The 45,391-nt window shown below is 69.9% G+C and carries 36 protein-coding genes and 1 pseudogene; 22 read left to right on the top strand and 15 right to left on the bottom strand.

All coding sequences use genetic code 11. The annotated features are described in order from the left end of the window. Positions 1-324: 324 nt before the first annotated feature. On the bottom strand, positions 325-873 hold the full coding sequence (locus ACFP1Z_RS31970; protein ID WP_390321261.1) for a MarR family winged helix-turn-helix transcriptional regulator: 549 nt from the start codon (positions 871-873) through the stop codon (positions 325-327). A 146-nt stretch (positions 874-1,019) separates the two neighbouring features. Between ACFP1Z_RS31970 and ACFP1Z_RS31965 the strand changes: the two genes are divergently transcribed. After that, the gene (locus tag ACFP1Z_RS31965; RefSeq protein ID WP_390321260.1) at positions 1,020-2,327 is read left to right on the top strand and encodes an MFS transporter; all 1,308 of its coding nucleotides are present in this window, start codon (positions 1,020-1,022) and stop codon (positions 2,325-2,327) included. Positions 2,328-2,440: 113 nt separating this feature from the next. On the opposite strand, the gene ACFP1Z_RS31960 is transcribed toward ACFP1Z_RS31965, so the two are convergent. Continuing rightward, a complete protein-coding gene (locus ACFP1Z_RS31960) occupies positions 2,441-4,252 on the bottom strand; it encodes an ATP-binding SpoIIE family protein phosphatase (protein WP_390321259.1) in 1,812 nt (603 codons plus the stop codon). A gap of 267 nt (positions 4,253-4,519) precedes the next feature. Continuing rightward, the gene (locus ACFP1Z_RS31955; protein ID WP_390321266.1) at positions 4,520-5,863 is read right to left on the bottom strand and encodes an NAD(P)/FAD-dependent oxidoreductase; all 1,344 of its coding nucleotides are present in this window, start codon (positions 5,861-5,863) and stop codon (positions 4,520-4,522) included. A gap of 424 nt (positions 5,864-6,287) precedes the next feature. Between ACFP1Z_RS31955 and ACFP1Z_RS31950 the strand changes: the two genes are divergently transcribed. Next, positions 6,288-7,031 carry a TetR/AcrR family transcriptional regulator gene (locus ACFP1Z_RS31950; RefSeq protein ID WP_390321258.1) on the top strand — a complete coding sequence of 248 codons (744 nt, stop codon included), beginning with the start codon at positions 6,288-6,290 and terminating at the stop codon, positions 7,029-7,031. A gap of 274 nt (positions 7,032-7,305) precedes the next feature. Beyond that, positions 7,306-8,784, top strand: a pseudogene (locus ACFP1Z_RS31945) (sigma-70 family RNA polymerase sigma factor); the annotation flags it as partial. A 728-nt stretch (positions 8,785-9,512) separates the two neighbouring features. On the opposite strand, the gene ACFP1Z_RS31940 reads toward ACFP1Z_RS31945, so the two are convergent. Then, positions 9,513-9,929 (bottom strand): hypothetical protein, encoded by a 417-nt coding sequence (locus tag ACFP1Z_RS31940; RefSeq protein ID WP_390321268.1) that lies wholly within the window; start codon positions 9,927-9,929, stop codon positions 9,513-9,515. On the opposite strand from ACFP1Z_RS31940, the gene ACFP1Z_RS31935 reads away from it, so the two are divergent. Then, complete coding sequence (locus tag ACFP1Z_RS31935; protein WP_390321267.1) at positions 9,928-10,668, top strand: hypothetical protein; 741 nt, start codon at positions 9,928-9,930, stop codon at positions 10,666-10,668. The genes ACFP1Z_RS31940 and ACFP1Z_RS31935 overlap by 2 nt on opposite strands. A gap of 21 nt (positions 10,669-10,689) precedes the next feature. Here ACFP1Z_RS31935 and ACFP1Z_RS31930 read toward each other — a convergent pair whose 3' ends face one another. Then, a complete protein-coding gene (locus ACFP1Z_RS31930; protein WP_390321257.1) occupies positions 10,690-12,918 on the bottom strand; it encodes an asparagine synthase-related protein in 2,229 nt (742 codons plus the stop codon). Positions 12,919-13,607: 689 nt separating this feature from the next. On the opposite strand from ACFP1Z_RS31930, the gene ACFP1Z_RS31925 reads away from it, so the two are divergent. From ACFP1Z_RS31925 to ACFP1Z_RS31900, 6 genes are all read left to right on the top strand, one after another. Further along, positions 13,608-15,080, top strand: a complete 1,473-nt coding sequence (locus ACFP1Z_RS31925) for an MFS transporter (protein WP_390321256.1) — start codon at positions 13,608-13,610, stop codon at positions 15,078-15,080. Between the two features lie 342 nt (positions 15,081-15,422). Beyond that, positions 15,423-16,631, top strand: a complete 1,209-nt coding sequence (gene lhgO / locus ACFP1Z_RS31920) for an L-2-hydroxyglutarate oxidase (RefSeq protein ID WP_390321265.1) — start codon at positions 15,423-15,425, stop codon at positions 16,629-16,631. Positions 16,632-16,715: 84 nt separating this feature from the next. After that, a complete protein-coding gene (trmB, locus tag ACFP1Z_RS31915) occupies positions 16,716-17,546 on the top strand; it encodes a tRNA (guanosine(46)-N7)-methyltransferase TrmB (protein ID WP_390321255.1) in 831 nt (276 codons plus the stop codon). Between the two features lie 283 nt (positions 17,547-17,829). Next, positions 17,830-19,398 carry a PrsW family intramembrane metalloprotease gene (locus ACFP1Z_RS31910; RefSeq protein WP_390321263.1) on the top strand — a complete coding sequence of 523 codons (1,569 nt, stop codon included), beginning with the start codon at positions 17,830-17,832 and terminating at the stop codon, positions 19,396-19,398. A 106-nt stretch (positions 19,399-19,504) separates the two neighbouring features. After that, positions 19,505-19,888 carry a very short patch repair endonuclease gene (locus tag ACFP1Z_RS31905; RefSeq protein WP_390321253.1) on the top strand — a complete coding sequence of 128 codons (384 nt, stop codon included), beginning with the start codon at positions 19,505-19,507 and terminating at the stop codon, positions 19,886-19,888. 453 nt (positions 19,889-20,341) lie between these two features. Continuing rightward, positions 20,342-21,331 carry a DNA cytosine methyltransferase gene (locus ACFP1Z_RS31900; protein WP_390321252.1) on the top strand — a complete coding sequence of 330 codons (990 nt, stop codon included), beginning with the start codon at positions 20,342-20,344 and terminating at the stop codon, positions 21,329-21,331. Between the two features lie 92 nt (positions 21,332-21,423). Here ACFP1Z_RS31900 and ACFP1Z_RS31895 read toward each other — a convergent pair whose 3' ends face one another. From ACFP1Z_RS31895 to ACFP1Z_RS31880, 4 genes are all read right to left on the bottom strand, one after another. After that, positions 21,424-22,533, bottom strand: coding sequence for a DNA cytosine methyltransferase (locus tag ACFP1Z_RS31895; protein ID WP_390321250.1), 1,110 nt, complete (start codon positions 22,531-22,533; stop codon positions 21,424-21,426). 364 nt (positions 22,534-22,897) lie between these two features. Beyond that, positions 22,898-23,812, bottom strand: a complete 915-nt coding sequence (locus ACFP1Z_RS31890; RefSeq protein ID WP_390321249.1) for a DUF6339 family protein — start codon at positions 23,810-23,812, stop codon at positions 22,898-22,900. Then, the gene (locus ACFP1Z_RS31885; protein ID WP_390321248.1) at positions 23,809-24,780 is read right to left on the bottom strand and encodes a hypothetical protein; all 972 of its coding nucleotides are present in this window, start codon (positions 24,778-24,780) and stop codon (positions 23,809-23,811) included. Before ACFP1Z_RS31885 ends, ACFP1Z_RS31890 begins: the two co-directional genes overlap by 4 nt. Continuing rightward, the gene (locus tag ACFP1Z_RS31880) at positions 24,777-26,855 is read right to left on the bottom strand and encodes a helix-turn-helix domain-containing protein (RefSeq protein WP_390321247.1); all 2,079 of its coding nucleotides are present in this window, start codon (positions 26,853-26,855) and stop codon (positions 24,777-24,779) included. Before ACFP1Z_RS31880 ends, ACFP1Z_RS31885 begins: the two co-directional genes overlap by 4 nt. A 197-nt stretch (positions 26,856-27,052) precedes the next feature. Here ACFP1Z_RS31880 and ACFP1Z_RS31875 point away from each other — a divergent pair, with 197 nt between their 5' ends. After that, on the top strand, positions 27,053-27,499 hold the full coding sequence (locus tag ACFP1Z_RS31875) for a hypothetical protein (protein ID WP_390321246.1): 447 nt from the start codon (positions 27,053-27,055) through the stop codon (positions 27,497-27,499). 1,489 nt (positions 27,500-28,988) lie between these two features. Here ACFP1Z_RS31875 and ACFP1Z_RS31870 read toward each other — a convergent pair. Both ACFP1Z_RS31870 and ACFP1Z_RS31865 read right to left on the bottom strand, forming a co-directional pair. Then, complete coding sequence (locus ACFP1Z_RS31870; protein ID WP_390321262.1) at positions 28,989-29,192, bottom strand: DUF397 domain-containing protein; 204 nt, start codon at positions 29,190-29,192, stop codon at positions 28,989-28,991. A gap of 11 nt (positions 29,193-29,203) precedes the next feature. Continuing rightward, the gene (locus ACFP1Z_RS31865; RefSeq protein ID WP_390321244.1) at positions 29,204-30,055 is read right to left on the bottom strand and encodes a helix-turn-helix domain-containing protein; all 852 of its coding nucleotides are present in this window, start codon (positions 30,053-30,055) and stop codon (positions 29,204-29,206) included. A gap of 274 nt (positions 30,056-30,329) precedes the next feature. Here ACFP1Z_RS31865 and ACFP1Z_RS31860 point away from each other — a divergent pair, with 274 nt between their 5' ends. Continuing rightward, positions 30,330-30,815: an ATP-binding protein gene (locus ACFP1Z_RS31860; protein WP_390321243.1), complete on the top strand. Its 486-nt coding sequence runs from the start codon at positions 30,330-30,332 to the stop codon at positions 30,813-30,815. Between the two features lie 138 nt (positions 30,816-30,953). On the opposite strand, the gene ACFP1Z_RS31855 is transcribed toward ACFP1Z_RS31860, so the two are convergent. Continuing rightward, positions 30,954-31,187, bottom strand: a complete 234-nt coding sequence (locus ACFP1Z_RS31855) for a hypothetical protein (RefSeq protein WP_390321242.1) — start codon at positions 31,185-31,187, stop codon at positions 30,954-30,956. A gap of 1,119 nt (positions 31,188-32,306) precedes the next feature. Between ACFP1Z_RS31855 and ACFP1Z_RS31850 the strand changes: the two genes are divergently transcribed. The 10 genes from ACFP1Z_RS31850 to ACFP1Z_RS31805 all read left to right on the top strand — a co-directional run bounded on the left by ACFP1Z_RS31850 (position 32,307) and on the right by ACFP1Z_RS31805 (position 40,594). Continuing rightward, a complete protein-coding gene (locus ACFP1Z_RS31850; protein WP_390321241.1) occupies positions 32,307-32,708 on the top strand; it encodes a DUF6507 family protein in 402 nt (133 codons plus the stop codon). Continuing rightward, positions 32,705-34,978 carry a hypothetical protein gene (locus ACFP1Z_RS31845; RefSeq protein ID WP_390321240.1) on the top strand — a complete coding sequence of 758 codons (2,274 nt, stop codon included), beginning with the start codon at positions 32,705-32,707 and terminating at the stop codon, positions 34,976-34,978. Before ACFP1Z_RS31850 ends, ACFP1Z_RS31845 begins: the two co-directional genes overlap by 4 nt. Before the next feature lie 16 nt (positions 34,979-34,994). Continuing rightward, the gene (locus tag ACFP1Z_RS31840) at positions 34,995-35,288 is read left to right on the top strand and encodes a hypothetical protein (protein ID WP_390321239.1); all 294 of its coding nucleotides are present in this window, start codon (positions 34,995-34,997) and stop codon (positions 35,286-35,288) included. Between the two features lie 195 nt (positions 35,289-35,483). Further along, entirely contained in the window at positions 35,484-35,942 is a 459-nt protein-coding gene (locus tag ACFP1Z_RS31835) for a hypothetical protein (RefSeq protein WP_390321238.1), read from the top strand. Between the two features lie 79 nt (positions 35,943-36,021). Beyond that, positions 36,022-36,315 carry a hypothetical protein gene (locus ACFP1Z_RS31830; RefSeq protein WP_390321237.1) on the top strand — a complete coding sequence of 98 codons (294 nt, stop codon included), beginning with the start codon at positions 36,022-36,024 and terminating at the stop codon, positions 36,313-36,315. A gap of 151 nt (positions 36,316-36,466) precedes the next feature. Further along, a complete protein-coding gene (locus ACFP1Z_RS31825) occupies positions 36,467-36,931 on the top strand; it encodes an SUKH-3 domain-containing protein (RefSeq protein ID WP_390321236.1) in 465 nt (154 codons plus the stop codon). Positions 36,932-37,148: 217 nt separating this feature from the next. Further along, entirely contained in the window at positions 37,149-37,484 is a 336-nt protein-coding gene (locus ACFP1Z_RS31820; protein ID WP_390321235.1) for an SMI1/KNR4 family protein, read from the top strand. Between the two features lie 88 nt (positions 37,485-37,572). Then, complete coding sequence (locus tag ACFP1Z_RS31815; RefSeq protein ID WP_390321234.1) at positions 37,573-38,814, top strand: HEAT repeat domain-containing protein; 1,242 nt, start codon at positions 37,573-37,575, stop codon at positions 38,812-38,814. A 118-nt stretch (positions 38,815-38,932) separates the two neighbouring features. Then, entirely contained in the window at positions 38,933-40,078 is a 1,146-nt protein-coding gene (locus ACFP1Z_RS31810) for an ADP-ribosylglycohydrolase family protein (RefSeq protein ID WP_390321232.1), read from the top strand. Positions 40,079-40,174: 96 nt separating this feature from the next. Next, positions 40,175-40,594: a hypothetical protein gene (locus tag ACFP1Z_RS31805; protein WP_390321231.1), complete on the top strand. Its 420-nt coding sequence runs from the start codon at positions 40,175-40,177 to the stop codon at positions 40,592-40,594. Positions 40,595-40,808: 214 nt separating this feature from the next. Here the strand turns inward: ACFP1Z_RS31805 and ACFP1Z_RS31800 are convergent, their stop codons facing one another. The 3 genes from ACFP1Z_RS31800 to ACFP1Z_RS31790 all read right to left on the bottom strand — a co-directional run bounded on the left by ACFP1Z_RS31800 (position 40,809) and on the right by ACFP1Z_RS31790 (position 45,105). Further along, the gene (locus ACFP1Z_RS31800) at positions 40,809-41,753 is read right to left on the bottom strand and encodes an aldo/keto reductase (RefSeq protein WP_390321230.1); all 945 of its coding nucleotides are present in this window, start codon (positions 41,751-41,753) and stop codon (positions 40,809-40,811) included. Positions 41,754-41,887: 134 nt separating this feature from the next. After that, positions 41,888-43,285: a M23 family metallopeptidase gene (locus tag ACFP1Z_RS31795; protein ID WP_390321229.1), complete on the bottom strand. Its 1,398-nt coding sequence runs from the start codon at positions 43,283-43,285 to the stop codon at positions 41,888-41,890. Positions 43,286-43,818: 533 nt separating this feature from the next. Continuing rightward, on the bottom strand, positions 43,819-45,105 hold the full coding sequence (locus ACFP1Z_RS31790) for a PP2C family protein-serine/threonine phosphatase (RefSeq protein ID WP_390321228.1): 1,287 nt from the start codon (positions 45,103-45,105) through the stop codon (positions 43,819-43,821). Between the last annotated feature and the right edge of the window lie 286 nt (positions 45,106-45,391).

Genomic DNA, 45,391 nt, shown 5'->3' with positions numbered 1-45,391 from the left:
GCTTCCCTTCGGTGTTTCCAACCTTACCAGATCCGATTTCCGGCCCTGGCCCCCTGCTGGAGCGGGGTCTTTCTCGCCTTTCCGCTTTCGCGGCCCGGCGTGATCACTACTTTAGCGGATTTCCCCGGCGATTCCCAATCGGGACTCCGAAACGAATTCCGGGCACGCCGGAAACCGCCCCGTTCGAGGACCGTGCAGTAATGATTGCCGCCAGTGCGACGAGAATGGCCGCCACAGGACCGCTGGGGCTCCGTGGCAACCCGGAGAACACTACGGGGCGGTGGGGGCCGTGTCAACCCGCCGTCACGCGGGGCACTTCGGCCCTCAGTCGAGGTCCTTGAGGCGGCCCCCGGCGTCCGGCTGGGCCTCCTCGACGCGGCGCAGCAGGCGGGTCAGCATCTCGCCGAGCCGGCCGCGCTCCTCGCCGTTGAGGTCCTGGAGCAGCTCCTCCTCGAAGACCGTGGCCATGCGCATCGACTCCAGCCACTTGCGGCGGCCTTCTTCGGTGATGCCGACGATGACGCGGACGCGGTTGCTCTCGTCCCGCTCCCGCGTGACGAGGCCCTCGGCGACCATGCGGTCGATGCGGTGGGTCATCGCGGCCGGTGTGAGGCCGAGGCGCTTGGCGAGCTCGCCGGGGCCCATGCGGTAGGGGTCGCCGGCGAGGACGAGGGCCTTGAGGACCTCCCACTCGGCGTTGCTGATGCCGAGCTCGGCGGTCTGGCGCCCGTAGGCGACGCTCATGCGCCGGTTGAGGCGGCTGAGCGCCGAGACGACCTTCTCCACCTGCGGGTCCAGCTCCTGGAACTCGCGTTGGTAGGCGGCGATCTGTTCTTCGAGGCTCGGCTCGGGCGCGCCGGCGGTGTCAGGCATGAGCCGCAGTATGGCATGACTCATTGGCGCTAAAGCCCTTTGATGTGTACTCTTTAGCTTCGAACTTTACTGTTGAAGTCTTCAGGCTTGGACTCTCTACGTCTCTGACCTGCACTCCTGTAGCTACTCGACCGAGGAAGGTGAGTGTGACCACCGCGATGGGCGCCGCGCTGCGCCGGATCCAGCTGGGCAACGCGCTGAGCGCGTTCGGCAACGGCTTCACGATTCCGTACCTGTTCGTCTATGTGTCCCAGGTACGGAATCTCGGCGCGAGCACGGCGGGTGTCGTGCTCGCGACGCTCGCCGTTGCCGCGCTGCTCGTGCTGCCCCTCACCGGTCGGGTCATCGACCGGCGTGGTCCGCTGCCCGTCGCCATCGCCGGTACGGTCTCCGCCGCCGTGGGTTCGCTGGGGCTCGGGTTCGCGGACTCGAAGGTGCTCGTCGTCGCGGCGGCCGCGGCGCTCGGTGCCGGTTTCGCGGTGATCCAGCCCGCGCTGGCCACGATGATCGTGTGGTGCTCGACGCCGACGACGCGGTCGCGGGCCTTCGCCATGCAGTTCTTCCTGAACAACCTCGGTCTGGGCATCGGTGGTCTGCTGGGCGGCCAGCTCGTGGACCCGTCGAACGCGTCCAGCTTCGTCCGGCTGTTCGCGATCGAGTCGGCGATGTTCCTGGTGCTGGGCGTGGCCGTCGCGACCGTACGGCTGCCGAAGGCGCCCAGGCTCGGGGACGTGGTCCCGGCCGGTGAAGGGGCCAAGGGCGGGTGGCGTTCGCTGCTCGGGGACCGGGCCATGGTGCAGCTGTGCGTGCTGGGCTTCGTGATGTTCTTCGCCTGCTACGGGCAGTTCGAGTCCGGCCTCGCGGCCTTCGCCGTGGAGGTCACCCGGATCTCGCCGGCGACGCTCGGCATCGCCCTCGCGGCGAACACGGCGGCCATCGTGCTCACGCAGTTCGCCGTGCTCAGGCTGGTGGACGGGCGGCGGCGCAGCCGGGTCGTCGCGCTGGTCGGGCTGATCTGGACGGTCGCATGGATCGCCGCCGGGGTCTCGGGGCTGGTACCGGGGGCGCACGGAGTGGCGACCGCGCTGCTGATCTCCACGTACGCGCTGTTCGGTATCGGCGAGTCGATGCTGGCGCCGACGGTGGCGCCGCTGGTGGCGGACCTGGCGCCGGCGCGGCTCGTCGGGCAGTACAACTCCGCGTTCGCTCTGGTCAAGCAGCTGGCGATGGCGGTCGGCCCGGCGGTGGGCGGTCTGATGGCCGGTGGCGGGATGTACGGCGCGTACATCGTGCTGCTGATCGTGTGCGCGCTGGGCATCACGGCGCTGGCCCTGCGGCTGGGTCGGCGGCTCACGCCCGAGCAGGACAATCCGCGGCTGCTCGCGCGGCGCAGCGAGCCGGTCGCCGGTTCGGCCGCGGCCCCGGCGCCCGTCGCTTGCTCCGCCTCCCACTGATCCGTAGGACTGCCACCGCGACGAAAACGAGCGCCTGTGGCCCGGAAACGCATCGTTTCCGGGCCACAGGCGCATTTTTCATGCGTCCTCACTTGTTGCCACGAGACTTGTCGCTACGAGCGTGCCGCTCCTGCCGGGAGGGCGAATTCGCACCAGACGGCCTTGCCTCCGCCCGGTGTGCGGCGTGAGCCCCAGGACGAGGCGATGGTGGCGACGATCGAGATGCCCCGGCCGGCCTCGTCGGCGGGTTCGGCACGGCGGCGGCGCGGCAGGTGGTCGTCGCCGTCGGTCACCTCGATGATCAGCCGCCGGTCGGTGCGGCGCAGGCGCAGCCGCATCGGCGGGGTGCCGTGCTGCAGGGAGTTGGCGACGAGCTCGCTCGCGGCCAGGACGCCCAGATCGCGCAGCTCGGTCGGGAAGCGCCAGCTGACCAGGACGCCGGAGGCGAAGGCGCGGGCACGGGGTGCGGCCTCGACGCCTCCGAGGAGTTCCAGCGCGGCGTTGTGGAAGAGCTCGGCGTCATGGCCCGTACGGGCAGGGTGCTGCAGGACGAGCACGGCGACGTCGTCGTCGTGCTCCGCGGTCACCCCGAGGGCGCGGATGAGGCGGTCGCACATCACCTGGGGCGAGCCGGTGGCCCCGGCGAAGGCGCGCTCCAGGGCGGCGACACCATCGTCGATGTCCTCGTTGCGCCGCTCGACCAGACCGTCCGTGTAGAGGACGGCGCTGGAGCCGGGGCCGAGGGGCAGACTGCCGGAGGTGTGCACCCAGCCGCCGGTGCCGAGCGGCGGGCCGGTGGCCTCGGAGGCGCGGCGGACCGTGCCGTCGGGGTCGCGGACCAGGATGGGCAGATGGCCCGCCGACGCGTAGACGAGACGGCCCTCGTTGGGGTCGTGGACGGCGTAGACACAGGTGGCGATCTGGGTGCTGTCGATCTCGGTGGCGAGGCCGTCGAGGAGCTGGAGCACCTCGTGGGGCGGCAGGTCCAGGCGCGCGTACGCCCGTACGGCCGTGCGCAGCTGGCCCATGACGGCGGCGGCCCGCACGCCGCGGCCCATGACGTCGCCGATGACGAGCGCGGTGCGGCCGGCGCCGAGGGTGATGACGTCGTACCAGTCGCCGCCGACCGCGGTGTCCTTGCCGCCGGGCTGGTAGGTGGCGGCGACGCGCAGGTCGTCGGGCTGCTCCAGTTCCTGAGGGAGGAGGCTGCGCTGCAGTGTGACGGCGGCCTCGCGCTGCCTGCGCTCGCTGACGCGCAGCCGCTCGGCGGCCTCGACCTGGTCGGTGACATCGGCGGCGAAGACGAGGACTCCGGGAAGGCCCTCACTCACGGCGCCGGTGTCCCTCCGGCCCGTACCGAGGTCGATCGGGGAACAGGTGAAGGTGTAGTAGCCGTGCCGGGGGCGGCTGTCGGGGTCGGAGGGGCCGCCGCCGGAGAGCGCGTCGTGGGCGGACGAGCGCCGGTGCGTGCTGCCGGTCGCCGCGTGCGCGGCGGGCGCGCCCGCCATGACGCGGCGGGATTTGACCGTACGGGACCGGCCGCTGCGCAGAACCTGGTCCATGAGCGGAAGCAGACCGAGCTCCGCCAGCTCCGGAAGTGCCTCGCGCGCGGGCTCGCCCGGGGCGCGCGGGCCGAAGAGCGCGGCGTAGGCGGCGTTGACGTACGCGACGCGGTGATCGGCGCCGTGGACGACGGCGACGGGGGCCGGGAGCTGGCCGAGGATGTCGGGGACGGAGAGCCCGTCCAGGGTGGGGACGGGGCCGTCGGGCCCGGCGGGGGACGGCGTCGCCCCGTCGCGCGCGGCGGGCACCGAACCACCGCCCTTGGGCTGCGCGGACGCGGCGGGGCGGGCCTTGCGGTCGGCGCGCGCTGCGGCTCGGCGCTGAGTGCCGGGGAGCCGGGCGCTCCAGCGGGTGAAGTTCACAGAGGATTACCTCGCGGAGTCGTTCCGGACCAGCTCGGCGACGTGTCGTGGCGGAGCCGCGCGCCCGGCACGGGGCCGTGGGCGGCGGTGCGGGGGCCTGTCCCCGGGGGAGTGCAGCAAACGTCCGATCCCTCGCCGTCGTTACTCTTCGCAGGTACGAGCCCACCCATGGTCACACGACCAGTGTGGCCGACCGGACTGACATCCGTCAGACGTCGGCCTCCTGTGGGGGAGTTCCCTGCTCCGGTCTTGCGTCCGTGTCCTGCCTCAACTCGCCTCCGGGTAACGGCCGGTGTCCGCGGCGAGCTCGAATTCGGCACGGGGGTGCTCCAGGGAGCCGAGCGAGACGATCTCACGTTTGAACAGCCCTGTGAGGGTCCATTCGGCAAGGACACGCGCTTTGCGGTTGAACGTGGGGATTCTGCCGAGGTGGTAGGCGCGGTGCAGGAACCAGGCCGGGTAGCCCTTGAGCTTCCTGCCGTAGACCTGCGCAACGCCCTTGTGCAGCCCCAGGGATGCGACAGAACCCGCGTACTGGTGCCGGTAGTCCTGCAACGGGCGGCCGCGCAGACAGGCGGCGACGTTGTGGGCGATGACCTTGGCCTGGCGGACGGCGTGCTGGGCGTTGGGGGCGCACTGCGCGCCGGGCTCCTCCGCGGTGAGGTCGGGTACGGCCGCCGCGTCGCCACCGGCCCAGGCGTGCTCGGCGCCGTCCACGGCCAGGGTGGCGGCGCACTTGAGGCGGCCGCGCTCGTCGAGGGGCAGGCCGGTGGCGGCGAGCACCGGATGCGGTTTGACGCCGGCGGTCCACACGAGCGTGCGGGTGGGAAAACGGGAGCCGTCACTGAGCACGGCGACGCGGTCCACGCAGGACTCCAGCCGGGTCTCCAGGCGGACGTCGATGTTGCGGCCGCGGAGCTCGCGCAGGGCGTAGCGGCCCATGTCGGCGCCGACTTCGGGCAGGATCCGGCCTGTTGCCTCGACGAGGACGAACCGCAGGTCGTCGGGGGAGATGTTGTGGTAGTAGCGGGCGGCGTACCGGGCCATGTCCTCCAGCTCGGCGAGCGCTTCGACACCCGCGTAGCCGCCGCCGACGAAGACGAACCTGAGCGCGGCGTCGCGGATTCCCGGGTCGCGGGTGGACGAGGCGATGTCCATCTGTTCGAGCACATGGTTGCGCAGGCCGATGGCCTCCTCGACGGTCTTGAAGCCGATGCCGTGGTCGGCGAGACCGGGAACGGGGAGGGTGCGGGAGACGGAGCCGGGGGCGAGGACCAGTTCGTCGTAGTGGATCTCGACGGCGCCGGCGCCCTCCTCGTGGGTCGCGAGCGTCGCGACGGTCGCGGTCCGCCCGGCGTGGTCGATCGCGCGGACCTCGCCGGTGACGACCTGACAGCCGGGAAGGGTGCGGCGCAGCGGGACCACGACGTGGCGGGGGGAGACGGAACCGGCGGCGGCCTCGGGGAGGAAGGGCTGGTACGTCATGTACGGCTCGGGGTCGACCACGGTGACGCGGGCCTCGTCCCGTTTGAGGATCCGCTGCAGGTGCAGGGCGGTGTTCATCCCGACACAGCCGCCGCCGACGACCAGAACGCGCGCCGGTTCCTTCACCAAGGTCCCTCCTCAGCGATGTCGGCCGGCCCGGGGGTGTCCGGCCGGGGTGCCGGGCGCCGCGCCGGCCGGGCGCGGGGCCCTTCCGCCGGGCACAGCTCCTTCCCATGAGGCACCGGCGGCCGGTGTTTGTCCACAGGTCCGGCGAAATGTATGACTGGCCGCGGAGCTGATCCGTCCGCCCCACGCTCCCCGGTCCCGGCCACGGATGCCCAGGTCAGGGCGGTTGTGGCGGGGTCGCAAGGTGGTGTGGAAGCAGGGCGGGAGGGGACCGTACTCCAATCGGGGGCGGCCCGTGCGGAACTACCCCTTCTTTCTTGACCTGGGCTCAACTATGTTCGTAGTCCGTCGGGGTGTCAGAGACGTACCCCGGCAGTCAGGGCGGGGAGTCTCCGGGGGGAGACGTTCATAACCGGGGGAACATATGCACATTCAGGGCTCTCATTGGTCGACCGCTGTCGCGCCGTCCGAGGCGAGCGGGGGCCGGAGCACTCCGTTGCGCGTGGATGCCCAGCGCAATCTTGAGCACGTACTGCGGGCGGCCCGCGAGGTCTTCGGCGAGCTGGGCTACGGGGCGCCGATGGAGGACGTGGCGCGCCGGGCCCGGGTGGGGGTGGGGACGGTCTACCGCCGCTTCCCCAGCAAGGACGTCCTCGTGCGGCGGATAGCGGAGGAGGAGACCGCCCGGCTGACCGAGCAGGCCCGCACGGCGCTGGGGCAGGAGGACGAGCCGTGGTCGGCGCTGTCCCGCTTCCTGCGCACGTCGGTCGCCTCGGGCGCGGGCCGGCTGCTGCCTCCGCAGGTGCTGCGGGTGGGCGTCGACGGCAAGTCCGAGCAGATCGAAGCGCGGGTGCCGCAGCAGCGGCAGCCCAGGAGCACGGTGGGGCAGCTGCACGAGCTGCGGCTGGTGGAGCAGCGGCCGGACCGGGCCGAGGAGCGCGGCGACTCGGGGGCGGCAGCCCTGCTCGAAGTCGTCGGGCGTCTGGTCGACCGGGCGCGCGCGGCCGGGCAGTTGCGTCCGGATGTGACCGTCGCGGACGTGCTGCTCGTGATAGCCACGGCGGCGCCGTCGCTGCCGGACGCGGTGCAGCAGGCCGCGGCATCGTCACGGCTGCTGGACATCCTGCTGGAGGGGCTGCGCTCGCGGCCCGTCGAGCCGGTCGAGTAGCCCTTGCGAGCAGTGCCGAGGGTTTCGTCACCGCTGAACCGCTGAGGTTTCCGTGGCGGGCGCGCCACACGGTCAGGGGGCTTCACCTGTGCCCAACGGTCCTGATGGTGTGGCGCGTTCGGAAAACCTTTCCCCGTACGAGTGACAGTCAGTGCCTCACTGCGGGAAAACTCCCCGGATGAGTGGTTGCTGCCCGTGCTGAGGTGGTGACGCCCGACGCTGTGCCACGCTGGCCCGGTGTTCGGACGTGCCGGTACGTACGGGGGCCTCCGCTATGGCTGTTGACGGGCGGGATGAACCACGCGGCCACCACGAGGGGGCGGAGCCGTGGCCCACGCTGCCCATGCCGGACGGCGGGCCGTTCCCTTCGGCGCCGCCCGGAGCCGGGGGGCGTTCCGGGGGCCGGCGGCCTTCGGGGGCCGGTGCCTCTCCCGGCGCCGACGGCTTCTCCGCCGGTGCTGACGACGGCTTTTCCGGTGACGACGGCTCTTCCGATGGCTGCTCGCCTGATGCGGATGGTGCCGTCGATGTCGACGGTGCTTCCGTTGCCGGGGGTGCTTCCGATGCCGGGGGTGCTTCCGATGGTGGCGCCCGTTCCGGGCCGGCGGAGGACGGTGTGCCGTCGCCGGAGTCCGCACCGTCGGCTCCCCGGGGGCGAGTTGGGGACCGGTGGGTGCCCAGGCAGCGGGCGGGCCGGAAGTCGGGGGCCCATGCCCGGGCGCGGGGAGAGTCGGAAGGACAGCGCTCCGACATCGAGTTGATCTCGCGGATGCGCGGTGGCGACAGCGACGCGTACGAGGAGTTGTACCGGCGGCACGCCCCGGCGGTGCGGAGGTACGCCCGCAACTGCTGCCGTGACGACCACACCGCCGAGGACCTGACCAACGAGGTCTTCGCGAGCACCCTGCAGGCGGTGCGCGGCGGCGCCGGGCCGGATTCGGCGGTGCGGGCGTATCTGCTGACGACGGTGCGCCGGGTGGCGGCGGCGTGGGGAAGGACGACCAAGCGGGAGCAACTGGTCGAGGACTTCGCGGTGTTCGCGGCTGCGGCGGCGCGTACTTCGGGGGCCGGGGAGGACGAGACCGTCGACGCGGGCGCCGAGGTGCTGGCGATGCGGGAGGCCGAGCACTCGTTGGCCATGCAGGCGTTCCGGAGTCTTCCGGAGCGGTGGCAGACAGTGCTGTGGCACACGACGGTGGAGGAGGAGTCGCCCAGCGAGGTGGCGCCTCTGCTGGGGTTGACGGCCAATGCGACAGCGGTGCTGGCTCATCGGGCACGGGAGGGGTTGAAACAGGCTTATCTACAGGCGCATGTGAGTGCCGCGCTGACCTCGGGCGGGGAATGCGCCCGGTACGCGGACCGGCTCGGGGCGTACGCCCGGGGCGGGCTGCGGATGCGTGCGGAGCGGGGGTTGCGCAAGCACTTGGAGGAGTGCGCGCGGTGCCGTACGGCGGCCATGGAGGTCGCGGACGTCAACGAGCGCTTGCGGGTGCTGCTGCCGGTCGCGGTCGTCGGCTGGTTCGCGACGTCGTACGCGGCGAAGGCGGCGATGGGGTTCGCGGCGGGAGCGGCGGTTTCAGGGGCTGCGGGAGCGAGTTCGGGTGCGGGGGCTGCTGCTGCGGGAGGTGCGGGGGCGTCGGGTTCCGTTGCCGGTGCGGGCGGCACGGGGGGTGCGGGAGCGGCTTCCGGGGCGGCTGGTGCGACAGGCGCGGCGAGTACAGCGGGGGCGGCGGGGGCGAGTGCGGCTTCCGGGGCGGGAGCAGTTGGGGGGACGGGTGCGTCGGCCGGGGCGACCGGTGTTGCTTCGGCGAGTGCGGGCGTAGGGGGCGCCGGTGCGTCGGGGGCCGCTGTGGGAGCGGGGGCCGGCGCAGGGGCCGGGGCTGGGGTTGCCTCCGGTGCGGGTGCGGTAGCTGGGTCGGGCGCGGTGTCGTCGGCGACTGCGGCCGGTGCGGCGTCGGGCACGGGTGCGGTGACGGGTGTAGGGGCGTCGGGTGTTGCGGCCGGCACGGGTGTGTCGGGCGGTGCAGCCGGTGCTGGGGCCGGCGGGGCGTCGGGAGCGGCGGGCGCTGCGGCCGGTACAGGGGTGTCGGGCAGTGCAGCAGGTGCTGGGGCCGCTTCCGGTACGGGTGTTGGGGCCGGTGCGTCGGGTGCGGCGTCGTCCGGGGTCGGCGCGGGCGCGGGAGGTGCGGCGGCCGGTACGAGCGCGGGGGCGGGGTCCGGCGCGGGTGTCGGCATGGGCACGGGGGGCGCTGCGGGCAGCACCGGCGGCGGGGCGGGCGCGGGCGCCGGGAGCGGTGCGGGAGCCGGGGCCGGTGGGAGCACGTCGGGCGCTGCGGGCTCGGGGGCCGGGGCCAGCGGTGGGGGCACGGGGGTGGGTGGGGGAGGGGGAGGGGGCCCCCTCCCCGTTGGTGAAGGGCTCGGTGGCCCCGTGAAGTTGGGCATCGCCGCCGGTGTAGCCGTAGCCGCCGGTGCCGTCATCGCCTATGCCGTGATGGGCAATTCGACGGATGCGGTGCGGGAGCCGCAGGCCGAGGGGACGGCGAAGCCGGTGGTGCCCGTACCGGCGCCGGAGCCGAAAGGGACGCCGGCCGCTTCCCCGGCGCCGGTTCCGCCGAAGTTGAAGCCGGCGGGGGTGCGGCCGTCGGCGCCGAAGGGGAGTTCGCGGGTGAGCCGGAGCGCGGGGGCGCCGACTGGGGCCGTGCCGGTGCCGGCGCCCGTCATGTCGACGCCGACACCGCGGCCGAGCGTCCCGCACATGTCGACACCGGCGCCGACGCCAACTCCCCTGGTGCCGACGCCTGGTTCGCCGGAGACGCCGACGGTGCCGAAGCCGGTGAAGCCTGTGTTGCCGGAGCCGTCGGCGGAGGACTGTCCGGTCAATGAGGTCGAGTTCGACATGGGGATCGGGAGGGATCTGGATCCGGAGGTGCGGCTGAGCGCGAAGGACCGGCTGGGCAAGAGTCATGGGCTGCGGCTCGGCGGCCGGACGCACCGCAAGGGCACCCACGGCGGAACCCACGACGCCGCCCACGATGCCGCCCATGACGCAGCGCACGACCGAGTCCACGGCGAAGGCCACAGCGAAACCCACGCCCACGCCCACGCCCACGCCCACGACCGGGTCCGCAGCGAAACCCACGGCGAACCCCACAGCCAACTCCACGACACTGCGGGCGTCCAGCCCAGCCCCACCTCCCTGCACATCGAGTTCAACAAGGGGCCGCTCGGGCCCGGGGCGGCGCGAGTCTCCGTGCGCAGGGGTGGGAAGCGGCTGTGGGAGTCGGAGGTGCGGGTGCCTCGGCGGGAGGAGCGGCAGCTTCGGGTTCCCGTGCGGGTTCCGCTGCCGGGGCACCGTACGGAGAAGCCCACCGTCGCCCCGGCGCCCGCCGTGAAGTCGGCGCCGGCCGACTCCGCCCCGCCCGCCGCGCGGCCGTCAGCCGACGCCCCTGCCAAGTCGCCGAGTCCCGAGCCCCCGGACCGCCCCTCCCCGACCCCGTCGGAAGAACCGTCCGAGACCCACTCTCCCGCCACCCACTCCCCCGACGCCGCCCACTCCCCCGACATCGAGTCCCTCCCCGTCGCCACCTGGCGCCATTCCGGACACCACTGCAACCCGTACGCCCACGCCGAGTACTGACCCCAGCCCCCCACAGCCCCCTCACAAGCTCGGCCGCGGCACCACCCCGCCCGCCACCGCCCGCTGCCGCGGCGCCATGCCCGTCCAGCACGTGCCCCGGCGCGCCAGCAGCCGCCGCAGCCACACCTCCGTGGACACCAGTTCCGCCAGGCCGTCCAGTGGCAGGGGCCGGCCTTCTGTCGCCTCGTGCAGGGCGGCCCGTACGACGCGGGCCTCCACGAGTCCCGCGTCGGCCAGCAGGGGTGCCTCGAAGAGTTCCAGCAGCGGGCCGACGAAGGCGCGCAGGCCGGCCCGTACCGCTGCCGCGTGGGCGGCGTGCGAGGTGGCGCCCCAGCCGGTGGGCAGTTCGCGTACCCCGGCGGCGCCGAGGACCGAGCGCAGGACGGAGGCGCGGGCGCCGGGGGCGACGCGGACGGCTTCGGGGAGGGCGCGGCAGGCCCGTACGACCTGGTTGTCGAAGAAGGGGGCGTGCAGGCGCTGGCTGCGGACCTCGGCGGCCTGTTCCAGGACGCGGTGGTCGGCGGCGTGCCGGGCGAGGGCGGCGGCTGCGCGGCGTTCGCCGGGGCGCTGGTGCAGGCCCTGGGGGCGTACGGCGGCGGCCTGGAGCCGAACCGATACTTCGGCCAGAGCCTCACCCGTGAGCCAGCGGGCCGCCGGTCCGGGGCGGCACCAGGTGAGCGCGGCCAGTGAGGCGTCCACGGCGCTGCCCGTGCCGGCGGCGGCGACCGGCCCGCCCGGCGCCGTGCGCCCCGTGAGGTCGGCGGCGGCCGGGAAGCGGGGGTCCAGGAGCAGTCCGGCGACGGCTTCGAGTCCTTCCCGGTAGGAGGTGCGGGCCAGGCGGCGTGCGGCGCGGTAGACGGTGAACGGGACGAACAGGCCCTGCGCGATCGCGCCCTCCGCGCGGGCCAACGCCGAGACGGGGCGCAGGAGATGGCGGCGGCGTCGTTCCATGAGGAGGTCGGCGAGGCGTGCCGGGTGGGCGTCGAGGACCTGGCGGGCGCCGCAGCCGACGAGGTGGTCGGAGCAGCCGGCGGCGAGGCGGCGGCGGTGGCGCTGAGCGGTGACGAGGGCGGGGCCGGGTTCGTCGGTGAGGGGGCCGATGTGCAGGCCGGCGTAGGGCAGGGCTTCTTCGCCGGCGGCGACGACGACGTGGTGGAGGCGGGGGTCGGCGGCGATGGCGCGGGCGCGTTCGAGTTCGGCCTCGCGGGCGCGGCTGGTGCCGGCGGCGAGGTCGTTGAAGGTGACGGCGAGGAGGCGTTCGCCGGCGCCGGTGCCGTGCCCGTAGGGGGTGCCGGGGACGCCGGGGAGTCCGGCGGCGAGGAGGGCGAGGGTCGCCGAGGCGCTGCCGCCGGAGAGGTCGGCGCCGATGCCGGGGGCCGGTCCGCCGCCGCGTGCGGCGCGGCGCTGCGCGGGCCCCATGCCGGGGACGGGCCCGGGGTCGAGGGGGCCGCCGCCGAAGGCGTGGGCGGGGCGGTGGCGGGGGGCGGCCAGCCGGGCCCGTACGGCTTCGACGAGGGCGTCCCTTATGGCGTCGACGGCTGCTTCCGGGGCGAGTTGGGGGCCGGAGACGGCGAGGGAGGCGACGGGTTCGTAGCCGGTGATGTCGCGGGCCCCGTCGCGCAGGACGAGGGCGTGCCCGGGGGGCACTCTGCGTACTCCCTTGTAGGGGGTGCCGTCCCCGAGGGCCTCGGGGGAGTCGGGGCAGGCGAGGAGGGCGGCGAGGTGGCCGACGTCGAGCTGGGCCTCGATGAGGTCGGCGAGCGGGAGGGCGGCGGTGGCGTAGGCGGTGCCGCCGGCCCAGGGGGTGTGGAAGACGGGGCGGGCCCCGGCGAGGTCGCCGACGACCGTGATGCGGCGGCCCACTTGGGCGACGGCGGTGTAGCTGCCGGGCCAGGACGTCAGGTGGCGCAGGGCGCCGCCGCGCGCGGAGACGAGGCCGGCGCGCAGCGCGTCGTCGCTCGCGCCGCAGCAGCCGAGGACGGCGAGGCGGGTGAGGGGGTCGAGCTGGACGACGCGCACCTCGTCGGGGCGCCAGTCGCCCACGGCCCACAGCGGGGCCGGGTCGCCCCACAGCAGCTGCGCGCCGACGGGGTGGACGGTGGGGCCGTCGTAACCGTCGTGCGGGCGGCCGCCGTTGGAAGAGACGGAGGAATTGGAAGAAGCGGAGGAAGCGGAGGTAACGGGGGAGTCGGGGGCGGCGCGGGGACGGGGCCCCGAGGTGGTGCTGCTCCACCCCACACACCAGCGCATTGCCGCCTCCACAGGCTGTGGACAACCAAGGGCCGACCGGCCGGCCGACCAGTCGACCGTCAGGTGCAGTCATCATGCACACTCGGCCACCGGATGCGACAACGAAAGAGGCGGCGCTTTGGTCGCGCCTTTTCCCTCAACTCACCTGAAAGCGGGGTGAAGTGGGGTTACGTCCGGGGTGAAGCGGCGTGACGTCGTACAGCGGGACACGCCCGCGGCAGTGGTCACCGCAGGTCGCGTACGCCACGCCTCCTGCCCGCGCAAGATCCCGGCACTGCGGCGAAATTCGGCCAAAATCAGGGGAGTTGACGGCAAGGGGCGCACTTCGCGAGTGCTTCGACGGACCACACCCCTGACACCACAGTCCGGGAGGCGGATGACCGCCTCCCGGACTGTTCCGCCGCCCGCGGGGAATGAGGCGACGGCTCCCCCAGCCCACTGGATCCAGGCAGCGGGCCGACCCACGCATGCCCCAGGGAACCGTACTTCGGTCCGGCTCGGACAGAGCGCACGATGGGCGCACAGCCACACACAACCGGAGCACGTGCCCCTCGCTGCACGTCCGCACGGACCAGAATCCCGCCATCCGGGACAACGCCTCTTAACGGTCGGGATGCGGGGAACTACGCTGGGTTTACGAATGCCCCGTGCCTATGCCGGGGCGGGCGTCGCCGTTGCGAGGGGTGCGCATGTCCAGGGAGCCACGCGGGCCGAACGAGAAGCTCGGCAACGTCCTCGTCCTCGCGGGGATCAGCAACGCCGGTCTCGCTCGCAGGGTCAACGACCTCGGCGCTCAGCGCGGACTGACCCTTCGTTACGACAAGACCTCGGTGGCGCGCTGGGTCTCCAAGGGCATGGTGCCGCAGGGCGCGGCCCCCCATCTGATCGCCGCGGCGATCGCCGGGAAGCTCGGCCGGCCGGTGCCGTTGCACGAGATCGGGCTCGCCGACGCCGATCCCGCCCCGGAGGTGGGGCTGTCCTTTCCGCGCGATGTCGGCCAGGCGGTGCGCGTCGCGACGGAGTTGTACCGGCTGGATGTCGCCGGTCGGCGCGGCAGCGGGGGCCTGTGGCAGAGCCTGGCGGGTTCCTTCTCGGTCACCGCGTACGCGACGCCCGCGTCCCGCTGGCTGATAACCCCCGCCGACAGCTCGGTGGCCCGGGGCGCCGAGCAGGCGGCCCAGGAGGCGGAGCGGGGCACCGACAGCGGTACGGAGGGCGGGGGCGGCGCGGCGGAGTCCTCCCCGCAGCGCGTGGGCCACAGCGACGTCGGCAAGCTGCGGGAGGCCGCGGAGGACGCGCGCCGCTGGGACTCCAAGTACGGTGGCGGCGACTGGCGTTCGTCCATGGTGCCCGAGTGCCTGCGGGTCGACGCGGCGCCGCTGCTGCTGGGTTCGTACAGCGACGAGGTGGGCCGCGCGCTGTTCGGCGCCACCGCCGAACTGACGCGGCTGGCCGGATGGATGGCCTTCGACACAGGCCAGCAGGAGGCCGCGCAGCGCTACTACATCCAGGCGCTGCGGCTGGCGCGCGCGGCCGCCGACGTCCCCCTCGGCGGTTACGTGCTGGCGTCGATGAGCCTGCAGGCCACCTACCGGGGCTTCGCCGACGAGGGCGTCGACCTCGCGCAGGCCGCGCTGGAGCGCAACCGGGGCCTGGCCACCGCCCGCACGATGAGTTTCTTCCGCCTGGTCGAGTCCCGCGCCCACGCCAAGGCCGGTGACGCGCCCGCCTGCGGTACGGCCCTGAAGGCCGCCGAGGGATGGCTGGAGCGGGCCCGCGCCGGCGACCCCGATCCGTCCTGGCTCGACTTCTACACCCAGGAGCGGTTCGCCGCCGACGCCGCCGAGTGCTACCGGGACCTGCGCATGCCCCGGCAGGTGCAGCGCTTCACCGAGCAGGCGCTGTCCCGGCCGACGGAGGAGTTCGTGCGCTCGCACGGGCTGCGCCTGGTGGTCTCCGCCGTCGCCGAACTGGAGTCGGGGAATCTGGACGCGGCGTGCGCGGCCGGGGTGCGGGCGGTGGAGGTCGCGGGCCGCATCTCCTCGGCGCGCACCACCGAGTACGTGCGTGACCTGCTGCACCGGCTGGAGGCGTACGGGGACGAGCCGCGCGTGGCAGAACTGCGGGAGCGGGCGCGGCCGTTGCTGATGGCGCCGGCGTAGGAAGCGGGTGTACGGACGGCGGGGTGCGGGTACGCGCGCGTGCCCGCAGGTTCGCGGGACGGCGGCGGTACGGGCGCGGGGTGCGGACCCGGCGTCCGGGTAACCGGAACCGGTGACGCCGGAAGCGCATCGCGCCCGCGCGGAAGCGAGTTCCGGCACTGTTTGCCGTACCGCATCTCGTCATCTCCCCCGCCGGCTGTGATCATTTGGCTGGGGTACCGCGCCTGACCTGGGTTTCGGTCCGTTGTCAGTGGCGCAGGTCATGATGGGGGCGTGGGTGAGGCGCCGAGGGTGCCGGCGGCCCGGTCGCGGGTGCCCGGAAGGTGCGGGGAGGTGACGGTGGTGAAGGCGTACGACTGCGATGTGCTGGTGGTCGGCGGCGGGATCGTGGGCCTGTCGACGGCCTGGGCGATCACGCGCGCCGCGCCGGGCACGCGGGTCGTGGTGCTGGAGAAGGAGGACGGGCCGGCCCGTCACCAGTCGGGGCGCAACAGCGGCGTGATCCACAGCGGGATCTACTACCGGCCGGGTTCGTTCAAGGCGCGGTTCGCGGTGCGCGGCGCCGAGGAGATGGTGAAGTTCTGCGCCGAGCACGGCCTGCCGCACGAGGTCACGGGCAAGCTGATCGTGGCCACGGAGGCCGAGGAGCTGCCCCGGCTGCACGCGCTCGTCCAGCGCGGCCGGGAGAACGGCATCCCGGTGCGGGAGCTGGGCCGCGCGCAGATAGCCGCGTGCGAGCCGCATGTGCGCGGCCGCGCGGCGGTCTTCGTCGGTACGACGGGGGTGTGCGACTTCGGCGCGGTGGCCCGCACCCTGGCCCGGCTGGCGGAGGAGGCCGGGGCCCAGGTGCGCTACGGGGCGAAGGTCGAGGTCATCGGCCGGCGCCCGTCGGCGGTCGCGGTGCGTACGGCGCGCGGCGAGGTGCTGCGGGCCCGCGCCCTCGTGAACTGCGCGGGCCTGTACAGCGACCGGATCGCGCGCCTCGCGGGCGATGATCCGGGGCTGCGGATCGTGCCGTTCCGCGGCGAGTTCTACGGGCTGGCCCCGGGGCGTGAGGAGCTGGTGCGGGGCCTGGTGTATCCGGTGCCGGATCCGGCGTTCCCCTGGCTCGGCGTCCACCTCACCCGGGGCGTCGACGGCTCCGTCCACATCGGCCCGAACGCGGTCCCGGCCACGGCCCGCGAGGGCTATACGGGCCGCACGCTCCGCCCCGCCGAGCTCGCGGCCACCCTCGCCTGGCCCGGCTCCTGGCGCCTGGCGCGCGAGCACTGGCGCTACGGCGCCGGCGAGATCCGCCGCTCCCTGTCGAAGCGGGCCTTCACGGAGGCGGTGCGCCGTCTGCTGCCGGAGGTGTCCGCGGACGATCTGATACCGGCCCCGGCGGGCGTCCGCGCCCAGGCGGTCCTCGCGGACGGCACGCTCGTCGACGACTTCTTCTTCAAGGAGTCGGAGCGGATGGTGCATGTCCTGAACGCGCCGTCTCCGGCGGCGACGGCGTCACTGCCGATCGGGAGGGAGGTGGCGAGGAGGGTGCTGGCCGGTTTGGGGTAGCTCGCCGGGTGGGCCCCACCCACCCCGAACCGGGCCCTTCGCCCCTGAACCCGCGCACCACCCCGCCCGTAGACTGGACACACTGTGTCCGAGAACAACGCCACCCCCACGACCGCGACCGCCACGGCCCCGGAGCCCCGAGGCGCAAGCCTCACGCGCCCACGCCGCGAGCCGATGTTCCCCGAAGGCCCCGCCCCGGACCCGGCCGGCGATCATCACGAGCGCCGCATCCGCTCGTTCCAGCCGCGCCGCAGCCGTGTCACGCAGGGCCAGGCCGACGCGCTGCGCCGCCTGTGGCCGCAGTGGGGTCTGGACATCGACGGTATGCGCCGCCTGGACCTGGGCGAGCTCTTCGGCGAGCCCGGCAGGCCCGCGACGGGCATGCCGGTCGTCCTGGAGATCGGCTTCGGCATGGGCGAGGCCACGGCGCAGATGGCGGCCGCCGACCCGGCGACCGGCATTCTCGCGTGCGACGTGCACACTCCGGGCCAGGGCCATCTGCTGGCGCTGGCCGAGCGGAACGGTTCGGCGAACATCCGGGTCGCCAACGGTGACGCGATCATCCTGCTGCGCGAGATGCTCGCCCCGGACTCCCTCGCGGGTGTCCGCGTGTTCTTCCCGGACCCGTGGCCGAAGAAGCGGCACCACAAGCGGCGGCTGATCCAGCCGGAGTTCGTGGCCCTGGCGGCGAGCAGGATCGCGCCGGGCGGCCTGCTGCACTGTGCGACGGACTGGGAGCCGTACGCGGAGCAGATGCTCGAAGTCCTCAGCGCCGCGCCGGACTTCGAGAACACGCAGCCGGACGGCGGGTACGCGCCGCGCCCGGACTTCCGTCCGCTGACCCGCTTCGAGGGGCAGGGGCTGCGCAAGGGGCACGTGGTGCACGACCTGCTGTTCCGCCGCAGGGCGCACTGAGGGCTGCCGCCGGGCCGGGGTGCGCCCGTACCCCGGTCCTGCCGTGATCTCCACCCGGAATCGGCGCGCTCCTGTCCGTATGCCGGATTAGGGTCGTCAGGTGCATGACTCGCCGTCCCCTCAGCAGCCGCCGGCCGGAGCGACGCCCGCTTCCGCCGCGTCCGGGCCCGCCGTACCCGAAGCCGGGCCCGGTGCCGGGCCTGCCGGTTCGTCCCCGTACGTTCCCGGTACGGGCTCCGCGCCCCAGCCGCCCGTCCCCGAGCCCGGTGCCGGGGGCCCGGGCCTGTCGGCGCCGGGCGCGTCGGCGCCCGTACCGCCCGTAGGGGCGGGGCCGCGGCCGGAGTTCCCGGCGCTGCCCGCGCCCTCGCGCTGGCGCTACAAACCGCGCCGTGCCCTGTGGGAGAGCAAGGCGGTGCGCGCGGGCGCGCTCGTCCTGCTGCTCGCGCTGTGCGGGCTGGTCATCCTGGCGATGGTGCGCGAGCAGACCGGTACGGCGGGCTTCCTGGTGGGTCTGGGGCTGGCCGTGGTGCCCGTACCGCTGCTGATAGCGGTCTTCCGCTGGATGGACCGGGTCGAGCCGAAGCCGCGCCGCAACCTGGTCTTCGCGTTCGCGTGGGGCGCGTGCGCGGCGACGCTGGTGGCGATCCTCGCGAACGGTTTCGCCACCGAGTGGCTGATGAACACCATCGATGTGGCCGGGGACGCGGACGAGCGCAGCTGGGGTGCCACGTTCGTCGCGCCCGTCGTCGAGGAGAGCGCGAAGGCGGCGGCCGTGCTGCTGCTGTTCTTCTTCCGGCGCCGCGACTTCAACACGGTGGTGGACGGTGTCGTCTTCGCGGGGATCACCGCGACGGGTTTCGCGTTCACCGAGAACATCCTCTATCTCGGCACCGCTTTCGCCACCGATCAGAGCATCGGTCACAAGGGGCTGGGGATGATGACGGCGGGCACGTTCGTCGTGCGCGTGGTCGTCTCGCCGTTCGCGCATCCCTTGTTCACGTCGATGACGGGCATCGGCCTGGGCATAGCCGCCGGCCTGCCGCCGCGCCGCCGCCGTGTCGTGCGCGTGCTGATACCGGTGGCGGGCCTGCTGACCGCGATGGTCCTGCACGGCATCTGGAACGGTTCGGCGACGCTCCACCCGCTGGGTTTCCTCGCCGTGTACGCCTTCTTCATGGTGCCGATCTTCGGCGTGCTGACGTGGCTGACGGTGTGGTCCCGGCAGGACGAGCTGCGGACCGTCGGCGCCTTCCTGCCCTACTACCAGGCCGCCGGCTGGCTCACCCCGCCCGAGCCGCTCGCCCTGTCCTCGATGCGCGCCCGCGGTATCGCCCGCGACCTGGCCCGCCGCCGGGGCGGCCCCGCCGCGGCCCGCGCCGTCTCCGAGTACATCTCCTTCGCGACCTCCCTCGCCTTCCTCCGCCAACGCGCCCACCGCGGCGCCGCCGCCCCCGACTTCTCCGCGCGCGAGCAGGAACTCCTCCACCACCTGTGGGAACGACGGGGGGCCGCGCAGCCCGCCCTGGCGGGCGCGGTGACTCCGCCTGTGCGGGTGGGGGCGGGGGCGGTTCCGGGGTGGGGTGGGCCTACGGCTCCGGGTGCGCCGCCGGTTGCGGGGGCGGGCTGGGGTGCGCCGCCGGTTCCGGGTACGCCGCCGGGTGCGGGTCCGGTTCCGGGTCCGGGGACGTACGGGCCGGGGGCGCCGGGTTCGGGGTACGCGCCGGGTTCCGGGTACGGGCCCGGGTACGCACCGGGGCCGGGGTACGGGCAGTACGGGCGCCCTTCACCGCAGGGGCAGGGCAACCCGGTACCGGGTACGGGCGAGATGCCGCCCGGCAACGGGGGCCGCTGACCGGGGCGCACCCGCGCCCCACGCGTAACCCCACTCCCGTCGCGGCGGACGCCGGCAGAATGGCAATGTGCCCGTCACGCCTTCATCGCCCGGCGTTTCCGCCCGCATGAGCCGCCAGCCCAGCAAGGACACGAACCCCGAACTGGCCGTCCGACGCCTGCTGTACGGCTCCGGTCACCGCTACCGGTTGCAGCGCCCGGTCCCCGGCATGCGCCGCCGGACCATCGACATCGCCTTCACCGGCGCCAAGGTCGCCGTCTTCCTGGACGGTTGCTTCTGGCACGGCTGCCCGCAGCACGCCACGAGCCCCAAGGCGAACGCCGAATGGTGGCGCCAGAAGCTGGACCGCAACATGGCCCGCGACCGGGAGACCACCCAGCACCTGGTCGACGCCGGTTGGACCGTACTGCGTTTCTGGGAGCACGAAGACCCTGCAAAGGTCGCGTCCGACGTCGCCGCCGCTGTTGCCCTGGCGCGCACGAAGCGCTGACTCGAAGTCTCCTGTCCCGAAAACCAACTTGGTGGTATGGATTCTGCCCCGCCGCCAGATCTGTGCACTACGGTCAGCTTGACCGCACGAAGCACGTGACAGCGAGTGAACCGCCTCTGCGACCAAGGCCGGACATGACCAACTCGAAGCTCGACGCCCACAGCACAGGGATCATTCCCGCTCTGCCGTGCCCTTGCCGTACGGCGGCGCCGAGCAACCAGGGCCACGGCCTTGACACTTCTGGCCGAGATCGCCGACTGATCACTTGACGCGGCGCGAACGGCGTCGCCGTCCATTCCTCGTGCACCACGGCTGGTTGATGGGTCTTCCCGGCCACGGACGACCCGAATCGGATCGCCTCCTTACGTGCGAACAAGGCAGCTGTCCCGACTCAGCCCATCGCGTGCGTCACTGTCCCCGTACGTCATCCCGTTTCTACCGGAGGTCCGCCCCGTGCCACTCCCCCGTTTCACTTCTCTGGAAATCTGCGCCGGTGTAGGCGGGCAGGCCCTTGGGCTGGAACGAGCGGGGTTCGACCCTGTGTCCCTCGTCGAGATCGACCGGGATGCGTGCGCCACACTTCGAACGAACCGGCCGCAGTGGCGGGTACTGGAGAAAGACCTGCGCGATTTCGTACCGGACGAAGATCACCGCGATGTGGACCTGTTGGCGGCCGGCCTGCCCCGGGTGAAATCCAGCGCCACCGTGAAGAGGCCGGAGGACGAGTACGAGCGGGAGCTGCTCAAGGCGACGATCTATCTCGTCCACAACGTCCAGCCACGCGCGCTGCTGATCGAGAACGTCCCGGACCTTGTGACCTCCGAAGAGTTCGAGGATCTGCGCTCGTTCATGGATGAGGAACTGAAGTTCTTGGGTTACAGACTGTCTTGGCATGTCCTCAACGCAGTGAACTTCGGGGTCCCCCAGGATCGAAAGCAGGGCTATCTCCTGGCCCTGCGCCAGGACTGCGGACCATTCCAGTGGCCGGCACCCCATGAGGATCCCGCCCCGACCGTGGGTGAAGTACTCAAGTCATCCATGGCGGAGAGGGATTGGCCGTACGCTGCGGACTGGGCTCAGCGAGCCGATCGGCCGGCTCCCACCATCGTGGGTGGCTCCAAGAACCGTGGCGGGGGCGATCTCGGGCCGACCGGCACCAAGAAGAAGTGGGCCACTATGGGCGTCAACGGCGGGGCGATCGGGGATGAGGTTCCCGACAAGCACTTCCCCTGGTTGCCGGACGCCAACGACCCGGCGCTGCTCCCGAAGCTCACCGTCCGGCAGGTCGCGAAGCTGCAAGCGTTCCCGGCCGACTGGACAGTCTGCGGCCGGAAGACGTCCACGTACCGGCAGATCGGCCATGCGGCCCCTCCGCCCGTTGCGGAGGCGGTAGGGCGAGCCATAGCAGCGGCGCTCGTAGCCGGTTCGGGCTCTCCCAACTGACAAACTGCGCCTTGTGGTGCTCTCCTTGCCTCCCGTGTACAGAGAGCACCACAGGCAGCATCCTGGCCGAGGCCAGGCCTCGCACGAGCACGTCAGGCGTATTGCAGTTCCTTGGACGGCAGCTCGGCCTCAACGCTCGGCCCCGGTACTTCTCCGGAGCGCCACGTTTCGAGCCTTTGCAACATCTCGTCGGTGGGCGTACCCAAACCAAATGCAGCACAGAGGACGTGCATCGCCAAACGGGGCGGGACAGCGTTTCCGATTTGCTGCCCCACGTCGCGCCCACTCCACGGGTAATCGCCGGGGAAGGTTTGCAGGCGACCCGCTTCCGAATGGTTGAAACGGCGCAGTTCTGTTTCTGCGCCGTCCGCACTGACAACGCGATTACGTCGAATCTTCCCGGTGACAGTGGCCGAAGGCTCCCAGGACCCACGCCGACCACGAGCCTTGGGATTCCCTCCGGTCCCGTAGTTCGAGATCACAAGGAATGGAGAAGGTCGATCGATCACGTCGGCCATGGTCCTCCACGGCTTGAATCGCGTGTCGCCGGCCTCCTGATCCACACCCTTTCGGTAGATCCGATGGGTAGGTCGAGGCAAGGTCACTTCGTCCTCGCCCTCGCGGATCACGCGAGCAATGAGCACCGCTCTCCTGCGAGTCTGCGGAACGCCGTACTCTTCGGTCCGTAGAACGCCGCACTCAGCGGAGTAGCCTTCCTTCCGGAGAGCCTTGGCATACGCCTTCCACACCGGCAGCACCGCTGGGACCTGCTCAAGCACAATCGCTCGGTACGGGTTACCGCTGTCGATCGCTTCCAACGCCCAACGCAGAGGCTCCAGCACCAGGCCGGTGCGCTCATCCTCCATCATCGCGAGATCTTCTGCGATTTCATCGTGATTTTCTCGCGCGACCATGCGCTCGACGAAGCCGAGCACGGTGTCCAATGCCTTACGCCCCACCCCGGTGCCCGCGACAGTGAAGGTCTGGCACGGCGGCCCCCCGGCCAGTACATCCGCATCGGGGAAGTCGGATGGGCCGAAACGACGGACGTCTCCTTGCTTCGTCTCCAAGCCGGCCGCCTCGCGCGTGGCGCAGGCCGCTGCGTCCCACTCCACACCCACTGTCGGGATATTGAGCTTCTCCGCTGCCACGTCCAGTCCGCCAGGGCCAGCAAACAAGTCCACGATCTTGGCAGGCTGCACGTGATCTCCAGTGTGTGTCTTCGGGGGCCGATGCTGCCGCGAGTCTCGTGCGCTCGGTCACACCTACCGGCGACAGCTGCACAGCGACCATGCAGCGTACCGCGAGCCACTGTCGTTGCGGTGTGCACACCTGCTGAGACCGCACTGCCGAATGCGGTGATCAAGCCCCTGTGGAGGGGCACAGCCGAGAATCCACCCTGACGTCACCGGTCAGTCTGCACGCTCTCCAGGGCCAGCATGAGCCACCGCCCATCCCTGGTCGGTGGCTCATGCACAGCCCGCTCTCCATGGATGCATCACGCCAAGATCAGGAAAGGCTCCCGGCGAAGATCTTCCACAGAAGAGTCAGGCAGTTCACAACCAACTACGCAAAAGTGACGCGGGCTTGCGCCTCGCTGTCCCCCTCCAACATCTTCTTCCCGCGAACTGGGGCCACTGCTGCAAGCCGCTCGAACCACTTCATCAATGCATCCACGGACCGCAGATCCACTCTGCCGTCGTCCGGCCCGACGGGTAGCCGATCACCAGGTGCCGGCACAGCATCTTCCAGCGATTCGATCCAGTCCCGCAGGGCGTCGGCATCCTGCGGTTCGTCCGGCGCCAGGACCTCGTAGATCAACGTGCTCGAAGCAGCGTAGGCAAGCTTCGCGAGGCCGTTGACTTCACGGCCCGTGTTCAACACCTTGGTCTCCAGAAGACGGGCCAACGCCTGCGCGGCAGGCCGGTGCAGAACCAGTTCCTGCCGAAGCACGGTGTTCAGAACGTCCTGGTTCCCACAGGCGACGACGACAGGCTCGTAGGCATCACCGTCCCGAAAGAGCTCCGCAGCCCACCAGAGGCGCGAGAAGCACTGGGTGTGCCAAGGACCGGCGAAACGAGCGGCCTGGCCCACCTCCAGGCGGCCTCCCTCCTTCGGCCTCCCCCAGCGCCACTGCACGAATTCGGGTGCGACGCAGAGCGCCAGAAAGTTCCACAGGGTCGAGTCGGCCGCCTCGGCCCTGGTCAGCCTCAGCGCGTAGTGCAGCCGAGGCGCGAGCCAAGCGTCGGCAGCTGTGGGCGAACCGCCCTCGAAGCGCTGGACAGCTTCCTGGCACAGCAGGAGGATCGGCTCCGCGTCCCACCTTTCCTCGTCCGAGGGGAAAGCAGAGCTCTTCATGAGGCGCTGTCGCGGGATCGGCTCGAACCCTCGAAGCACCCCTGACGTCAACGCTCGCGCAGCGGAGGAGTCGGACAGTCGGCCGATCCTGCCGAGCGCCGGGGCCGGCTCACCGGTTCTCACACCGTCTCCTTCGCATTGGTCGTCCTGCCGAGTGTCTTGAGCGTGCCTGCCACGGTCTTCGGCCTGCGGGACTGGAGGGACACAGCATGCATGAGGCGCCTCTGCAGGTCCCCGCCGTTCTCGCCCTGTGCCCGTCGCTCCACGAGTTCGGTAAGTGCCTCCCCGAGGGATCGGTCCGTGAAGAGGTCCGGCAACATGCGCTTGAGGACGTCTTCGTGCCAGCCGCCCGGCCACTGGGCCTGTCCATCCTCCAAGTCACATGTGAACAGGGCCGAGTTGAACATCGCAGTCCATGCCTCCGCCGCTATTTGGGATGCCATCAGTTCACGGACCAGTTTCTGCTCCGGCGTGGCGGCGTTCTCCAGGATTGCCCTGAATCCTTCGACCGAGGAGTTCAGGTAGAGCACAGGTTCGTCGGATTGGGCATCCAACAGCCAGGGGTCATCACGAAATTCGACAAATTCCGGATTAGTGTCGTCCGTGAAGTCTTTCCACATCATCTTTATGGACCGCTGCTTCGTCGGCTGCTTCGCCTCGAAGTCGGCTCGCCAACGGCCTTCGGCTGCCCCGATCTTGCGGCCCACCTCGCCATCGACCTCGGCCACGATCCACGCATCGATCTCGCACCAGTCGATCTGCTCACCGCGACGCAGCTCGACCTCGCCGCGCCAGCTGCCCGAACCCAGCGACCGCAGCGGGAACGTGTGCCGCACCTTCGTCCTCGTATTGCGCACCACAGCGACGCACACCGGTGAGTTCCACGGGCCCTGGGACAGTTCGACCTCGTCCGCAGTGACCGAGACCTTGATACGGATCTCGTCCCAGTCAGCTTTCACGTCGTACAGCGCGATCACGCGCTCACGGTTGGAGACGGTACCCAGAGGCCGCGGTTTGTTGTCGACAACGACCTCGTCCACGTCCAGGACGACAGCGCCGGACAGTATGGGGTAAGGAAAGACCTTCTTCATGCCCTCGACCCCTTCGCCCGGGGAACATCCACCTCAATGCACGACATGACTGCCGGAACCGGATGACTGGCAGCATCGGTCACTCCGCTGAAAACGGCTCTCCGTCCCCCGCTGAGCAAGAGGTTGCCCCCTTCGGTCAACTCGCAGTTCCTCTCCGGGACCAGGCTCCCATCCCATTCGACAGGTATGCCTCCCCCGTCACGGCCCACGAAGCGAACGACCGGCGCCAGCACCCATGGGTTCTCGGACTCGGGGAACTTCACGGTTACCCGGACGAACCACGCCGACCTCTCGTCGACATGCCCTTCCACCGAGTGCACTGTGGGGAATCCCTGGGTTCGCGAGGCCTTCGGAGCGTCGAGCCTGAGCAACTCCTTGAGGACTTCGGGCCCTTCGTCCTCGTTCTTGTCGATCTCCTGCATTCGCAGAGCGTCACGGACGCACTGCTCCGCGTCCCGTTTGAAGTTCAGCACGCACTGCCGTGCACCACGTTGGTAGGTGGCCGTCAGGTCTTCCGTACCAATCCAGTCGTTGTGGTCCGGCGGTTCGGCGGCGCGAAGCAGACGCTCCGCAGCTTCCGCGTCCGCGCTCGCCCTTCCCGTGGCGGCACCCGCCAACAGGACTGCCTGGAAGCTTCGGTGCCCCAAGGGCAGGTCGCTGACCCTCTTGCTCCTCACGACCATGCGCGTGGACCGCATGTACGAGATGTGGTCGGGCCTGGCCTCGTCGTCCCCGGCCGGGGTGACAAGAAGCACCGCATCATGCGAGTCGGGGGATTCGCCCCCCGGCATCGCCGGCCCCTTCAACCTGGGCAGCTTGAGCGGCACGCCCAGTTCAAGCACATCGTCGCGCGCCGTCAGCTCGGTCACAGTGCGCCCGTCGAGAAATGCCTCCACCGCTCTCGAACGCGCAGGCTCATGGTGGTGCGGATTGATGTCCTCCCGCGGCTGTACGGGGTGGTTGTTGCGCCAGGACTCGACCGAGGCGCGGAGGAGGGGTGGGGAGCTCTTGCCGCCGACCATGGAGGCCCAGAAGTTGCGGGCGATGCTCGCCACCAGGCGCTCGTGCATCTCCTCCAGTTGCTCGGTGTCGCCGGAGCCGTCGTAGGCGCCGACGACGAGGAACGAGGTGCCGGGGGACGGGTCGTCCCGTTCGAGGTGGAGGCTCTCCGCCGTGGAGGGGTCTCCCCACCAGGAGCGGGCGGAGTCCTGGCGTTCGTGGTCCGCGACGCCGAACCAGGCCGGTCCGGCGAACTCGTCGTTCCCGAGGGCGTGCCAGGGGAGTTCGAGTCGTCCGGCCATCCGTCGCTCGTGACGGCCGTCCTGGGCCCGGGACAGGGTGCTGTTCACCAGGACGAGCCCGAACCGGCTCGCCGCCCACAGGGCCGCCTTGCCCAGTCCGTAGGAACCGCCCTGGGTACCCGCCTTGCCGCTGTCCAACGTCCTGCGCATCACGCGGGCGAAGCGACCGTCGGCATACTCCGGTCCGGTGAGACCGGAGGCATTGAAATCATCGACACGCAGGAGAACCAGGCGTTGGGTTCGCTCCAACTCCTGCAATCCATCGCGGAGTACGCGGCCGACTTTCTGTCCCGGGTCGGCTGCCGCGTGAAGGTGCTTCTCAATCTCGCTCCACCGAAGCGCCTCCAGGAAGCGGTCGAGGTGATGCCCCGTCAGTTCATGTAGCACGAAACGCGACGCGACAGGTCCGTCGGCCGACAGGCGCTCATCGAGACTGTTCTGGGTGGCCTCACGGGCCAGGACCTCCAGGTTTGCGGCAAAGGCGAACGCGGCGGCGTTGCCGCCTTCCCGGCCTCCGTCGGCAGGCGCCTTGCGGAAGATCCACGAGAGTTCCGACGAAGACGCACCGGGCGGTCGCCGGTTGACCGCGTCCTCGACACTGACGCCGAGAGCCTCGGCGATTGAGGCGATCTTCTCGTAGCGCGGCATCGACCGGCCGAAGACCCAGGCGTTGACCGCCGCAGGCGTCACGTCGATCCGGGCCGCCAACGCCTTCTGGGACATGCCCCGTTGCTTCAACATGTCCACGAGCCACTCAGCGAAGTCTTGCGGCACGCGTCACACTCCCCTCCATCGGCACCAGAACATTTAACAGTAGACGGCAAGCAGGCACTAAATCGAGGGTGATCGAATATAAAAGACCTGAACTCAAGGAGCACATAGCGGACATATAGCCGCAATTCCTCACGTGCGTACACCCCTAAACGCCAGTAGAGAAGTGCCGCCCGCCCGGGACTTGGTCGCGCAGGACGTTGGACAGCGGCAAGGCGGGTACCCAGGGCGGTTCCTACGGACTGGGCAAGGCGGCCCTGTGGGCGGCGAGCCGGTTCGGGCTCGTCCTGGTGAACAGCACCCTGTCCCGGGCCCAGGACGGCCGTCACGAGCGACGGATGGCCGGACGACTCGAACTCCCCTGGCACGCCCTGGACAACGACGAGGACGCCGCGCGCTCCTGGTGGGGAGACCCCTCCACAGCGGAGAGCCTCCACCTCGAACGGGACGACCCGCCCCCCGGCGCCTACGACGGCTCCGGCGACACCGAGCAACTGGAGGAGATGCACGAGCGCCTGGTGGCGAGCATCGCCCGCAACTTCTGGGCCTCCATGGTCGGCGGCAAGAGCTCCCCACCCCTCCTCCGCGCCGAGTCCTGGCGCAACAACCGCCCAGCCCTGCTGTTCGAACCGACATGGTCCGGGTAGAGTCTCATGTGGCCGCTGAGGCAGCCGAACTGACGTATCGTCGGATACGGCACGACTGGCATCAGCGTGACATTTGGGACAAATGATCCACAGCGGTTCGCCGGGCCCGCAGGGAGGAGCATGCGAAACAAGAGCCAGAACATGTGAACTCGGCCGGTGGTGACGGCAGTTCACCCATCGGAGTATCTTTTCCTCGGCCGGTGCTCCGGCTCCAGAGCAGACGAACCGGGCCCTCGACGTCGGGGCCCGGGAACGTCTCGGCGCCCCTCGACAAGAAAAGAGGACGCTATGGAGTGCCGCCACTACAGGCCGTCACGGAGGTCCTGTACGAGGGCAAGGAGGCGTGCCCGGGATTGGGCATCAGTCTTCAAGGCCGTCTACTGGATCTACCTGCTCGTGTGGGAACTCTTCACTGAGCGGTAGTGCCATCCCCCAATTGCGACTTGGGGGATGGCACCCGTAGCGGCCAGCCCCGTCGTTGGAGCGGCGGGGCCACCCATCCGCGGGCTGAGTTGGTATGCAGCTACCAGCTCAGCCCGCGGAATTCTCGGTGAACTTCAGTGGTCCGGTGCCACTACGCAGCCAATGGTCAACCGGCCGTCCGCTGCACGGCCCGCCGTGACACATAAGATTCGCCATGCCCAAGATACCGCGAAAATGCACCAGACTCTACCCCGGGTGGCCAGCAACCACAGTAGCCGCGATCGTCTGGATTCTCTGGTCTCTAACGTTACCTAACACAAACGAGTGAGAAATCGCAGCACAGGCGTTGACGTTTCCCGTTGGAGTGACAGTGATACGGGGTCGCGCGCAGCAGCCTCTGTCACGCCGGACGACTCCGACCCCCAGCGCTCGAAGCAACACCTCGGCCTGAAGGGTCCGTTCCTCCGTCACCGCCTCAACGAGATTCACTCTTAAGGTAATTCCACGACGCACGGCTTCAGCGATAGGCAAACGAGCACCCTCACTGCCGCACAGAGCATCAGCGCAGCAGTCCACAGCCAAAGCAACCCGCCGTGCGAGGGCCGGCCATTCCACACGGCTTGACCTATAAAGGTCCAGATACAGCTCCACGTCCAGCCCGCATGTACGCGCGTGGTCCACAAGCTGTGGGAGGTGCGAATTCGAACTGCCCCCTGCACAGACAAACTGGACTCCGTGCACACCGAGTTGGGCCGCATCCGAGATCACCTCACGCCAAATGCCACATGTGACCGGCCCTCCAATCGTCGCAGGCGGAATGGAATGAGCGCAGCAACGAACGCAGCTCACCGGACATGACTCCGCAACCTCTATGTCCATTACGGATACGGCGAGTTCAGCTGTCACACGACATACCTCGCCCCCGCCGTCCGGTGATCCTCCCGTCTCCTGCCACGAAGCTAGCCGGCTCCGACGACTCGTCGCAATGCTGCGCCGGCACCTATTTGAACCCCGACAGACCAAACGCCTCCCACCTGCACAGATGGGAGGCGCAACATCTACCAAATCACCCTTCCGGGTGATTCAGGACGCCTCTCTTGACGCTGGCTGTGAGTGCCCGCAGCCCACCACGGCTAGTGGCGATGACCACCCCGGGATAGTCGCTCTCGCGTATCACTATCCCGTCGCCGAACCAACCCACCTCCACACAGCTGTTCTCGTCTCCGCCACCTGAATACGACGACTTCTGCCAATCAATATGCGTAACCATTGCCTTGGCTCTCACATCTCCTGGATCACTCTCTGGATGAACTTCCGCGAGTCGTCCGAGCAGAGAGCCAGGCTCTCCACCGCATCGAGCATCTCGCGATAGACGGAGAGTAGAGCAGGCGCGCCAACGAAGCGGATACCCTTGGCCTGATCGATTTGGACAGTGTCCAGTTCAGGGACGGGTCCTCCGGCGTAGAGGACAGACTGGGCCGAACCAGTCAGGTTGTCAGTGTCAAACGGAACGATGTGCAGCTTCACCGCAGGCCACTCCGCCACATCGCGAAGGAACTTCAGCTGTTCACGCTGGACTTGGCGGCTCCCGTAACGCATGCGCAGAGCTGCCTCATGGACGATGACTGTCGTCGGAGGCGGGGACGTCCGTTCATAGATCGCACGCCGAGCCATGCGGTGCTCGACACGCGCGTCCAGCTCGACTTCGGACAGGCTTGGGGTGGCGCCACCGAACACAGCCCGAGCGTAGCTCTCGGTCTGAAAAATGCCCGGAATGTAGGCGACTTGGAAAGTTCGGAGCTCGCGCGCGTGGTGCTCCATCTCGGCGACATCGAGGAAGCCCGGCAGTAGGACACCACGGTAAGCCGTCCACCAGCCACGAGTTCTGTCCTCGGCCATCGCGCACAGCTCATCGACCAACCGTTTGTCACCGGCCCTGTAGTGCACGGCGAGCCGTCGCACCCGTTCCGCGCTCACGCCCCACCTGCCGGCCTCGATGTGGGAGATCTGGGCGGAGCCGCCGCCCAGCAGCGCGCCCGCCTCTCCCGTGGACATGCCGCACGCCTCGCGCAACTTCCGTAGTTCCGCGCCGAGTCGGGCCTGGCGTGCGGTCGGGTTGGTCCTCGGCGGCATGGGTGCACCTCTCCGTCCCGTGTCTTCGAGTGTCCCGCGCAACGATTGCACAGTCCACTCACCGTGATCGATTGAAGGCGCAGTGTTGCGCCGTCGCAGATCTGTACCCTATGGTCCTTGCCCACACCGCGCAGCACCGCGCCGGGAAGAGCCGAAGTGCAGCCTCCCGCATGTCAGTTGGCAGGACAAAAATGGTTGGTCGCGCCACGGACGGTAGCGGGTTCGCGCACCCGAAGGCCCCCACTCAGGAGGCCACGGCCCGTAGGGAGACGACATGGCTACCGCAAGCGCAACGCTCAGCACTCCCCCGATCACCTGCGACAACGGCACGGCCGAGTCGTACCGGATGATCGCCCCCGCCACCCGTACCACCGCCCGCGTAGCCCGCGCCTTCGTGACGGCCGTCCTCGAAGCGGAAGGGATGCCCGCGCTCGTCGACGACGCCTGCGTGTGCGTGTCCGACGTCGTCTCCAACGTCGTGCAGCACGCCCGCGTCAACACCATGGCCGTCGACGTCAACGTAGGGGAGGAGGGCGTGGTCGTCGGGGTACGGGACGGGGACACCCGGCGCTGGCCCCGGCGGCGGGAGCCGCGCCCCGAGGACGAGGCCGGGCGCGGGCTCGCGCTCGTACGGCGGCTGTCCGACGCGTCCGGCGTGGCGCTGACCTGGGACGGGCTCGACGTCGTCGGCAAGTGCGTGTGGTTCTCGCTGGACCAGCAGCCACGGCCGCAGCTCCGGGCCGTGCCGGCACAGGGGTAGGACCCAGCTCGTCCCCTGAGGCTGCCGGTCCGCCCGTACGCGCCTGTTCGTCTCGGTGGGCCGAGCAGTACGACGGCGTCGACCGGGTGGCCGTGTGCCCCCGGCGGACGCCGCCGTCTGCTGTGAGCTGCGAACCCGCTATCCGCGCAGGAAGCCGTCTCCGTGTGTGGTGATGTGGGCTTCGAGTGCGCTGAGGGCGTCCTGGGTGGCCTGGTCCGTGCCGGAGCCGCGCTTCTCCGCGTAGTAGGCCGCGCCGAGTTTCCTCAGCAGGTCGTTTCCGGCCCGGTTCGCCTGTACCTCGTCGACTTTCTCCTTTCCCTGCTGGAGGGCTTGCTGCGCCTGCTCCTTGGCCCTGTCGAGGAATCCAGCCATGTCAACCTCCAAGATCGGTTATCCGGTCCTTACCCCGGTCCCGTCGGATGTGATCCGGACGTGGGCCGGGATTCCCGTTTCGGGGGATGTGCAGATGGTCTTCATGCCTTTGCCCGGGAACCCCAACGGCACGCCCTACGGGCGGGCAGCAACCGCGCGTACCACCGCGCGCGGACGGGACGTGCGCGGTCGGCCGCTGCGAGGAGCCGGGGGCAGCAGAAGGGGCCGGGGGTAGCCAGGGTGGGACAGCGGTTGAGGATTCCCTGGAGGTCAGATGTTCGGCGGGCGCGGTGTGACAGTGGCGTTGAGTTCCCTGGCCCTGGTGGGCTGTTCGCTGGTCTGGGCCCCAGCCGGCCAGGCCCACGGGGGTAGGGAGAGAAGTGTGGTCTGTACGGGCACTTCCCACAGCTCTTACGATCCGCCTCTGACCATCGTCCCCCGCAAGACCAGCATTCACGCGAAGGACCAGTACACGTGCGGCGTCACACCCGGCCACAGCGTGGGGGCCACCGGGTCCTTCGACTCCGTGTCGCCGACGATGTCCTGTGTGCAGGTGGGGAGTTCCGCGGCAACCGAGACCGTTCACTATGCCGACGGAGCACGGTCGGTCATCGTCTTCGGCCGCAGCACCACTGCTCGTATCGCCGGCATCGTCGTTGTCAGTCGCTCCGGCGTGGTCACCGAGGGGCGCGGGGAAGGACGGCCCGCACAGCGGGCTCTGTTCGGGGTGCCCGGTCAGCTGCCCACGGAATGTCTCACTTCCGGCCTTCGGGGAGTCGACAGTGGGGTGCTGCTGGAGATCGGGCCTTGAGGTCGTTGGTTTACCTTTGGGGCGGTGGCGGATCCGTGTGCCCTTATCCCGTAACAGAGCGGGACAGATAGGGCGTTGCCCCAGAATCACATTGCCTCCCCCGACACGCTTTCGATAGACCTAGGGGTTCGACGGGGGCGTGTGCTGTGGCTGCGCGCCATGGTGTCCGGCTGGGCCGGGTGTCACGCGGATCGACGCATGTGACGGTCCGGGTGCGAGCGTGTGAAGTGGGGCGCTGGATTCGGTGTTGGGCGGGCTCTGATGTCCGTAACCTACCGGTCGGGTGAAACGAGGTCAGGGGGCTGTAGTTGACGGCTTGGGACATATCTCCGTCGGGTGTGAGGGGCGTTCTCCAGCGCTGCGGCAAGGAAGCGGCGGACATGGGCGAGGCCGGGGGAAAGATCCAGGAGTCCGTGACGGACGCCGGAAGTTGGGCCGGCACGATCGCCGAGCACTCCGCCGGAGTAGAGGGGCCGGTCGGTACCGCGTTGAAGGTCTTCTTCGGCAAGTCCGTGGGTGACCTGGCCTACGTGGCCAATCGGACCAAGCGGTCACTGGACGGGGCCGTCGACGCCACCACCGCGTATGTCGAGGGTGACTTGAAGATGGCCGCCGACGCGCAGCACGAGGCGGTCAAGGAGCCGCCGGTGGACCTTCCGGGCCAAGGCGGCGGGCACGGTGCCAGCACGGCGGGCGGGGGTGGCCGATGAGCGACGACGAGCTGATCAAGCCTTGGAAGATATCCGTCTTCACCGGGGACCTAGGCGAGCTGGGGAAGGCTTCCGGTGATCTGAAGACGCAGTCCGGGAAGTTCCGGGACGCTGGCGCCGGTGTGCACTCGCAGTTCCAGGGCTTGGCCTCCTGCTATCACGCGCCCGAGGCGGACCAGCTGTTCGCGACGACTGCGCCCGTGAAGGAGAAGTCCGGGCACTTCGCGGACAACGTGGAGAAGGTGTCGGCGGCGCTGGACGCCTATGCGGCAGAGGTCAAACCACTGGTGGACCGGCTGCAGACGCTACGGGAACAGGCGGACGCGTTCGTCGCCAGCGTGCAAGGCGACGACGACTGGAAGAAGGACCAGAAGAAGGTCGACCGCAACAACGGTCTGATCGACGCCGTTGGCGCGGCGGAGGTCGCCTTCTGGGACGCCGAACGGGCCTGCGCCAACAAGATCCTGGCCCTGGTCGGTGAGGGCCCGCTCATACCCGACGACGGCAGCCACAAGCCCAACATGTACGGCTACACACTGGAGACCGTCCAGCACGCGGAAGAGCTGCCCTGGGGCAAGCACGCGGAGCGTGAATTAGAGGGCCTGGAGTGGGCGTGGCACCAGGTCAAGAGCTTCGTGTGGGACGGCGTCGTCGTCGACGGCATCTGGGGCACCATCCGCGGCCTGGGCACCCTCGTCGGCGTGGACGGCTGGGACAAGGCCGGCGAGGCGTGGACGAACCTCGGCAAGCTCGCCACGGGCGTGATCATTACTGCTACCCCGGCGGGTGCCGCGTTCTGGATGGCTCGGGATGACCAACTGCCCTCTTGGCTGCGTGATTCGCGGAAGGCCGTCAAGGAGACCGGGAAGGCGATGGTCGCCTATGACGAGTGGGGCAAGAATCCCGCCCGGGCGGCCGGTGCGGTGTCCTTCAACGTGGTCACGACCGTCTTGACCGGTGGGGCGGGGGCTGCCGCCAAGGGTGGTGCGGTCGTCAAGGTCCTTTCCACGACGGGCAAGGTGGGCAGGGCCATCGACCCGATGACGTATCTCGGTAAGGCCGGGACGTTCGGGGTCACCAAGGTCGGTGACTTCATGGGGAGTTTGAAGAACTTCGACTTCACCACGCGGATGGGTTCCGGCGTCCGTGGGGCTGAGGGGGCGCTCAAGGGGGTTGAGAGCGCGGCGTTCCCGGCGGAGAGGTTCGTGCAGGTCTGGGACCACCAGGGGAAGCCGGCCTTCATGGAGAAGGAATCCGGGAGGCTGAGCTATGCCGACGGGACGCCGGTCAGGCCCTCGGAGAGCATCAAACACGAGTTGCCCGCCCAACAACGCATATCCGCGCAGCAGGAGCTCCACGCCAAGGAACCTGCCCTCGTGGGTGCACGTACAGGCACGGAGGCGACGGCATCTGCGGGCCAGGCTGCAGAGCACCTGCCTGCGAGCAGGACGGGGCACGCATCCGGTCAGACTGGCGGCAGTGCCCGAGACCTCGGGGACAGCCCGTCAACTGGCCATGGCTCTGGGCCTACTCACGCGCATCCAGGCGGTGGCGGTCACACGCACAACGGAACGCCTTCGCACCACGACGGCGGTACCGATGCCGATGCTGCTCATGGTCCGGGGGACCATTCCCGTCCCGAAGGCTCTTCGGAAGAAGGTGGAAGCGGCCACGAGGCGTCCGAGACGGAGAAAGCCACTCAAGGGCACGAGCCGCTGGATCCGGACTTCGTCAAGGACCGCATCAAGCAACTGGATGACCGGCAGGGCGGTGAAGGCCATGCACCAGGCCGTCACCAATACCCTGATGACCAGGCTTTGCGCGATCGCCTGGGGAAACCGCTGCTCGACAAGGACGGAAATCCAAAGTTCTACAGCGACGCTTCGAACTACCCCGGACACGCTAAGTCGACGGATAACATTGACCCGCTCACCGGCACAACCGATGACGGAGTCAAACCAGGAAACCGTCACAAGGTGGGCGCCTACGCAACCCGCTTCGATAAAGCAGAAGACATGGTTCGCGCAGACGCCTACTTCCGTGACATCATTGATCGCGGGGGCATTCCCAAGGAGACTCCGATCGCGGACATCCTGGGACCGGATGGCCACAAGCGCCTGACCGGCTTCTACAGAAACCCCAAGAAGCTTGACGAATTCTTGCCCGTCGACTTCGAGGGCGGAACCATACAGCCGGTGTACAGAAAGCATGGTGACACGTACAGACTCCATACGATGTTCGCCGACCCTGCCCCCGGCCGCCACCCGTGAACGGATCTGAAACGGTATGAACGAAGACCTGCACGCATTTATCAGGGCTTACATGCGCCTCGAAACCGCCTACGACACCACTGGTTTCTTGCGACCAACCTTGTTGGGATTCAACGAAAGTGTTGTCCGGAACGTTCGAACCGGACTCGAAGAAATTTTGCAGACGCGTTCACTGACAGTGGACGACTACACGGGGCTTACGAACATCGAGTTCCCTGACGAAGACACCTTGTACAAGTACCTGCAGGACATGTACGCGTACCTCTTCGAAGGACATCCGGAACAGCCCGAGCCACCTGAAGACTTCTAGTCCTGGTCGTCAGTCATCCGCTCATCCACCCCAGGGCCCCAGCCGTCATCTGGCGACGGCTGGGGCGTCGGTCAAGCCATCACAGCAGCCGATGAGCTGGACCAATAGGTGCCCCGACTGGGCTGCACCCTTCTTTCAAGTGGGAGGCGAGGCAGCCTGTGATCACTACGAGCTGAACAGCAAGGAAGGCAGATTGTGGGTGACGCTCCAGAGCCCAGAGAGAAGCTTCTCCAGTGGGCAGAGGAAGGGCATCGGAACGCTCTTGAACTCGCAGGCATGCTCGGCGTCCCCACGGACGCCTATGCGTGTGACCCGTTGACTCTGGCTCCTGCCCTCCAGAACTATGTGTCACGGCTTCCGCTGGGACAGTTCGAGCAGTCGGACTGGGCAACGTTGCATGCCGACCTGACGTCCTACGTGGCTGATGTCCTCGTACATAGCCACGGAGCCAGGTGGCAAGTGGCAGAAGACGCAAGGGGCCCTCTCGGCTTCCGGTATGTCATCGAAGTCCAAGGACTGGATGGCAGCACACGGAGGATCGACCCTGCCGATGCCGTTCTGGCCGAGTTCAGAGATCCGCCCATCGAGATCACAAGAATGCTGGCAAGCGCCGAACCGACTCTGGGACTGAGCCACCGACTCGACGGCGAGTGAGGCTCGCAGGGCTGCAGAGGCCCTGGGCCCTGTGGTGTCCATTGGAAAGGCCGGGCGTTCGGGATAGCCGAGGAGACCCATGAACCGTGAGCTCAGGAACTTCGTTAGAACGTACCTCGACCTTGAAATGGCGTATGACACCAAGGGCTGGCTACGTCCGACCTTGCTGGGATTCAACGAACACTTTGTGAACAACGTTCGTTCCGGGCTGGAAGAGATCTTGCGCGACCGGTCATTGACTGTCGGTGAGTACGAGGGCCTGACGGCCATCGAGTTCCCCGATGAAGACACCTTGTACAAGTACCTGGAGGACATGTACGCGTTCCTCTTTGAAGGACGTCCTGAGCAACCCGAGCCACCAGAAGACTTCTAGTCCAGGGAGTTGGCCAGACCACCGCTTACGAGTCGAGGATGAGCGGTGCGTGCGCCTCGGTGCGTGACGGTGTGGCACCGGAGAAGCTGTTCGTGCAGTCCTGAAACTGGGAGCGTGACAATTGCATGCCGTTGACCGACAGGCACCGGACGTGTCCAACTGGCTTGTCGCGAACAGCTGGTTCGCAGGGCGGGACATAGGCCGTCGCGCGGATGAGCTGATCGATGTGAGGGTGCGCGACTCGGAGCGGCAAGGTGCTCCGATGGAACCGTTCCCTGCTGCGGTGCGGGCTGTCCGTGAGTACGGGCTGCTGAGGCTCGTCCGCTCTGCGGCGTCGAGACCGGCGCTGGTGATGAAGCCGACAGTGGGGTACGAGGGGGATGCCGCTGAGATCGCCGAGTTGGCGAGGTGTCTTGGGCAACGGGTGTTTCCCGTCGGGTACGAGGAGTCGGAGTACGGACTGGTCATCGTCGATGAGCTCGGGAGGTACTTTCAGCTGCATCACACCGGTGAGTACTTCATGGGGATGGACGCCCACGACATGTTTTCCCGGTTCATCAATGCGGTTGCCGGCCCGGACGTGGAGCGCTTCTATGCGTCTCGTGGATGTCCGTAGCTCATGCCATGATTCCGGCCTCATGAATGACCGTTCACTTTCACCCGCCTGGCTGGCCTCATGGACAGACAGGGTCTCCGGGACTCTCACGGCAATGACAGGCGAGTTCGAGCGCCGGTACGGCTTTCCCCCTGGTACCAACGAGGTCCGGACGGCCAGCCCCGACGATCGAGCCGCAGCTCGCATGCTTGCCCAAGCGAGTCCCATCCCAGCTGACTTGGTCACCTTCTACGACAGCATCGGCGACGTCACCTGGGCGGACGTCGGCAACGGCTACTTTCTCGACCCGGCAAGTGACGTCCTTCTGCGACTCCAGGAGTACGGCGTTGTCGACGTCGGCGCGGATCAGAAGGTCCACGGTCTGGTCATGGGCTCGAACGGCGGCGGACTGTCCTACGTTGCGGGTCCTGATGGGTCGGTTCACCGGACGCGGACAGCGTCGCTGGACGAACCGGAGCTCGACAAGGTGGCCGACGACCTGCGGCAGTTCCTGGAACTGCTGGAGCGATCCCTGACACGGTTCGTCGCTGACGGCGATCCGGGGTCTCTGTAGGGCAACCCGCAGCGCCCATTCTGTACCTGCTGCCGCCGACGCAGCCGTACCCCATCCTCCGCGAAAGGCGCCTCTACTCCCTATGCGCGTGACCCCCTCCGAAAACCCGCTCCTCACGGCCGTCCGCAACGGCGACGCCACGGCAGTGGGCGCCCTGCTCCAGGAGGACTACGGCGCTACTCATGCGCGCGGCCCGCACGCCGCAACTGCCCTGCGTCTGGCCGTGGATGCCCTCGACTACCGGGTCCTCGATGCCCTGCTGATGCTGGGCGATCCCGACGCGCTGGACCTGAACGGCATCGACGCCGACGGCCGCACCCCGCTGCTGCGCGCCGTCGACCGGGGCGCGCACGACATCGCCACCGCCCTGGACTTCGCCGGGGCCGACCCCCGGGTCACGGACCGCGAGGGTCGCGACGCCCTCGCACTGGCCCGGCACTGGCACACGACCGGCACCGGAGCGGGGGTCTACCAACGGACCATGCGCGACGGCAACAAGGAGCTCTGCCGCGAGCTGTTGATCGACGGGCGGACCGTCCACGACGGCCACACCGCGATCCTCACCTACTTGGAATCGTGCTACGGAATTGCCACGCCCTTCGATGAACTGCTGGACCGTGCCATGGCCGAGCCCGAGGTCGACCACCCGGTGTGGGGAGCGGCAGTCGTCGCGCTCGCCGGACGAAAGGGTCCAGAACTGCCGCCCATATGGGACGCCGCAGCCGCTCTTCGCCACCACCGCGATCCGCTGGCACGCTACTTCGGAGCGGACGTGATGCGCTGCATCAACGTCCTCGACGAAAGCGGTGAGGACGAGGAGGCTCCCTTCGACACCCCGCTCGTCGACCTGTTCCTCCCCTGGGCGGAGCAGGAGGAGGACCCCCGCGTGATGCGGCCCCTTACCGCCGGACTGGCCGAGGCCGAGGATCCCCGCGCCGAGAAGCCGCTGCCCACCCTCACCCGTTACCCCGACGCCCGGGTCCGGGCCAAGGCTGTCGGCGGCCTACACTGGCAGGTCCAGCAGGCGAACCCCGACGCCCTGGCCGCCGTCCTGGCCCGCACCCGGGACACGGACGCCCGCGTCCGGGCACGCGCCTGCCAGGCCCTTCTGCAAGCCCCGGCCGACGACCCGGCCCCCTGCGATGCCTTGGCCGCCTGCCTCTCCGACTCCGAGGAAAACGTACGGATCACCGCCGCGGTACAGCTTGCTCTGCGCGACGACCACCGCGGTGACGCACTGCTGGATGCCCTCGACGGCAGCGACCGGACGTCGCCGTACTACTGGGAGCTGGACCAGGTATGGCGGCACCGGCACCGCCAGAACCGGTGAACTGGGAGGAGTAAGGAGGGTTCATCAACGCGGTTGGCGGCCCGGACGCGGAGCGCTTCTCCGCGTGAGGCGCCGGTAGCGTGTCGGCGTCGTACCCCTGCCGAAACGAGGAACTCCCGTGACCGCCGCCCCAGCGTCCCCGTCCACCGACGCCCTCCGCGCCCGCATCCGCGGCTGTCTGCTCGGTGGGGCGATCGGGGACGCCCTCGGTAACCCCGTTGAGTTCCTCTCGCTCGATGCAATCCGCCGCGTGCACGGGGCGGAAGGCGTCACCGGGCTCGTCCCCGACAGTGACGGGGTCGTCGGGCGGGTCACCGACGACACGCAGATGACCCTGTTCACGGCGGAAGGGCTCCTTCGGGCTCAAGCGGCCACCGGCGACGGGGAATTGGGCGATGACGCGGTCGCTGCCGTACACCGCGCGTACCTGCGGTGGCTGGACACCCAGAACCACCCCGCTCCCCCGCCGGCCGTGAGCGCCGACGACCCGGTCCGTTCCGGTTGGCTGCGGACGCAGCCGTGGCTGTACGCGCAGCGGGCGCCCGGGAATGCCTGTCTGTCGGGGCTGGGTCAGGGGCGCGTGCCCGATCCTCGGGCGCCCCTCGACGAGAGGCCCGGGCCGGTCAACCCCGGGTCCAAGGGCTGCGGCACCGTGATGCGTTCGGCGCCGTTCGGGCTGATCGGGCTGGGCGCCGGGCGTGCCTTCGAGCTTGCCGCGCGCTGTGCGCGGCTGACGCACGGGCATCCCACCGGGGCGTACGCGGCGGGCGCGTTCGCGGTGATCGTCCACCGCCTTCTCGACGGTGTGCCGGTCGAGGTCGCCGTCCAGTGCGCCCTGGAGCTGCTCGCCCGTTACCCCGGTCACGAGGAGACGTCCGCCGCTCTGCGTGCCGCTCTCGCGCTGGCGGCCGACGGTGCGCCCACGCCCGAGAAGGTCGAGTCGCTCGGGGGTGGCTGGGTCGCCGAGGAGGCGCTGGCCATTGCCGTCTACGCGGCCTGCGCGGCGACCGGGGCCGGATCCCTCGCCGGGGGGCTGCTGCTGTCCGTCAACCACTCCGGGGACAGCGACTCGACGGGCTCCCTGTGCGGCAACCTCCTCGGGGCCCGGCACGGTGACGCCGCCCTGCCGCCGTCCTGGCTCGCCCGTATCGAGGGCCGGGCCGTGACGGCCGAGCTTGCGGACGATCTCTCGTACGCCTTCCACGGTCCGCGCCCGCCGCACGGCGAGCCGGTCTTCCCGTACGGGCGGTACCCCCGCCACTGAACCCGCTGGCCGGATCGCGCTCTGTCCGGCGGCAGGGGCGTCGCGTCAGCATGTGGCCTTCCGTGGTGCAACGTTCCTCACTCTCAAGGAGCAGCTATGGCAGGCCACTTCATACTCCGCAGCATCAACAACACCGACCTGGCCATCGCGACCAGTAAGGGGGCCACCTGGTCCGTGCTGCAGCACGCCAACATCGGGTGGAACACCGCCTCCCGGTCCGTGCTGTCGAAGGCGCTCAACGGGCAGCCGATCGGGAACCGGGACGGGCTGCCGCCGCACCGGTACCTGGAGTCGAAGAAGAGTGTCGGGGACACGCTGGAGAAGTACCTGCGCAATGCGGGATGGGCGAGTCAGCTGATCCGGCCCAACAGTGCCGGGCTGGGGCTGCGGGAGCTCAGCCCGAAGGCCAAGGCCGCGTGGGACCGGGGTGACCGTACCGGGGCCCTGGTCGAGCAGTTCCTGCACGGCACCGCGACCGTCGAGGTGTACTACATCAACGGGACCGAGATGAGCTAGCGCTCCGCGAAGTCCGGTACGTCATCTGCGGGTGGCGTCTGGGGGTCCCCCCTCTGGGGGATGGTCGCGCAGTTCCCCGCGCCCCTTCGGGGCGCGCGGCGGAGCCGCACCATGCAGCCGCCCCGTGCCCCTTGTACGTACCGGCTCGGGGTGCCCCGGCCCGTACGGCCCGTACGTACGGACCCCGGCGCACCCCGGCCCGTACTCGTGCCCCTTACGCCGACGCCTCCGTCAGCCGTGCCAGGTCCTCTTCCGTGAGGTGGAGCTCCACCGAGGCCAGCAGGGCCGGGAGTTGTGCCACCGTGCGGGCGCTCGCCAGCGGGGACGCCACAGTCAGCCGGGCTGCCAGCCAGGACAGGGCCACCGTCGCCTGCTGGGTGCCGTGGGCCTCGGCGACCTCGTCCAGGGCGCGCAGGACGCGGCGGCCGCGCTCCGTCCGCAGGTACTCGGCGGCCTTGTCGGCGCGGGCGCTGTCGACCTGGGTGTCGGGGCGGTACTTGCCGGTGAGGAAGCCGGACGCGAGAGCGTAGTAGGGGACGGCGGCCACGCCGTGGCGGGCGGCCACGTCGGCGAGTTCGCCCTCGTAGGTGTCGCGGGAGACCAGGTTGTAGTGCGGCTGGATGGCGACGTACTTCGCGAGGCCGTTCTTCTCCGAGAATTCCAGGGACTCCGCGAACCGCGCCGCGCTGATATTCGACGCGCCGATCTCGCGGACCTTGCCCTCCTTCACCAACTCGTCGAGCGCGGTGAGGAATTCCTCCACCGGGACGGACTCGTCGTCGTAGTGGGTGTAGTAGAGGTCGACATAGTCGGTGCGCAGACGGCGGAGGGAGTCCTCCAGGCCCCTGCGGATGACGTCCGCCTTCAGGCCGGCCGGCTCCGGGACACCCGCGCCGACCTTCGTCGCGACGACGATGCGGTCGCGATTGCCGCGTGACGCCAGCCAGTTGCCGATGACCGTCTCCGATTCGCCGCCCTTGTTGCCCGGCACCCACGCCGAGTAGACGTCGGCGGTGTCGACGAAATTGCCGCCGGCGGCCGCGTACGCGTCGAGGACGTCGAAGGACTGGGCCTCGTCCGCCGTCCAGCCGAAGACATTGCCGCCGAGGGCCAGGCGGTGGACGCTGAGTTTGCCGATCTGGGCGTACGTGTCAGTCATGACTGTCTCAACTCCCGTGCTCGTACCACGATTCCCGTACGTACCTTGCGTACCGGAGGGGAGGGCGAGCGGGGGGTATTGAGGCGGTTGTCGGCGCGGCGGAGGCGGGCGGGGTGCCAGGGGCCCAGGGCCCCCTACGGGTGCAGGCCCCGTCCCCGCAGCCACGGCAGCGGGTCTATCGGGGTGCCGCCGCCCGGGCGCACCTCTAGGTGCAGGTGCGGGCCCGTGACGTTGCCGGTCGCGCCGACGCGGCCTATGACGTCGCCCGCCTTGACCTTGCCGGAGGTGACGGTCATCGACGACAGGTGGCAGAACCACAATTGCGTGCCGTCGTCGAGCGTCAGCACCACGCGATAGCCGTACGCGCCCGCCCAGCCCGCGGAGGTGATCGTTCCGCCGCTGACGGCCTTGACGGGGGTGCCCGGCGAGGCGGCGAAGTCCTCGCCGGTGTGGTGCGCGGACCACATGTTGCCCGCCTGGCCGAAGCCGGCGGTCAGGGTGTAGGAGCGGACGGGGAGGACGTAAGTGCGGGTTGCGGTGGCGCCCTTGGGGGCGGAGGCGGTGCCCTTGGGGGCGGGGGCGGTGTTGGAAGCGTGCTGTTGCGGCTTGGGCTGGTGGGGCTGCTGCTTCTGCTGCTGCTTGTGCTTGTGCACTTCCGGCTGCGTCGGCTGCGCCTTGTGCTCGGCCTTCTCGGCCGCCGCCTTGCGCTGTGCTTCCGCCTCGGCGGCCTTGCGCTCGGCCTCGGCCTGCGCCTTCGCCTGCGCGGCTTGCGCTTCGCGCTCGGCCTCGGCCCGTGCGGCCTGCGCTTCGCGCTCCGCTTCCGCCTGTTCCGCCTGCGCCTCTTCCTCTTCCTCCGCCTGCTCGGCCTTCTCCTCGGCCGCCTGCTTCTGCTCCTCGGCTGCCGCCTGGTGCGCTGCCTCGCGGGCCTCGCGCTCGGCTGCGCTCTGCTGGTACTCGGCCTGCTGCAGGATGCGGGCGCGCAGTGCCTCGCCCGCGTTCGGGGTGCCCTGCGCCACCTCCTCGGCGGTCAGGCCCAGCTGGGTCAGCGGCTGCGCCTGCGACTGAGTCCGCGAATCCGCTTGTTCCGTCTGCGACTTGGTCCCGTCCTCCGCCTGGTCGCCGCCTATGAGCGCGCCGACACCCGGCAGGTTCTGCACCAGGTCGGGCACGGATATCGGGGCCTGCGGGCGCTCCTGCGCGCTCGCCATGCCGCCCGCGCCGACCGCCGCGATCACACCGACACCGAGCACCGCGCCGCTGCGCGCCATCGTGCCGCCGCGCGGCTTGGGCACGCGGTGCCGGCCGCGGACGGGAGCGCCCGGGTCCTCGGCGAGCTCGGCGGGCTCGGCGGGCTCGGCGGTTCCGGGCGCTGTGGTCCGTACGTCGACGCGTACGTCGGTCCGTACAGCCGGCTCCGGCATCGCGTCGGCCGCCTGCGGGACGTACGGGCGCACCAGCGGGACCACCGGGAACTCGTCCGCCGTGGCGGCGGCATGGGCGGTGGTGTCTTCGTACCCCGCTGTCGTCGTCACCTGTGCGTGATCGGGTGCGTAACCGGACGCATAGGTTTCGTACGGGCTCCCGTACGGAACACCGGGCGCCGTCGCAGGTGTTTCGTACGGGCGCGCGTAATGATCTTCGGGGAAAAATCCGGGTGGCTGCGCCGCATATCCGGCCGCGTACCGATCCGCAGCCGAAGGGCCGTGCGGACTGCCTTCGTGAGCAGGGTCGTTGGACGCCACTGAGGCGGCTCCTTTCCCGCGGGATTCGGCGAAGGCGCACGGGTGCCGTCGCTGACGAACAGGCGCGACGGCCGCGCTCCGTTATCGAACGTTAATAGACGGGACCGTCGAATCCAAGCCGAAAGGGGGAACCGCCCGCTTCCTTGGCGAGGACTTTGACGGACAGGCGGTTGCGAATGTCGCCGATTCGTGGCGGTGTTGACGAAACGTTGGTGGTCACGGGCCCCGTCTTGATCGCCGCCTTGATCGCCTTGATCGCCCTGATCGGCCGTCAGCCGGGTTTTCCGCCCGAATGCGGAGAGATCAAGATCCACTACGCGGTGTCATGCGTGCCTGCGGATCGCCAACAAGGCCATGTCGTCCGCCGTCTGACCACCCGCGTGCCGGCCGACGTCCGTCACGAGGGCGTCCAGCAGCGTTTCGGGGTTGCGGAACTGGCGGCCTGCCAGGCGTACTTGCGGGTCGTAGAAGGCGCCGCGCTCGTCCCGCGCCTCCGTGACGCCGTCCGTGAACAGCAGCAGCGTCGAGCCCGGCGGGAACTCCCACTCCTCCGCGCGGTCCGGCCACTCCCCCAACTCCCCCATACCGAGCGGCAACGCGGGAACGGCGGGCTCCACTTCGCCGACGGTGCCGTCCGGGTGGAGCAGGAGCGGCGGAGGATGGCCGCGGTTCACCAGACGCAGGGCGGCGGCCCCCGGCGGGATCTCGGCGAGGACGGCCGTGGTGAAGCCCTCCACCTGGTCCAGGTTCGCGCGCCGGGCGCCCTCGCGTTCCAGTGCGCGCTCCAGGCGGCAGGCGAGCGCCTCCAGGGTGCGCTCCTGCTCCGCCGCCTCACGGAACGCGCCGATGACGACCGCGACCGCTTCCACGGCCTCCAGGCCCTTGCCGCGCACGTCCCCTACGAGTACGCGGACCCCGTAGGGGGTGTCCTGGACCGCGTACAGGTCGCCCCCGATACGGGCGTCGGCGAGCGCGGCCACATAGCGCGCCGCCACGCGCAGGCCCCCGATACGGGCCGGAGGCGCGGGCAGCACCGCCCGCTGAGCCGCCTCCGCGATACCGCGAGCCGAGGCCAGGCGCTCGCCGGTGCGGTGCACGAGGCGGTTGATGCCGATCGCGATCAGGGCGACCGTCACGATCGTGAGGTTCTCGGAGAGGGAGGCGCCCGTGTCTCCGGACGGGTTGAAGAACGTCAGGGCTAGGGCGGCTGCGACGGAGGCGAGGGCTGTGAGGACGGTGCCGCGCAGTGAGTACAGGGGGGCTGCTACCAGGGGGGCTGCGGAGAGGAAGGGGGCGGGGGTGTAGTGGGCGGGGGTGGCGAGGTCGAAGGCGGTGCCGGTGGCTATGAGGGTGGCGGGGAGGGTGCGGGCGAATCGGCCTGGCGGTCTGGGGGCTTTCCGGGTGGGCCCGGACCCCTTTTTCCGGGTGGGCCCGGAGGCCTTGTTCCGGGTGGGCCCGGAGCCCTGTGTCCGGGTGGGCCCGGAGCCCTGTGTCCGGGCGGGCCCGGAGCCCTGTGTCCGGGCGGGCCCGGAGCCCTGTGTCCGGGCGGGCCCGGATGCCTGTTTCCGGGTACGCCCGGGGGACCCCGGGGGGCCGGTGCTCTCCGTCACCGCGCTTGCTCCTGAACCGATGTTCCGCGCATACCGTTCCCACTTTTCCGGGGGGTGGGGGTGGAGGCGAATCGGGGTGCGCCGTGTGGGGTGGCGGGGGTGGTTGGGTTCGGGTGGGGGTGGGTGGGTTTTTCTCCCCTTGCCCGCCCCTTCCCGAAACTGGGGCTCCGCCCCAGACCCCGTATCGCGGCTGCGCCGCTCGTCCTCAAGCGCCGGACGGGCTTGTTTTTCGGGCGGCGGGCGGCGGGCGGCCTCGACGCCGTACTTCTGCATGCCGGCGAGGTCG

The organism is Streptomyces gamaensis, from assembly GCF_042656465.1.
In the GTDB taxonomy this organism is placed as follows: domain Bacteria; phylum Actinomycetota; class Actinomycetes; order Streptomycetales; family Streptomycetaceae; genus Streptomyces; species Streptomyces gamaensis.
This window is presented reverse-complemented; position numbering and strand designations above follow the sequence as displayed.

Excerpts from the sequence above, each read along its gene's own strand:
- ACFP1Z_RS31970 (WP_390321261.1), bottom strand. The coding sequence starts at position 873 with ATGCCTGACACCGCCGGCGCGCCCGAGCCGAGCCTCGAAGAACAGATC.
- ACFP1Z_RS31950 (WP_390321258.1), top strand. The coding sequence starts at position 6,288 with ATGCACATTCAGGGCTCTCATTGGTCGACCGCTGTCGCGCCGTCCGAG.
- ACFP1Z_RS31935 (WP_390321267.1), top strand. The coding sequence starts at position 9,928 with ATGGGGATCGGGAGGGATCTGGATCCGGAGGTGCGGCTGAGCGCGAAG.
- ACFP1Z_RS31940 (WP_390321268.1), bottom strand. The coding sequence starts at position 9,929 with ATGTCGAACTCGACCTCATTGACCGGACAGTCCTCCGCCGACGGCTCC.
- ACFP1Z_RS31930 (WP_390321257.1), bottom strand. The coding sequence starts at position 12,918 with ATGCGCTGGTGTGTGGGGTGGAGCAGCACCACCTCGGGGCCCCGTCCC.
- ACFP1Z_RS31925 (WP_390321256.1), top strand. The coding sequence starts at position 13,608 with ATGTCCAGGGAGCCACGCGGGCCGAACGAGAAGCTCGGCAACGTCCTC.
- ACFP1Z_RS31905 (WP_390321253.1), top strand. The coding sequence starts at position 19,505 with ATGAGCCGCCAGCCCAGCAAGGACACGAACCCCGAACTGGCCGTCCGA.
- ACFP1Z_RS31885 (WP_390321248.1), bottom strand. The coding sequence starts at position 24,780 with ATGAAGAAGGTCTTTCCTTACCCCATACTGTCCGGCGCTGTCGTCCTG.
- ACFP1Z_RS31870 (WP_390321262.1), bottom strand. The coding sequence starts at position 29,192 with ATGGTTACGCATATTGATTGGCAGAAGTCGTCGTATTCAGGTGGCGGA.
- ACFP1Z_RS31865 (WP_390321244.1), bottom strand. The coding sequence starts at position 30,055 with ATGCCGCCGAGGACCAACCCGACCGCACGCCAGGCCCGACTCGGCGCG.
- ACFP1Z_RS31860 (WP_390321243.1), top strand. The coding sequence starts at position 30,330 with ATGGCTACCGCAAGCGCAACGCTCAGCACTCCCCCGATCACCTGCGAC.
- ACFP1Z_RS31855 (WP_390321242.1), bottom strand. The coding sequence starts at position 31,187 with ATGGCTGGATTCCTCGACAGGGCCAAGGAGCAGGCGCAGCAAGCCCTC.
- ACFP1Z_RS31845 (WP_390321240.1), top strand. The coding sequence starts at position 32,705 with ATGAGCGACGACGAGCTGATCAAGCCTTGGAAGATATCCGTCTTCACC.
- ACFP1Z_RS31840 (WP_390321239.1), top strand. The coding sequence starts at position 34,995 with ATGAACGAAGACCTGCACGCATTTATCAGGGCTTACATGCGCCTCGAA.
- ACFP1Z_RS31830 (WP_390321237.1), top strand. The coding sequence starts at position 36,022 with ATGAACCGTGAGCTCAGGAACTTCGTTAGAACGTACCTCGACCTTGAA.
- ACFP1Z_RS31805 (WP_390321231.1), top strand. The coding sequence starts at position 40,175 with ATGGCAGGCCACTTCATACTCCGCAGCATCAACAACACCGACCTGGCC.
- ACFP1Z_RS31800 (WP_390321230.1), bottom strand. The coding sequence starts at position 41,753 with ATGACTGACACGTACGCCCAGATCGGCAAACTCAGCGTCCACCGCCTG.